This window comes from Collinsella sp. BIOML-A6, from assembly GCF_009875845.1.
GTDB lineage: Bacteria > Actinomycetota > Coriobacteriia > Coriobacteriales > Coriobacteriaceae > Collinsella > Collinsella aerofaciens_H.
In genome coordinates this window covers 1-57671 of sequence record NZ_WWSL01000004.1, presented here as the reverse complement: position 1 = coordinate 57671, position 57671 = coordinate 1, and the positions used below count along the sequence as shown (strand labels likewise).

Below are 57671 nucleotides of genomic sequence, written 5' to 3'. Positions count from 1 at the left end.
CGAAGCTCGCCAGAAGTGCGAATCACGAGCTCCGGATCGGGAAGACCCGCGGTGTACAGGTGCGAAGCCACCATATTGTCGTCGATAGCGGCGGGATCGATCTTTCCGGCGGCGGCATCGAGCGCGAGCTGACGGACAGCGCGGGTGATCTCGGCACGGGCACCGTAGTTAACGGCCAGCGCCAGCGTCATACCGGTATGGTCGGCGCACTCGGCAAGGCCGCGCTCAAAGACGTCGCGGGTCTTCTTGGGCAGCGCGGAAATATCGCCCAAAAAGACAACGCGAACATTCTCGCGCTTAAGCAGCGGTAGCTCATCGATAAACGTCTTGGCAAACAGGTGCATCAGAACGTTGACTTCGTGCTGCGGGCGATTCCAGTTTTCGGTCGAAAACGCATAGGCCGAAAGAACGTCGACGCCCAGGCGCACGCAGGCGGTAATGATCTCGCGTAGCGAGACGATGCCGGCCTTGTGGCCTTCGGTGCGGGCAAGACCGCGTGCCGTAGCCCAACGGCCGTTGCCGTCCATGATGCACGAAATATGGTGCGGAATGTTATTGAGGTCAAGGTCGGAAAAACCGACGCCCGCAGGGGCGTCGGCAAAGTACTCGACCAGTTTATGCTCGTCGTATTGCACCTTAGATCTCCATGACCTCGGCTTCTTTTTCCTTCAGAAGCTCCTCGACCTTGGCAACATACTCATCGGTATACTTCTGGACCTTGGCCTGCTCGCGACGGACATCGTCCTCGGTGAGCTCCTCGTCGCGCTCGAGCTTGTTGTTAAAGTCGCGGCGGATGTTGCGGATGGAGACCTTGGCCTGCTCGGCGTACTCGCGGCACTCCTTAACGAGCTCGCGACGACGCTCCTCGGTGGGAGCCGGGAACGGCAGACGCACGACGGTGCCATCGGAGTTGGGGGTAATGCCCAGGTCGGAGGCACCGATGGCCTTGACGATGGCATTGATGAGTGCCTTGTCCCACGGCTCGATAAGCAGCATGTGGGCCTCGGGGGTCTTAACGGCGGCAACCTGCGTGACGGGCGTGGGAACACCGTAGTAGTCGACGGTGATGTCGGACAGGATGTTGGCGTTAGCGCGGCCAGTGCGGACCTTGGAGAAGTTGTGCTTGAGGGACTCGAGTGACTTGTCCATGTGGGCGGTGATATTCTCTGCCATGCTTAATCCTCCTGATAGACGAGCGTGCCGACGGGTTCACCCGCGAGCGCGCGCTTGACGGTGTCCTCGCCATCGATGTTGAGGACCAAAATGGGCATACGGTTGTCCTGGCAAAGAGCCGTAGCCGTGGAATCCATAACCTGCAGGCCGCGAACGAGCACCTCGTGATAGGTGATCTTGTCAAATCGGACGGCGTCGGCGCACTTGACGGGATCCTTGTCGTAGATGCCATCAACCTTGGTGGCTTTAATCAGAATCTCGGCACCGATCTCGCAGGCGCGAAGGGACGCAGCGGTGTCAGTCGTAAAGTACGGATTACCCGATCCGGCGGCGAAGATAACGACGTTGCCCTTGGACAGATGGTTGATGGCACGGCGGCGAATATAGGGCTCGCAGATCTCGTTCATCTGGATAGCGCTCATCACGCGGCAGGGAACATCGTTGTGCTCGAAGGCATCCTGCAGGGCAAGCGCATTCATAACGGTAGCGAGCATGCCCATGTAATCGGCCTGGGCGCGCTCCATACCACCGGCAGCACCGGCCATGCCGCGGAAAATGTTGCCGCCGCCGACAACGACGCCGACCTCATGACCAAAGGCGAGCAGCTCCTTGACCTGCTTGGCAAGATGATCGGTAACCTTGGGGTCGATGCCGTAGTTGCCATCGCCCATCAGCGCTTCGCCGGAGAGCTTCAGAAGCACGCGTTTATATCGGATGTCGGACAAAGCGATCCTCCTTTAATTAGACTCACAACATAATATCAAAGGCTCAACGGGGAGCCATGAAAAAGCAGGCTGTGAGTAAAACCCACAGCCTGCTCATTACCAGCTACAAGAGCTTATTTACTCGCCACGGACCAGACGGTCAAAGGCAACGACGGTAATGGTATCGCCGAGCTCCTTGGAGACCTGCTCAGCGTACTTCTTGATGGTGAGGGAGCTGTCCTTGATAAACTCCTGCTCGGTGAGCACGGACTGCTTGTAGAACTTCTCCAGACGGCCAACAGCCATCTTCTCCTGGATAGCCTCGGGCTTGCCGGACTCGGCAGCCTGAGCCATGTAGATCTGCTTCTCGTGCTCGACGGTCTCGGCCGGAACCTGATCGCGGGTAGCGCAGATCGGGGCGACGGCGGCAACCTGAAGGGCAACGTCGTGAGCAAAGGTCTTGAAGGACTCGGCCTGAGCGGTCTCGGCCTTCTCGAAAGCGAACTCGACGAGAACGCCGATCTTACCACCCATGTGGATGTAAGAAGCGAGAGCGCCGTTCTCGGCCTTGCGGGCGGCGAAACGGGAGATCTTCATGTTCTCGCCCATGATGTGAATCATCTCGGTGAGCTCGGAGGAAACGGTCTCCTCGCCCATCGGCTTCTCGAGCAGAGCGTCGACGTCAGCGGGCTCGGTGGTAGCGACAACCTCAGCGACCTTGGAAGCAAAGCCGGTGAACTTGGCGTTGGAGCCGACGAAGTCGGTCTCGCAGGAGAGCTCGAGCAGAGCGCCGGTCTTGCCGTCCTCGGAGACGAACGCGGCGACAGCGCCCTCGTTGGTCTCACGGCCAGCCTTCTTGGCAGCCTTGGCGAGGCCGTTCTTGCGCAGAACGTCGACAGCGGCGTCCATGTCGCCGTCAGCCTCGACGAGAGCCTTCTTGCACTCCATCATCGGGGAGTCGGTCATCTCGCGGAGCTGCTTGACCATAGCGGCGGTAATCTGGGCCATTGTGGTTCCTTTCAAAGAGATGGAAAAGAATGAACTAAGACTGATTTACTCGGCCTTGGGCTCAGCGGCCATCTCGGCCTCGGAGACCTGCTCCTTTCCGGAGCCAGCGAGGCAGGCGTCAGCCATAAGCTCGCACATAAGGGTGACAGCGGAGATAGCGTCATCGTTGCAGGGGATGCCGTACTCGACCTCATCGGGATCGGAGTTGGTGTCGATCAGGGCGACGACGGGGATGTTCAGGCGCTGAGCCTCCTTGATGGCGTTCTCCTCGCGCTTGGTGTCGATGACGAAGAGAGCCTGGGGCAGACCCTTCATGTCGCGGGCGCCACCGAGGTTGGTCTGGAGCTTAGTGAGCTCCTTACCGAGCACAGCCTGCTCCTTCTTGGGGAGCACTGCCATGCGGCCGTCCTCGACCATGGCCTCGAGCTCCTCCATGCGGTTGATGCGGGAACGGATGGTGACGAAGTTGGTCAGCATGCCACCGAGCCAACGCTGGTTGATGTAAGGCATGTTGGCGCGCTCAGCGGCGTTCTTGACGGCCTCCTGAGCCTGCTTCTTGGTGCCGACGAACAGAACGTTGCCACCCTTGGCGACGTTCTTGACAAAGGTGTAGGCCTGGTCGGCGTCGAGGATGGTCTGCTTGAGGTCGAGGATATAGATGCCGTTGCGCTCACCGAAGATGAACGGCTTCATCTTGGGGTTCCAGCGACGGGTCTGGTGACCGAAGTGGCAGCCGGCCTCGAGCAGGGTGCGGATATTAATCTTGGTAGCCATGTTAAACCTCCTGTGGTTTGCCTCCGCGCGGGGTCATCCTCCAAAACCAACCCGGACATGTGCTACCAAAGCCCGGGCACCACGGTATGAAGTAGCCGCGCGTGCGTGATAAAAACCTGTTGCCGTGAAGCAACCCGATGAATGATAGCAGGATTGCCTCTTCCTGCCAACCCGCAATCAAAACCACACACCTAAGCGCAACGCGAGCCGTCCAGCTTACTCGCCCCGGGGATGGGCCTGGGTCACGGCGCGCTTAAGCCGGTCGGGCGTTAGATGCGTGTAGATCTGCGTCGTGGACAGGCTCGCATGCCCCAGCAGCTCTTGAACCGAACGCAGATCCGCGCCGCCCTCAAGCAGATCGGTCGCAAACGTATGACGCATCGCATGAGGCGCGATGTCGGCCGGAATGCCGGCGCACGTCGCCAGCATATGGAACCGTCGCCTGAGCATAGCGGCACTCATGCGATTACCGCGCGCAGAAATAAACAGCGGATGCAGACCGGCTGCGGCGTCGCGGTGCTTTGCCTGGGCGAGCAGCACCGGTCTCCCCTCCTCGACATAGGTGCGCGTCGCCTCAAGTGCGCGACGATACAGAGGAACGATGCGCTCCTTGCTCCCCTTGCCCCAAAGGCGAACCACGCGCTCCGACCAAGCGATGGATTCCACGTTAAGCGCGGCAAGCTCCGAGATGCGGGCACCCGAGGCATAGAGCAGCTCGAGCATCGCCGCATCGCGCAGTCCCACGGGCGTCGAAGTATCAGGCGTCTTGAGCAGCGCCTCGACCTGTTGGGTCGTCAGCACACCGGGCAGGTCGCGCGGCAGCTTGGGCGACGCGATCGCCGAGACCGCATCGCCCTCGACAATCCCCTCGGCAGCCATCCAACGATAGAGCGACCGAATAGCCGACAAATGCGCCGCAAGGGTGCGAGGCGCCACCTGCTCGCGCGAAAACTCGGCGAAATATGCGCGGACGGTACGCACATCGGCCATACGCGCATCGACACCCGTACGCTCGCACCAGGCAGCAAAGCGCTCCAACCGCGATCCATAGGCAGTCACCGTATTGGGAGAGAGCCCCTCGACACGTGCGATGTAGGCGATAAACGAGTCGACGGTATCGTACAGGTCAAAGGCTATGACCGGTCGCCCCCAAACAAGTCGGAACGCGTGGCCAAGTAGGCATCGAGGGCCTCGAGCGCGCGATCCGCATATGCCTGGTAGCGGTCGCGTTTACTGCGGCGCTTGCCGTCCTCGAGCGGCGGCACCAGGCCAAAATTGACATGCATGGGCTGGTAGCCCACGGTTGCCGGATCGGTCGCATAGCCCACAAGCGCGCCCAGGGCACCCACGCGAGGAAGCTCAACAGGAGCCGCACCGATAGCCTCGGCATAGGTGTTGAGCGCAGCGAGCAGACCGGTCGCCACGGCCTCCATATAGCCTTCGGTGCCGGTGATCTGACCGGCGAGGCGCACGCTCGTACCGGGCACGGCAAAGGTGCCGTCAAGAACGTGCGGCGCATCGACAAAGGTATTGCGGTGCATGACGCCATAACGGAAGAACTCGGCATTCTCCAGACCCGGAACCATATGGAAGACACGCTTCTGCTCGCCAAAAGTCAGATTTGTCTGGAAGCCCACCAGGTTATAGGCGGTCTTTTCCTTGTTCTCGGCACGCAGCTGAATCGCCGCCCAGGGACGACGACCGGTACGCGGGTCGGTCAGGCCGACGGGCTTCATGGCGCCAAAGCGGATAGCATCCTTGCCGGTGCGGGCGACTTCCTCGGCAGGCTGACAGGCCTGGAACAGGTCGCCACCCTCAAAGTCCTTGAGCACCACGCGGTCGGCGGTGGTGAGTGCCTCGATAAAGGCCTCGTACTCCTCCTTATTGAGCGGAGCGTTGAGATAGTCGCCGCTCCCCTGCTCCTCGTAGCGCGACTGCGAGAACAGCACGTCCATATCGAGCGTGGAGGCATCGACGATCGGCGCGGCAGCATCAAAGAACGCCAAGGCGTCGCCACCGACGAGCTTCATGACCTCTTCGCTCAATGCCGGTGAACACAGCGGGCCCGCGGCAATGACCACGTGGCCCTCGGGAATCTGCGTGACCTCGCCGTGCACGACCTCGATATTGGGTCGGGCGGCGACCTCGGCCTCGACAAGCTCGGAAAACTTGACGCGGTCGACCGCCAGGGCACCGCCGGCGGGAACGGCCGCGCGATGGGCACAATCGAGCAGCACCGAGCCCATGCGCTCGAGCTCGGCCTTTAGCAGGCCAGCAGCGGAATCCGGACGGGTAGACTTAAACGAATTTGAGCAGACGAGCTCGGCCAGGTGGTCGGTATGGTGGGCCGGAGAGCTCACCTGGGGGCGCATCTCGCACAGCTTTACGGCAAACCCGCGATCTGCCAGCTGGATCGCACATTCCGAACCCGCCAGACCGCCACCGATAACCGTCACCTGATCGAACTGCATCTGCAAACACCTTTCTAATTGACACGCTTTCCATTGTGACCGAAGGGCGTCTGGGCGTGAAGCGCAAACTTTGAGGGCGCATACCTTCCATCCATCATGCGCTCGATAAGGCCCTCGAGCTCGAGCGAGCCCAAGAGCTTGAGCACGCCGACAGCATCAAGCGAGACGAGCTCGGCAATGTCGTCGACCTTGAGCGGCGAGGCGATAAGCGCGTGCATCACGGTCTGCTGCGTGGGGTCCAAATCGGCGATGCCGGGTGCATCGGGACGCGAGTAGCGCAGCGTGCCGTAGATGCGCGAGATGGCCATCTCGATTGATTCCTCGTCGATGATGCAGCAGGCTCCGTTAGCGATGAGATAGTTGGTCCCGCGCGACTCGGGCGAAAGGATGGAGCCCGGCACTGCAAGGAGCTCTCGTCCCAAGTCCATAGCGGCCTCCGCCGTGGAGAACGTACCCGAGGGCATGCCCGCCTCGGAAACAAAGAGCGCCTGCGACAAGGCGGCGATCACGCGATTGCGCCGCGGAAAGGCGAACTTACGCGGCCCCATACCCCACGGCGAAATCGAAACAACCGCGCCGCCCGTATCGAGTGTGCGCGTGATGAGGCCGGCGCTCGAGCGCGGATAGACAACATCGGCGCCGGTCCCCAACACCACGACGTGCTTGCCCCCGGCGTTGACCGCGGCCCAACCCGACGCCTGGTCGCAGCCGACCGCACCGCCCGAGACCACCGTCACCCCCGCCTCGACCGCCACCTTGGCCGCAAGTTCTGCCACGGCGAGACCGTACGGCGATGCCTTGCGCGCGCCGATGATGGAGAGCGCGGGCGTCGAAAGCACCTCGGCGTTGCCGCGCACATAGAGCGTCTGGGGTACATCAGAGAGCTCCAAAACGGTCTCGGGATACAACGCATCACCTGGATGCAGCTCGAAGGTCCCCTCGGCCATCATTGGTCCCTCCTTCCCTGGTACATCGCCGCCTCGAGCACGTGATCCTGCATCACCCGTTCGCTTTCGGCAACATCGGCGATCGTGCGCGCGATGCGTACCAGGCGCACGATGCCGCGACCCGTGAGATGCGTGCGCTTCGACAGGCCGAGCACGCATTTCTCGGCGGCCTCATCAAGCCCAAAGGTCGAGACGACGCCGTCAATGGACCGCGACTCATCTTCCTCGGCCTCGCCGTCCGCATCGTCCATACGGGATTCACGCCAGGCGCGAAAGGCGCGCCCACGCACGACGTAATCGCGCAGCTCGGCCGATGACATACCCTCCGCGCCCTCAATGATCACCTGAGGATCGGGGCGGGTCACGTCGATCATCATGTCGATACGATCAGCCAAAGGACCGCGCAACTTGCCCCGATAGCGCTCGACCATCGACGCGGAACAGCGACACGGCACTTCGCGATCGCCCAAAAACCCGCAGGGGCAGGGGTTGCTCGCGGCTAGCAGCTGAAAGCGCGACGGGAACGTAAAGGCCCCGTCAACACGAACGATCCTTACGTAACCGCGCTCGATGGGCTGACGCAGCGTCTGCAGCACGCCGGTGGGAAACTCGGCGAGCTCGTCCAAAAAGAGCACGCCGCCATGAGCCAGGCTAATTTCGCCCGGATGCACCGGACGCCCGCCGCCGATGAGCCCCGCGGTCGAAATGCTGTGATGCGGGCTGCGGAAGGGCCGATGCCCTGCAAGCAGTCCATCGATGTTCTCGCCCAAGACCGAATGAATGCACAGCGCCTCTTGCTGGTCCTCGAGAGAAAGCTCGGGCAAAATGCCCGTCATGCGCCGCGCAAGCATGGTCTTGCCCGAACCGGGCGAGCCGATCATGAGCAGGCCGAGCTCGCCGGCGGCCGCAAGCGCCATGCCGCGTTTGGCGACCTCCTGCCCCAGCACGTCGGCATAATCGAGCTCGGGCTCAAAGGCCGCCTCAAGCACTTCAGAATCCAGGTAATGCCGTGCGGCATCGCCCATGCCATGGGCAAGCTGAGAGAGGTGGTCGATAAACCCGCAGTCAACGCCCGCAAGCGGGACATGCTGATCAGACCTGCCGGCGATAAAGGAAAGCCCCATATCGCGTGCCAACAGCTGAAACGCCACCTCGCCCTTGACGGGCAGCACCGTGCCGTCCAGACCAAGCTCACCTGCGATAAGGCAGCGATCGAGGTTGTCACGGGGAATCTGCCCATCGGCCGCCAGAACCGCGATGGCAATCGGCAGGTCAAAACCGCTGCCAGTTTTACGGATATCGCCGGGTGCCAGGTTGACGGTAATGCCAGACCGAGGGATCTCGAAGCCGGCCGAGCGCATGGCGCATCGGATACGCCCGCGCGACTCCATCACCTCCATACTCGGAATGCCGAGCATCTGGATACCCGGAACGCCACCGGCAAGCGAGACCTCGACGGTGACGGGAATTGCCTCGACGCCGCGGATGCAGGCCGCGTGTACGGCAAACGTCTCGAACGCCATCACGACACCTGCCAATCGAACGCATTGTACTGGTGCTCGATCTCGGCGATATGCCCGCCGCGGATGGTGACGCCCACGGCGTCGAAGCGAATCAACCTGAGCGGATAGTGATCCATGAGATAGCAACTTGCGATACGGCGATACCGACGCTGCTTTTGGGCGTCCACGGCCTCCTCGGGAAAGACCCGCGTGGTGCAATCCAGGGCGACGCGTCTCGTCTTGACCTCGGCCATCACCACGACATCATCGAGCTCATCGAGCAGCACCAGATCGGCTTCGCCCTCAATGCAACGGTAACCCTGCTCCAACAAGGTGTATCCACGCTCGTTAAAGTAATCGATGGCGATCAGCTCGCCCAGCATGCCGAGCTCGCGGGGACTGAGCCCCTTGATAAACTCGGGCGTCATCGCCCCGCAGTCGAGCTCGCCGTCTTCCCAGCGCTCCTTGAGTTGCTGCGTCTTGCTCTTTTTGCTTGCGGCACACATGGGGTCTCCTTTCCCGCACGCTGCATTGCCCCGATGATGAGGGCACCTTTCATGCGGGTAAGTACCGGAAACAAACCAAAAACTGACCAAATGCCGACAAAAAACGGGCCGCACGCAACAATCACGTTGCACACGGCCCGCTACCAGCAGGTTTAAAAAACGCCAGAGGTCCCTGTCTCCACAATTGACCTAGAAAAGGCGCTCAGTCTGCAGAAAGTTTCCGCAAAAGCTCACACGATGCAGCGGACAAAGTCCATGTTTGCGAATCGCCTCGATGTGCTCGGGGCTTGCGTAGCCCTTCGACTCGGCCAAATGATACTCGGGGTACTCGGCGTCGTACTCGGCCATCATCTCGTCACGCGTGACCTTGGCCATGATGGACGCCGCGGCGATGCAGGCGATTTTGGCATCGCCCTTCACCACGTCGCGCTCGTTGGGAACGGCGCCCAAGGGGTTACCGTCCATAAGCACGCAATCGGGCTCGAGCCCCGTATCGGCCACGGCGCCCGCGACGGCAGCGCGGATGGCGCGGGCCATACCCATATCATCGATATCCGCAGGCGCGATATGGCAAAAACCAATCGCCGTCGCGACCTCGGCAATCTTCACCGAGAGCAGCTCGCGGCGCGCCGGCGTGAGCTTTTTGGAATCGTTGATGCCCCAGACGCGCGGCTCCATGGGAAGGCACACGGCGCACACCGTCAAAGGACCGGCCACCGAACCGCGGCCCACCTCGTCGACACCCACGACCACGCCATCCCCGCCGAGCTCGTGCATCAGCTCGTACATACCGTTGACGCGCTCGCGCTCGGCAAGTTCCTTGGCATGGCGCTTAAGAGCACGCTCGCAAGCCTTGATCACTTGCTGGCGCGGATCCTCACGATAATGCTCCACGAGGGCGGGGATCTCCTCAAACGTGGCGCTCGCCAGCTCGCCGGCAACCTGCGATGCCGAAACCGAGCTCGTCATGTTGGCCATATCGGGGCCTCCTTGCATGCAAATCAGATAAAAAGAAGGGCCACCCGAAGGTGACCCTTTTGTCCAAACGAGTGGACAGACGCTGCGATCTTCTTAGCGCTTCTCGGGGATGCGAGCAGCCTTGCCCACCTTGTCGCGGAGGTAGTACAGCTTGGCGCGACGGACGCGACCATGACGGACGACCTCGAGCTTGGCGATCTTGGGGCTGTGAAGCGGGAAGGTACGCTCAACACCGACACCGAAGGAAATCTTGCGGACGGTGAAGGTCTCACGGGCACCGGCGCCGGCCATGCGGATGACGTCACCCTGGAAAACCTGGATGCGCTCGCGATCGCCTTCCTTAATGCGATAGTGAACCTTGACGTTGTCGGCAACGCGGACCTGCGGGATGTCCTCGCGGATCTGCTGACGCTCGATTGCGCGGATGTAATCCATGTGCAATTCCTTACTCTTCTAGAGGTGCCGTACCACCTTGGCCGGCACGTAGTTGAACAAACGTATTCGAGTATACACGCGCGGGTTTCTGCTGCAAGAACAATTTTTTATGCAGACAAAAAGACAAAACCCGCACATGATAACCGCCCGCCTCACGAATGAGACGGGCGGCATGAGGGGGGCCTACGCTAGGCGTCTAAACCAAAAACGTTACGCGGAGCGTTTCGCCTCAAGCTTGGCCTGAGCGGCCGCAAGACGTGCGAGGGGTACGCGATAGGGCGAGCAGGACACATAGTCCACGTCGGCAACGTTGAACAGGCCCTTGATGGACTTGGGGTCGCCGCCGTGCTCGCCGCACACGCCAAAGTGCATGCCAGGGTTGGTGGCGCGACCCTTCTCGACGGCCATGCGCACGAGCTCCAGCACCGCCGTGTCAATGGTCTCGAAGGGGTTGTCCTTCAAGATCTTCTTATGCATGTACAGCGGGATGAACTTAGCCTCGGCGTCGTCGCGAGAGAAGCCAAAGGTCGTCTGTGTGAGGTCGTTGGTGCCAAAGCAGAAGAAGTCAGCATGCTGGGCGATCTCGTCGGCGACCATGCAGGCGCGCGGCAGCTCGAGCATCGTGCCCACTGGAATGTCGAGCTCGACGCCCTCCTCGGCGGAGACCTCGGCGATCACGCGCTCGATGACCTCGCGAGTCTGAACGTGCTCGGCCGTAATGGAAACGAGCGGGACCATAATCTCGGGACGCGGATCGACGCCTTCCTTGATAAGGCGGGCGGCAGCCGTTGCCACGGCACGGACCTGCATGAGCGGCAGGTCACCGAAGACGACGGACAGGCGCACGCCACGCAGGCCGAGCATCGGGTTGGACTCGACCATGCCGTCGATACGGCGCAGACGGGCACGCAGGGCGGCAAGCTCTTCCTCGCTGGCGCCGGCGGCTTCCTTCTTGGTGATGGCGACCTCGAGCTCGCGAGGATTATCCAGGAACTCATGAAGCGGCGGATCGAGCAGACGAACGACCACATCGCGGCCGGACATGGTCTTGAACATGGACAGGAAGTCCTCAGTCTGGACCTTGAGCAAATCGGCCAGGGCCTGCTGCTTCACGGCCTCGTCGTCGGACAGGATGAAACTCTGGATAATGTTCTTGCGATCGCCCAGGAACATGTGCTCGGTGCGGCACAGGCCGATGCCCCCGGCGCCAAACTCGAGCGCAAGCTCGGCATCCTCGGGGTTGTCGGCGTTGACGCGCACGTGGTTGGCGTGGCCTGCGGTCTCGTCCAGGCGGATCTCGTCGGCCCAGGATAGGATGGTGTCCAGGTCGCCGGTGAGCTCGGCGGAGACCAAATCGACAGCGCCATCAACGACGATGCCTTGGGTTCCGTCGATGGAGATGATGTCGCCCTCGTGCAGCACACGGTCGCTACCCTCGATACGCACGACCTTCTCGGCCGCGTCGATATGGAAACGCTCGACACCGCAGACGCAGGGGGTACCCATGCCACGGGCGATAACGGCGGCATGGCTCGTCTTACCACCGTGGCTCGTCAAGATACCCTCGGCGGCGACCATACCCTTCAGGTCGTCGGGGTTGGTCTCCCAGCGGACCAGAATGACCTTATGGCCCTCGGCAGAATGCGCGACGGCGTCGTCACTCGAGAACACGACCTCGCCCACGGCGGCACCGGGGCTGGCGTTAAGGCCGCGTGCAAGCGCCTCGTACTTCTTGGAGGAGTCGAACTGCGGGTGCAGGAGCTGGTCGAGCTGCGAGGGGTCAATGCGGCTCACGGCCTCCTCACGAGTGCTGAGGCCTTCCTCGACCATCTCGATAGCGATGCGCAGGGCGGCAGTGGCGGTACGCTTTCCCACGCGGGTCTGGAGCATCCAGAGCTTGCCCTGCTCGATGGTGAACTCGATATCGCACATGTCGCGGTAGTGATCCTCAAGCGTCAGGAAGACACGCTCGAGCTCCTCACCTGCGGACTCGAGGCCCGGGGTAGTCTTGAGGTCGGCGATGGACTCGGTGTTGCGGATGCCGGCGACGACGTCCTCGCCCTGGGCGTTGACCAGAAAGTCGCCGTAGAACTCCTTGGTGCCGTCGGCCGGGTTGCGCGTAAAGGCGACGCCGGTCGCCGAGGTCTCGCCCTTATTGCCAAAGGCCATAGCCTGGACGTTGACGGCGGTGCCAAGGTCATCGGAAATGCCGTGCTGTCTGCGGTAGATGCAGGCGCGCTCGTTCATCCAACTGCCAAAGACGGCCTGGATAGCGAGGCGCAGCTGGAGCTCCGGATCGTGTGGGAAGACGGGCTTGCCGTCCGCGACCTCGAGCTCAGGGTACAGGGCGGCCTCGACGTTGTCGGAGAAAATGCCCTTGAACGTCTCGACGAGCTCCTGCAGGTCCTCGGCCGATAGCTCGGAGTCGACGCGAACGCCGGCGACCAGGCGGGCCTGGGTCAGTGCATTCTCAAACAGGTCGGCGTCAACACCCATGACGACGTTGGAGAACATCTGGATAAAGCGACGATAGCTGTCCCAGGCAAAGCGCGGGTTCTGCGTCTGGGCGATAAGGCCCTGGACGGAATCGTCGTTGAGGCCCAGGTTGAGGACCGTGTCCATCATGCCGGGCATGGAAAACGGAGCACCCGAGCGCACCGAGACGAGCAGCGGGTCACGGGCGTCGCCAAGCTTCTTGCCGCAGCGGGCCTCGAGGTCGACCTCGGCGGCAACGATTTCGTCGAGCGCGCCCTCCGGCCACACGTTGCCGGCGCCAGAATACTCAACGCAGGTCTGGCAGGTAATGGTAAAGCCACCGGGAACCGGCAGGCCGATACGGCTCATCTCGGCAAGGTTCGCGCCTTTGCCGCCAAGCACGAAGTTCATGGACTTGTCGCCCTCGGTGACACAAGTGCCCTGGTCATCGGTTCCAAAACGGTAAACCCTCTTGCAATCGCTCACGATACTTCCCCTTCCATGCGCTCTCGCGCACGACCGTGGTAACGAATCGACCCGCCGGATGCGGGCCGTGAGGGAACTATACGGCGGGATTTGAACGGGCTTGAGCAGAGGATACGCGGTTTGGTAAACGTGCTAAAACTTGCGGTAAACGGTAGGTAAAGGTGGTTACCTCATGAAGATACCACTACATTATAATTGCAGGTCAAAACCGATAGAAACTGCTAAATCGCTTTACCATTATCATGTATTATTATCAGGCAGTCTCTTTGGGTAGCTAATTTGGGACGGGGCTATTTTAGCTACCCCACACGAGCGTTCGGCCCCAAGCCGTATCCGGATTATGGGTAGCTAAAATAGCCCCGTCCCAAATTAGCTACTTTTGTTGAGCGCGGCGGGCGGCACGGCGGGCTCTTGCCTCTTGAATCTCTTCGAGGTGAGCGATGATCTCGGAGGCACTCTCCTCAATCGCCTTACCGTCGGTGCGCACCACAAAGCAACCCAGACGTTTCATGAGGGCACGAGCCTCCTCGAGCTCACTACGCACACTCTCGGGCTCGGCATAGGAGCCGGCAACGGCACGGGCATAGTCGTCGCCCAGGCGGCTATCGCGAATCTCGGAAATCACATCGACGGTCGAAATCAGACCGAAAAGACGCATCGGGTCGACCTCGTAAATCGACTTAGGCGGCTCCATACCGTGCGCCAACGGCACGTTGGCGACCTTGTAGCCCTGATAGGCCAAATACATCGACAGCGGCGTCTTGGATGTGCGCGACACGCCCAGCAGCACGATATCGGCACCCGACAGCTCGTCGCAGCCACGCCCGTCATCGTGCTCGACAAAATATTCCATGGCCTCGATGCGGTGGAAATACCTGTCATCGGTCTTATGGATCACACCCGCCACTCCTTTTGGCGACACGCCAATAAGCGACGACAGCACCGCAAGCGTCGGGCCGATCAGGTCGACCGAGCGAATGTGCAGCATGCCCAAGTAGTCGAGCACGCGAGCACGAAGCGCCGAGTCGACGATGGTGTGGAACACGGCGATATCACGATGGTCGGCATCGACTCGCGGGCCCACAAACGACCTGGCCTGCTCCACCGAGGTCACCTTGGACAGACGTAAAACACGAAAAGCCCCTTCATCAAATTGCCCGGACGCCGCAAGCACCACCTCACAAGCGGTATCACCGAGCGAGTCGGAGATAACGATAACGGTGGGACGAGCGGTGACCGGGCAATCCATGCGGGGCTCCTTTTGCGCTTATGCGCAGACTGGCTTACTTTTTGCGGGCAAGCTCACCGATGTTGGCGATGCCGGAGAAAACGGCCTCGAAACGGTTGAGCAGCTTAAGGCGATTATCGCGGAGCTGTTCATCCTTGTCCATGACCATAACCTCGTCAAAGAAACGGTCGATGGGGGCACGCAGGGCGGCCAGAGCGGCAAACGCGGCAGGATAATCCTCGGCGGCGAGAGCGGCATCGACGGCGGTCTGAGCGGCCTCGGAGGCAGCGGCAAGCGCGAGCTCGGCCTCGCCCATCAGGCTGCGGTCGTACTCCACACCCAGCTCGGACTTGGAGATGTGCGCGGCGCGGGCATAGGCAGTAGCCAGGTTGTCGAAGGTCTCGGCATCGTTCTTGCGGGCCTCGTCGAGCGCGGCGCAGCGGGCGAAGAAGACGGACGGAGCGATGATGTGCACCGCGGAGACGGCAGCGACGGTATCGGCCGGAATCTTCTCGTCGCGGGCCATGCTCACCAGACGACCGTGGAAGAAGTCACGGACCTGCTGGGCGACCTCGGTGGCGTCGAACTCAATGCCCTGCTCGCTATAGAGCTCGAGCGCAAAGTCGATGAGCGACGTGGGGTCGATCGGCAGACGGTCGCGCAGGATGTTGATGATGCCGATGGCGGCACGACGCAGCGCGTACGGGTCGGAAGAGCCGGTCGGGGGCTCGCCGATGGCAAAGATGCCGGCAATGGTATCGAGCTTGTCGGCGCAGGCCACGATGCAGCCAGCGGTGCCCTCGGGCAGCTCGTCGCCGGCAAAGCGGGGACGATAGTGATCGCGGATAGCGTGAGCGACCTCTTCGTTCTCCCCCATCGCGATGGCGTAGTAACCGCCCATCACACCCTGCTGGCTCGTGAACTCGACGACGGCGTTGGACACCAGGTCGGCCTTGCACAGGTGAGCGGCGCGGCCGGCATCGGCAGCCAGGTGGGCGCCCAGGTGAGCCTCGCGGGCAATAGCGAGCGCGAGCTGCTCAATGCGCTCAGACTTGGCGAGCACGCTGCCGAGCTTCTCCTGGAAGGCGACCTTGGCCAGACGCTCACGGAACTCATCGAGGGAGATCTTGAGATCCTCCTCGTAGAAGAACTTGGCGTCGTCCAGGCGGGCGCGCACGACGCGCTCGTTGCCGTCGATCACGCGCTCGGCATTCTCAGGCTTGCTGTTGGAAACGACCACGAACTCACGCGTCAGCTTGCCCTCGCCGTCATAAATCGGGAAGTAGCGCTGGTTGGTGAGCATGGACTCGCAGATGATCTCGTGCGGAACCTTGAGGAACTCCTCGTCGAAGGTTCCGACGAGGACCGTCGGCCACTCGCAGAGGTTGATGACCTCCTCAAAGACCTTCTTGGGCGTATCGACGTGGCAGCCAGGACGGGCAGCCTCGACCTCGGCGATACCGGCAAGGATGGCCTCGCGACGGCGCTCGGCGGAGAGCACGCCGGCATCCTCGAGCACCTGCTCGTAGATGTCGGGGCTGGCGACCACATGGTCACCGGGGCCCAGGACGCGATGACCGCGCGTGGTGTTGCCGCTCGTCACGTCGGCAAACGACACGGGCACGACGTCCTCGCCCAGAAGGCAGCAGATCCAGCGAACCGGACGCACGAACGTGGCGTGCTCGTGGCCCCAGCGCTGACTACGGTAGTTGGGCCACTGCAGGCCGGCGATGGTCTTCTCGCACAGGGCCGTCAGGATCGGGGTGGCCGGGGCGGAAGGAATGTTCTTCTCGGCAAAGACGTACTCACGGCCGTCGGTATCCTCGCGACGGGCCAGATCCTCGGCAGCCACACCGCACTTGCGGGCGAAGCCCTGGGCGGCCTTGGTGGCGTTACCGTCGGCGTCGAAGGCGATGTTGGCCGCGGGGCCACGCTTGACCTCGTGAACCTCATCGGTAGCGGTGGCGACGTCGGCAACGAGCGCAGCCAGGCGACGCGGGCTCGAGATCACGCGGACCTCGCCGTGGGCCAGACCGGCCTCGTCGAGACCCCTGGCGATCATGGTGCCAAGCTGCTTGACGGCATTGTTCAACGGTGCAGAGGGCATTTCCTCCGTACCGATCTCAAACAGGAAATCCTTAGCGTCTGCCATGGCTTACGCCACCTCGCCTTCCTGGTCGGCATTCTCGTTGACTCCGGCGACCTCGGCCATATAGGCCTCGCAGCACGCCTTGGCGACGGCGCGAACACGCAGGATGTAGTTGGCGCGCTCGACTGCGGACAGCGCACCGCGGGCATCGAGCAGGTTGAAGGCATGGCTGCACTTCATGACGCAGTCATATGCCGGCAGCGGCAGCTTGCGCTCCAGGCAGGAGTGGCACTCGGCCTCGTAGTCGTCAAACTTCTGACGCATCATCTCGACGTTGGCGACCTCAAAGTTGTAAGCGCTGAACTCGCGCTCGTTCTCCAGGAACACGTCGCCGTAGGTCATGGGCGTGCCGTCGGGCAGATAGCTCCACACCAGGTCGTAGACCGAGTTGACGCCCTGGGCGTACATGGCGATACGCTCCAGGCCATAGGTGATCTCGACGGGCACGGGGTCGACCTCGATGCCGCCCACCTGCTGGAAGTACGTAAACTGCGTGACCTCCATGCCGTTGAGCCAGACCTCCCAGCCAAGACCCCAGGCGCCGAGCGTCGGGCTCTCCCAGTCGTCCTCGACAAAGCGGACGTCATGGTCGTTGGGGTCCAGACCGATAGCGGCAAGAGATCCCAGATAGAGCTCCTGGGCGTTGACCGGCGAAGGCTTGATGAGCACCTGGAACTGATAGTAGTGCTGCATGCGGTTGGGGTTCTCGCCGTAGCGGCCGTCGGCGGGACGGCGGCAGGGCTGTGCATAGCAGGTGCGCCACTCGGCGGGACCGAGCGAGCGCAGCGTGGTCGCGGTATGGAAGGTACCGGCACCGACCTCGGAGTCATAGGGCTGCATAATGACGCAGCCCTGCTCGCCCCAGTACTGCTGGAGGCGCAGGATGATGTCTTGGAAGGAAAGCGATGAAGCGTTCATGCCTCTAATATCCCCTCGTCGAAACGATTACACGGTTAGGTACTGTACTATAGCGGTTTTTAGTCGATAGCGCCGATACGGTTGAGCGGCCAGTAACGCACGAGCGACACGGCGATCAAATCAGAGCGATCAACGGGACCAAAGTAGCGCGAGTCAGCGGAGTTTTCGCGGTTGTCGCCCATCACCCACACGCACCCGTCGGGAACGGTGTAGGGATAGCTTACCTGAGCCCCGGGAGCCTGGACCGAGAGCGGCCAGCTCATACCGGTCGTATAGTCCTCATCGAGCGCCTGGCCGTCGACGACGACCTTGCCGTCCCGCAGGTCGACCGTCTGGCCGGCCGTGGCGATGACGCGCTTTACCAGCACGTCGTGCTCGGACGTAGCATCGGGGTTGTGGAACACCACGATATCGCCCTGTTTGACGGGCCGTCCGAGTTCGAGCGTCACCTTCTGCGCCAGAATCTGATCGCCAATCTCGATCGTGGACTCCATGGAGCCGGTGGGCACCACAAAGGGCTCGACCACAAACGAGCGAATCAAGAAGGTGGCGACCAGTGCAATCGCGACGACCACGATCCACTCAAAGGCGCCCCTCAGGGCAGAATGCTGCGATGGAACCATTCTCACTCCTCGCTCTGCGAATAGGAAGCGTCCAGAATCTCCTGCGCGTATGCGCGCTCCTCGGCCGTAAGGCGAGCCGTCTCGATAAGATCGGGACGCCAACGACAGGTACGCTCGATGGCGTTTTTGCGACGCCAGGCATCGACCTTGGCGTGGTCGCCGCTTACGAGCACTGGAGGCACGCCCTCGCCGTTGAACTCGGCGGGACGGGTGTACTGCGCGTACTCGAGCAGGCCGCCGTCCTCAGCGGTCGAGAAGGACTCGTCCACGTTGCTCATCTCGTCGCCCAAGGCTCCGGGAATGAGCCGTACGACGGCATCGGCCACGACCATAGCGGGCAGCTCGCCGCCCGTGAGCACGTAGTCGCCGATCGACAGGCGCTCGTCGGCATACGCATATGCGCGCTCGTCGACGCCCTCGTAACGGCTGCACACAAACAGCAGGCGCTCGCTTTTGAGCAGGCGCTCGGCCACATGCTGCGTAAAGGGCTCGCCGCAGGGGGTGAAGAACACCACGGTGGGCTTGGGACCCTCGGAGCTGATGGCATCGATTGCCTCAGCAATAGGCTCGACCTTCATGAGCATGCCCTGCCCGCCGCCGTATGGCTCGTCATCGACGGTGCGATGGCGGTCGTGCGTCCAGTCGCGCAGGTTATACGCCTTAAAATCAAAAAGGCCGGCCTTGCGGGCACGGCCCAAAATCGACGTGGACATGACGGGCTCAAACATCTCGGGAAAGACCGAAAGGGTCTCAATCAGCATGCTGTCCTCCCTACTTGTCCATATCAATCAAGCCGTCCATAACGTGGACGGAAATTGTTCCTGTGTCGGGAAGATCGAGCACAACCTGCTCGATCACGGGAATCAGTACCTCGCCGTACCGATCACCCTCGACAACCCAAACATCGTTGGCGGGCGTCGACATAATCTCAACAATCGTGCCGAGCGAGCCAAAACGCTCGTCGAACACCTCGCGACCCATGAGGTCGGTATAGGCTGCGTCGAGCGAATCGAGCTCAAAGTCGTCACGATTGGCCAGCACATAGCATCCGGTGATGCCCTCGGCGGCCGTCAAGTCGTCTATGCCCTCAAACGAGACCAGATCGCCATCGCCCGCATCGGTGACGGACACGACCGTGCAAAAGCGGTCGCGCTTGAGCGCCGGCGGCGTCAGGGCGACGCGCATACCCGGCTCCAATACAGAAGGAAGCCCCCGCAGCGGCTGCGCGAGGACCTCCCCCTTCCTTCCGTGCGGCTTGACCACACGGGCGATGTTTTTGTACTGGGACCTCAAAGTCCTAGCCCAGAACCTCTACCTCGACAGCGGTGTCGAGGCGAGCGGCCAGTGCACGGGCGAGCGTGCGAATGGCCTTGATGGTACGGCCACGACGGCCGATGACCTTAGCGACGTCATCCTCGGCAACCGAAACCTCAATCGTAGAGGCGTCGTCACCATCGATGACCTCGAGGCTCACGGAATCCGGGTCGTCGACGATCTGAACAACGAGATATTCGACGAGATCGGCGATGCGATCTGAGAGCATTGCCTCACCCTCGAGCTGTGCAGCGTCAACCTCAGGCACGATTTACTCCTCGGCGCCCTCAGCGGCCTCAGCGGCAGCCTTAGCGGCCTCGGCCTCTTTGGCGAGCTGCTTCTTGGACTTCTTGACGACGGTCTCGGTCTTCTCACCCTCGTTGGCGGCCTTGACCAGAGCGGCGACGGCGTCGGTGAGCTGAGCGCCCTTGGACTGCCAGTCAGCAATCTTCTCGAGGTCGAGGTTGATGGTCTTGGGGGCGGTCATCGGGTTGTAGCGGCCAACCTCCTCGATGATACGACCGTCACGCGGGGCGCGGGAATCGGCGACGACGACACGGTAGTACGGACGCTTCTTAGCGCCGTGACGAGCAAGGCGAATCTTGACTGCCAAAGGAAACTCCTCCAACCAAGCAGCTTTAGGCTGCAACTACAAACAAACAGTTGAACATAATACGCCATCGACGCGGGCAGGTGAAGTCCGTGAGACCAACTTCTTCGGTGTAGTCGAGGGCAAATCCATATCTTAGACAAGAATTCGCGATTTGCAAGCGCATCCACGCACCCCACATGAGCTGCGCGGTATACTCATGACATGGAAAGACGCGAACATACATACGGTTATGAGGATGCTGCGGGCGTCACGCCGCCGCCCTGGACGGGTCCGGCGGTGGGCCTGATGGACCTCGATGCATTTTTTGCGAGCGTGGAGATGCTCGACCATCCCGAATGGCGCGGAAAGCCACTCATCGTGGGCGGAGACGCCGAGTCACGCGGCGTCGTGTCCACGTGTTCGTATGAGGCACGTCGCTTTGGCGTGCATTCTGCCACGGCTTCGGCCGAGGCGCGGCGCCTGTGCCCGCAGGCCATTTGGACGCGCGGACACTTTGATCGCTACCGTGAGGTGAGCGCGCAGGTCATGGCGATTCTCGCCGACGAGACCCCGCGCGTAGAGCGCGTGTCCATCGACGAGGCCTTTATCGATATCACGCCAGGCCGCTTTGCACCCGAAGACCCGCTGCTGGTTGCGCGGCGTATAAGCGACCGCGTTGCGGCGCTGGGGGTGACGTGCTCCATCGGCGTTGGGTGCAACAAGACCGTGGCCAAAATCGCAAGCGAGCGCGACAAGCCGTTTGGTCTGACCATTGTGCGCCCCGGTACGGAACAGCGGTTTTTGGCCGCGCTGCCCGTGTCCGCCATGAGCGGAATCGGGCGCTCGGCCGAGGAGCGACTGCGTCGCATGCGCATCTATACGCTCGGCGAGCTTTCACGCGCGCCAGAGTCCACCCTAGCTGCAATTTTTGGCGTGAATGGCGAGCGCATGCGTCAACGTGCTTTGGGGCTCGAAGTATCCGAGGTCACCAGCCTAGACGAGGAACGTGAAGTTAAATCGGTGAGCAATGAGCGCACCTTTGCTAAGGATTTGACTGAGCGTGGGGATATCGAGGCGGCGATTGCGCTGCTGGGCGAGTCGGTTGGGCGCCGCCTACGTCGTCAAGGGCTGACGGGCGGAACCGTAACGCTCAAGCTCAAATACTCTTACGGTAGCGGACGCACGGCACAGCGCCGCTTGCCCCACCCCACCGACGACGAGAATATCTTTGTGGCCGTAGCGCTCGAGCTGCTCGACAATATCTGGCAAGAAGGCATGCACGTGCGTCTGGCGGGTATCGGCATGAGCGACTTCAACCACCAAGGCGGTATCCAAACTGACCTGTTCTGCGAGATCGATGACCGCGGGGCCCAATCCAGCGACCGCCGCGACCTCTCCGTCGCCATCGACGCCGTCCGAGACAAATTCGGCGACACCGCCCTATCCTTCGGCCGCCAATCCCGCTTCTCCTCCCAATGATTTTTCTGGGACGGGGATTAAAAAATCATTCTGGCGCTATCGGTGCTTTTGATTATTTTGGGACGGGGATGAAATAATCATTTCAGGCCTCATTTCGCCCTCTGAATAATATTTGTCCCGATTCCCGTAATACGCGAAATCTGGGCAATCGTAAAGCCTCGATGTTTCAGCATTGCCAACAGACGATTCCGTTCTTGCTTTGGCAACGTCTTGAGCTGGTAGGGCTCAAGTGGAGCCAATAGAGCCTGTGCGACTTCCAAAGCATCCATATCGGAAACGTGTTTGCCTTCAGGCAAGTAATACGAATTGGGCTTACCGTCTGTACTTGTAAGGTAAAACGCCTCCGAACCACCAAATAGTTCGACAATATCACTGCAATCGCAGATTTCAGGCGTACCGAAATACTCGTGGAAGCTACTCCACCTATACATAGGTGCAGAAGATATGCCTGCCTTCGCAGGATTATCGTGAATGTATCGAACGCAACGGAGCAGCTGCTCATCATCGGAAATAACAACGCTCTTAAAACGCTCTTGAAAAACTGGCCCACGCCTGCCTGTCTTCACATTAAATCGCATAGCATACGCTGTATCTATGGCGTGCATCGCAATACTCATTTGGTTATCGGGGTCATCAAATAGCAGATGCACATGATTGTCCATCAAACACCAAGCAAGCAACCGTATGTGGTCGGATGTAAAACGCTGACTCATCAGATTGAGGAAATAGTAGCGGTCATCATCGTCCTCAAAGATCAGCTGGTCAGCACACCCTTTGACCATAACATGATAATGACCGAGTTCGGATAACACACGGGCAACGCGAGTCATCGAAGCTCTCCCTTCCGAGTTTGCAATAGCTACAGCATACAAAAGGAGGGAAAAGAAAAAACCGAACCGCCCAACAAAGATGAGCGGTTCGGTGAACGGTAGGAATGATTTTTTTATCCCCGTCCCAGAAAAATCATTTAGAGGAGGTTGAGGGGGAGCTGGGGAGCGTCGCCCCAGAGCTTCTCGAGACGGTAGAAGTCGCGGGCCTCGGGGGTGAAGACGTGGACGACGACCGAGCCGTAGTCCATGAGCATCCAGGTCTTCTGCTCGCGGCCCTCGATGGAGAACGGGTGCTCACCACAAGCCTCGGCGACCTTCTCCTCGATCTCGTCGACGATCGAATCGACCTGACGGTTGTTGGTGCCGGTCGCGAGGACAAAGTAGTCGCACACATCGGAAAGCTCAGTCAGATCGAGCACTTGCACGTCCTCGCCCTTCTTGTCGTAGGCGGCCTGCGCGGCGGCGCGGGCGACATCCTCGGCGGCGACACCGCTCGCGGACAGCGAGGCGGCGGTGCGGTCGGACGTGGCAACGAAGCTCTTGTGCTCCACACCTTCAAGAATCTGCTCGTCGGTCATGATCTCGTCGGCCATGGAATACCTCTTTCTAGACACACCCGAGCTAGCGCAGCTGGGCGTAATGGTTGTAAATCGTAATAGCCGTGGGATAAAGATAGCGCCCGGACTGGATTACGTAGACCAGACCCTGCGCAAAACAGGAGAAGAACAACTCGTCAAGCGTCGACTCCCCCACCATCTTGCGCAGCGCGTGGGCATAATCACCATGGCGGTTGGGCTCGATGGCATCGGCCACAAAGACCACCATATCGAGCGGCGTCATGTCGCAGGCGCCCACGGTGTGACGGTCGACAGCCTGGAAAACGGCCGGCGATAGCTCGGGAAAAAGCTGCGGAAGCTCATAGGCGGCAACAGGGCCATGCAAAAGTGGCGTCGCGGCGGAAGGAGAGCCGGCAACCTTGATGCCGTAGTGCAACGCGCGAGCCACGAGCTCGTCATCGGAGAGCACCTTATCCCAGTCGTGAATCAGACCGGCGGCAGCGGCATCAAAGCGATCGACGCCGTAGACCTCGGCCAGATGAAGCGCGGTCTCGGCAACACCCAGCGAATGCACATAGCGCTTGCGTTTATCCTTCATACGCACATCGAGCAGCTCTTGAATGCGCTTGAGCAGCGCGCGCTCATCGCCCTCAAACTGATCCTCTACCGACAACGTAGACCCCCATCACTCAAAATCTTCTTGGCCCAAATCGGCATATAATCTGCGTTTGCGAATATAGCCGAGCACGGACTCGCTCGTAAGATAGCGCACGCTCATACCGCGAGCAACTCGCTTACGAATATTCGTCGAGCTGATCGCCAGCGCCGGAATCTGAATATAGCGCACGTCGAACGGCAGTCCCGACTCTTTGATTCGGGCACGCGCCGTATCGATATCAAAGCCCGGTCGTGTTGCCGCAATAAAGGTAGCAAGCTCAGCGATTCGGTCGGCATCATGCCAGGTCACAATATCGATAATCGCGTCAGCGCCCGTAATAAAGTAGAGCTTTACCTGAGACGGGTAAAAGTCACGAAGGGCATGAAGCGTATCGGCCGTATAGGTCACGCCCGGACGGTCGATCTCGAAACGGCTCGCCAAAAAAGCCGGATTCGCAGCAGTGGCGAGGACCGTCATGGCATAACGGTCCTCGGCAGGTGTCACCGGTTTGTCGAGCTTAAAGGCGGGAGAGCCGGCCGGCATAAAGAGCACGGCGTCCAAGTCGAGCGACTCGCGCGCCTGCTCGGCGGTAACCAAATGCCCGTAATGAATCGGGTCGAAGGTGCCGCCCATAATGCCAAGCCGAAACTCCTGACTGCCCTTGATAGGCAGCTCAGGCAGACCAATTCCACCGCGCAGCGACATGACTTACTCGCCCTCCGAGGTCTCGACATCGTCCGCGACGTCCGCCGCATCGACAACCTCGACACCCTCGTCAGCAGCATCGGTTGCGTCAAAAACCTCAACGGCAACGTCCTCGCCTGCGTCATCAAGCTCCTCCTCGAACTCCGAGAAGTCCTCGGCGCCCTCAAAGTCAAAGGCGCGCTGGCAAATGCGGACCTCGTCGCCCGCACGGCAGCCGGCCTTCTCGAGCGCATCGTCAACACCCATGCGCGCAAACTTATGCTGCAGGTAGATGACAGCCTCCTCGTTTTCCCAATCGGTCTGGATAACCATGCGCTCGATGGCACGACCGACCACGCGGAAGGCATGGGGCTCTTCCTGAACAATGCGGAAACGCTTCTCACGCTGCAGGCGACGGCGCTCCCACTCATCGTCGCGCAGATCGACCGGCTCATCACAGACAGCCAACTCGGCGCGCAGCTGAGCCACCTGCTCGCCCACGGCAAGCATCAGCGTATTGAGGCCGGCGCCCGTCACCGCAGACACGGCAAAGAACATATGCCCATCGTCGAGCGCGGCGCGTTTGAGGTCGGCAATCTTGTCAACCGTGCCCGGCGCATCGCATTTGTTGGCAACGATGATCTGCGGACGCTCCGAAAGCTCGGCACCATACTGCTCGAGCTCACGGTTAATGATGCGATAGTCCTCAACCGGATCGCGATCCTCAAATCCGCCCGTCATATCGACGACGTGCATAATCAAAGCAGTGCGCTCGATGTGTCGCAGGAACTGATGGCCCAGGCCACGGCCCTCGCTCGCACCTTCGATAAGGCCGGGAACATCGGCGACAACATAGGAGTACTCGCCGGCACGCACCATACCCAGATTAGGCACAAGCGTGGTAAACGGATAGTCGGCGATCTTGGGACGGGCGGCACTCATGCGCGCGATGAGTGAAGACTTGCCCACCGAGGGGAAGCCCACGAGCGCGGCATCGGCCATAAGCTTCATCTCGAGCTCAATCCAGTGCTCCTCGGCCGGTTCGCCCAGCTGGGCGAACGCAGGCGCGCGGCGCACCGACGTCACAAAGTGCGTATTGCCCAGGCCACCGGCACCGCCGGGCGCTACGACAACGCGCTCGCCATCATGCACAAGATCGGCAATCTCGAACATCGGGGTCTGCGTCTCGGGGTCGAGCTCGCGCACCACGGTACCCATGGGAACCTTAAGGATCAGGTCCTCGCCGCTCTTGCCGTTGCGGCGGGCACCCTGACCGTGCGTTCCGCGCTCGGCACGAAAGTGATGCTTAAAGCGGTAATCGATCAGTGAAGACAGCTGGGCATCGGCCTGGATGACGACATTGCCGCCACGACCGCCGTCGCCGCCATCGGGGCCACCCTTGGGGACAAAGGCCTCGCGCCTAAACGACATGCATCCGGCACCGCCGTCGCCGCCGCACACGTTAATGCGGCTGATATCGGTGAACTGTGACAACAAAATCGCCTCCTACAAAAAGAGGGAGACCCTTGAATCCTAAAACTCAAGTGCCTCCCACATATGTGCTCTATGAAGGGTGAATTACGCGTTCGCGAGCGGGCGTACGCTGACCCTGTGCTTGATACCCTTGTGGAACTCAACGGTACCGTCGACCAGCGCGAACAGCGTGTCGTCCTTGCCACGGCCAACGTTCTCACCCGGGTGGATGTGCGTGCCGTGCTGACGGACGAGAATCGTGCCCGTGGTTACCGTCTGGCCGGCGAAGCGCTTCGTGCCAAGGCGCTGACCGCGGGAGTCACGGCCATTACGGGAGGAACCGAGTCCTTTTTTGTGTGCCATTGTGTATACCTACTCTTTCGTTACGAGTCTAATCTACTCGGCGACGGGAGCCTCGGCAACAGCCTCGGCCTCTGCCTTGACAGCCTTCTTGGCGCGGGACGTAGCCTGGACCTTCACGATCTTCAGCTTGGTGAGCTGCTGACGGTGACCCTTCAGGCGACGATAGCGCTTACGCTTGTGGAACTTGAAGACCAGCTGCTTCTCGCCCTTGAACTGCTCAACGATCTGAGCGGTAACCTTGGCCTTGGCCAGCTTGTCGGGATCGGTGACGATCTTCTTGCCATCGTTGAGGAAGATGACCGGCAGGGTGACCTTGTCGCCCTCATTGCCCTCGATCTTCTCGACGGTGATGACATCGTCGGTGGCGACCTTGTACTGCTTGCCGCCCGTGTTAACGATTGCGTACATGTTTACTTGCCCTTCATGCATCAGTTAGTGCAACAGCCGAATATAGTAGCAGGCGATAATACCCCCGTCAACGAGTATGTGGAGCAAATCCACAAGTTCGCACAGGTATGGGGCTGACGAGTCGGCCCTCGTCGTCCTCGCATGCTTGATTCTGACGCTCGACATCGTAGGAGCAGATGGTCACGAGGTCTTGCATACCGGTGGAAACAATAGGTGCATCGACGCCCGGGGTCAAGCCCTGCAACAAAACATCAGCAGCAGAAAGCAAAATCTCCGGACGCATGGAGCCCTCGTTGTCGGCATGGGTGTCGAGCATGAGCACCAGATGGTCCTCACACTCCCCCGCCGTGAGCTCATAGCCAACGAGCGTATGGTCCAGATCAAGACGCTTGCTCTTTTTGCCGCGCGCGTAGTCGATGCCATGACCCGCGCGCAGCGTGTCGATCGCAGCGCGCACCTCGTCGGCGCTCACGGGGGCTTCGGGGTCAAGGCGCAAGTCGATGCGGTACGACAGACGCGCAAGCTGAGCCGTCAGCGCCGGCGTGCGCACGTCGATGTAGGCGGCCTCGATAGGCGCCAGATCGGCCGGGGACGCCGCGGCCAAGCGCTCAAAGGCCTCGTCAAGCGCGACAAACTCAGTCATAAACAGGTCATACCACTCGCAGGTCGACGACGTGCCCACGGGCAGCGCCGACGAAAAGCCCACGCGCATATGCGGCGAGAAGCCCTGCGTCACGGCATAGGGCAGGCCCGCACGTCGCACGATGCGCTCAATGGTATGGATCAGTTCCAGATGGCCCAGGTACTTAAGGCGATCGCGCTTGCCGTAGCGAACGCGCAGCCTAAAGAGCGTGGGGTTGTCGGTCAAGCGCTCACTCATGCGCGATCACCCATCAATACGTTCTTGGCGTGGAGCGTGGGGCAGATTCCGCAGCCGGTGCACGACGTGCGGGTGCAGTCGGGCGTCGTGACGCCCTCAAGCGAACGGCGGTACTCGCGCTCGAGGAAGCCGCGCGTGCAGCCGGGGCTCACGTGCTCCCAGGGCAGGCGCCAGTCCAGCTCATAGGGCAGGTGGACCAACTCGTTGAGGTCGATGCCGTTTTTGGCAGCGGCCTCCTTCCAGTTGTCAAGCGAGAAGTGCTCCACCCAGGCGTCAAAGCGCGAGCCCGCACGCCAGGCATCGATGATGACCGGCGTCATATCGCGACCGGCACGGGAGAGCGCAGCCTCGATAAGCGAGGTCTCCGCATCGTGGTAGTGTACGCGAACGGCGCGGTTGCGCACGCTCGTGATGAGCAGCTTCTGACGGCGCTTGACGTCGTCGTAATCGAGCTGCGGGCACCACTGGAAGGGCGTTGCCGCCTTGGGGATGAACACCGAAACAGAGATAGAAACCGAGATAGACCCGCGGCGCGCCTTGGGCACCACGGAGCGGCCGAGCTCCAGCACGTGATCGGCCAGGTTGGCGATAGCCACGATGTCCTCGTCGCGCTCGCCGGGAAGGCCCATCATGAAGTAGAGCTTCATGCGGTTCCAGCCGGCCTCGAAGGCTGCCTTGGACGCGCGATCCAAGTCCTCCTCGGTCACGTTCTTGTTGATGATGTCGCGCATACGCTGACTGCCCGCCTCGGGCGCAAACGTCAGGCCGCCCTTCTTTTCGCCGGCAACCGACTCGGCCATATCAACGCCAAACGAATCCAGGCGCTGCGAGGGAATGGACACGCGAATGCCCGTATCTTCCAGACGGCGGTTGAGCCTACCGAGCACGTCGCGGATGCAGGAGTGGTCGGTCGTCGAAAGCGAGGTCAGCGACACCTCGTCATAACCGGTCTTTTCCAAGCCCTGGATCACCGAGGACACGATCTGGTCGGCCGAGCGTTCGCGTACCGGACGATACGTCATGCCCGCCTGGCAAAAACGGCAGCCGCGGGCGCAGCCACGCAGGATCTCGATAGACAGGCGATCGTGGACGAGCTGCGCATACGGCACGCACGACTGAGAAAGCGGATTGGTGGCACCAAAGTCCTCGACGACGCGCTTGTAGACTACCGGCGGGACGTCCTTCCCCTCGCGCGGCACGGTGTAGCCATGCGGCGAGCAGGGCTCGTCATGACGCACCTCATACAGGGACGGCACATAGGTACCGGCGACCGTCGCGAGCTGCTCGACAATCTGAGCGCGCGAGACACCCTCGTCGCGCAAGCGGCGATGCAGCTGGCAGATCTCGAGCAGCGACTCCTCGCCCTCGCCAATGAGGATGGCATCGAAGAATGCCGCATACGGCTCGGGGTTATACACCGAGGGACCACCGGCGATGATGATGGGATCGTCCTCGGTTCGGTCGGCAGCCAACAGCGGAATGCCGGCGAGATCGAGCGCTTCGAGGAAGTTCGTCACAGCCATCTCGTGCGGCACGTGCATGCCGACGATGTCGAACGAGGCCACGGGCGCTGCACCCTCGAGCGACAGCAGCGGAATCCCCGCCTCGCGCATGGCATCGCCCATATCTGGCCACGGTACGTAGCCGCGCTCGCAGGAAATGCCCTCGGCCTGATTAAGGATGTTGTAGAGAATGGCGATGCCCTGGTTGGGCAAACCAACCTCATACACGTCCGGATAGATCATGCAGCAGCGATAGTCGGCATCGGCCTTTGAGAGCGTGCCCCACTCGTGGTCGATATAGCGACTCGGCTTTTCAACCTTGGCGAGCAGCGGCTCGATCAGATGAAAACAGTCTTGGTATGGAACGCGCAAAAGAAACCCCTAAGCAGCGAGATCAGATGCATCTTGGTAGGACGCCATAGGACGGGTAGCGCCCGCGACCGTGGTCACCAGATCGCGAACGCGGGAGAACGTGGCAGTGACTACCTCGTTGGCGCGGCTGTAGTCGACATCGCGCTCGTAGAGCGAAACGAGCGCACGGCCCATGCCATAGGTGCCCGCGGCAGCAGTGAGCGCCTTAACAGCAAAGCCGATGTGCGGCGTCTGCTTCACCAATGCGCGGGTGACGGCGCGAATCACCAGACCGCCGGCGAGCACGCCCGCGACCTCGTAGCCGCGCTCGGGCTTTATGCGGCGCCCAAAGATGGCCGCCAGCTCAAAGAGCATGCCCACCTGCGCCAGCGCCATCACGGGATAGTCGGCACCCGGCAAAAACACCAGGGCGCCCGTCGCCATGTTGGTGAGCGCGCACGAGGTAATGATGCGATTTGCCGCCGCGATGCGCATAAAGGCAAAGTTGGCGGCAAAAGCCGTCTCCTTGTCCGTACGATCGAGGATCCAGCGGGCAAGCGTCTCGAGCAGATAGGTCTTATCGGTCGCCGCCACCACGCCGAGCATGGGCGTAGATTCCTCAACGAACGGCACCTCGACAGCGGACTCGGCAAGCACGCACACGGGCGCGCCGGCGATCACGAGCTCCTGCACGGCACGCTCCAAGCGATCGGAACCACACGAGAGCACCAGTACCACGTCGGTATCAGCCTTGGGAACGATACGGTCCTCCCCCAGGCGATCAACACGCACAATGCCCGAAGTCGTCTGCGGCACAAAGGCATCGCGCACCGTCTCGACCAAAAAGCGGGACGCAGTCGAATCCAGGTAAACCGAGACACGCACCGGTGTATCGGAATCCTTCTTAACAGAAGCGCCCATCTTAAAAGCGCTGGTCAACTTATCTACGGGAATCTTCATGGCAAACCCCTCCAGCGGTTACGCGGCGCCCGAACGATGCCGCCATATGGATTGTACGATACCCACCGTCAGCAACTGAATCATCATCGACGACGAACCGAAACTAATAAACGGCAGCGGAATACCGGTAATCGGCATCATGCCAATGCACATGCCGATGTTCTCGAAGGTCTGGAACGCCCACATGCCGACGATACCCACGCACGATAAGCGCAAGAACAGCGACTCGCACTTAAAGGCAACGCGAATTGTCGAGAAGATCAACAGCACGTAGAGACACAGGAGCAAAAAGGAGCCGCAAAAGCCAAAGGTCTCGGACAGGAAGGCGAAGACGAAGTCGGTGTGAAACTCGGGTAGAAAGCCACCGACCGACTGCGTCGCGTGGCCCAGGCCCTTACCAAAGAAGCCACCCGACCCGACGGCAATGAGCGACTGCTGCAGGTTGTAGGCATTATCCGAATCGGCTTTGTCGGGGTCGATGAAGACTGTCAGACGGTTCATCTGATACTGCTTGATAAGCACGTCGTGGCCAAGGAGCGAATCAAAGACCGAGTCAAGCGCCAGGATGAGCGCAATCAAACCAACCAGCAGGGCCAAGGTCGACAGCACCCATTCACGGCGTGCGCCGCTCATGCAGATGACGATGGCACCCGAGACCAGCACGACCAGGCCCGAGCCCAGGTCGCCCATGGCGACGACGGCCAAAAACGGGATGGACAGCATGCCGCAGAGCTTGACGTAGTCGCGAACGGTATCGATGCGACCGTTATACTGCGATCCAAGCGTGGCGATAAAGAAGATGGTGATGAGCTTGGCAAGCTCAACCGGCTGGAAAGTCAGGCCGATACCGGGAATTTTGATCCAGCCCGTCATGCCCAGACCGCCCGTATAGGACAGGCCCGGAATCTTGGGCGAGAAGATCACGATCAGGTCGATGACGAGCAACGCCGTCGAGAAATTGGAGATGCCACGCAGGTCGGTGCGCCAGACCAGCACTGCCAGCACCGCCCCGATACCGATTCCCAGCAGGTGGCGCGAGAACGAGGCATCGGCCTTAAACTGCGAGGCCGACCAAATGATGATGGCGCCATAGGCAACGAGCGCGACGGTAGCCAGCAGCACACCGATGTGTACCTTCTGGCGAAACGTGCCGCGCGAGGCCGAGAGCTGCTTGTTAACGCGGTCCAGGCTGCTGCGGGAGCCGGTCTTGGTTGAGCGGAACAGGTCCGCCGGCGAAAAATCCATCGCAACCTCCTATCGAACCGAAGAATCGCCCGTAGCCGATGAGGTATCGGGCTCGTCATAAATCACGCCGAGCACGTCGCGCACGACATGCATCGCGGTATCTGAGCCACCGCCGCCCTGCTCCAGGACAGTCGCAATGACATACTTGGGATCATCGGCCGGTGCATAGGCGCAAAACCATGCGTATTCGTCCTCGCCGCTTTTCTCGCCCGTGCCCGACTTGCCGTATACCTGCGGCGTCAGGCTGCTAAAGTGGGCGGCCAGCGACGTCGAGGCCGTGTAGATCACGTCGTGCATACCGTTGCGGACGAGCGCCAAGTCGGCATCGCTGTTGATCTTGGCCTCCAGGCGTTTCTTCTTGCCCTTGCCGTTGTACTTATAGGCATCGCCGTCGCCATCGCGCGACACCGCCGACAAAAACACGTGAGGCACGTACTGTTTGCCGCCGTTGGCAAGACCCATATAGGCACACGCCATCTGCAGGGGCGTCACCAAGATGTCACCCTGGCCGATGGCGATGTTCGTCATATCGCCAGCGTTCCATTTGCGGTCCTCGGCAGAGGCATCGGTAAAGTACGACTCTTTCCATTCGGCATCGGGAATGCGGCCGGCACCCTCGCTTGGCAAGTCAATGCCGCAGGTCTTGCCCAGCCCCCAACGGCGAAAGACCTCCTGCAGACCCTCGGGGTGCTGGTCGTTGTAGAAAAATGCCTTGCCCATGTCGTAGAAGACGGGGTCGCACGAGTTGGCGATACCCGACTGCAGCGTCATGATGCCGTGGCCGGAGTGCAGCCAGCAATACTTGCCCCAAGCCTTGCCCAGGCCCGTCCAATAGCCCGTGCAGTTGGTCGTCTGCGTTGAAGTATAGGTTCCAAACTCAAGGCCCGCCAAGGCCGAGAGCGGCTTAATGGTCGAAGCCGACATATACTGGCCGCTAATAGCGCGGTTGAGCAGCGGATGCGAACCCTTGTCGTCGTTGAGCTCGGTCCACACGTCGTTGGAGACACCACCGATAAACACGGACGGATCAAACTTGGGCTCACTTGCCATGCCCAGAATCTCGCCGTTGTTGGGATCGAGGCACACAACGGCGCCGTTGCCGGCATTGCTGTGGCCCGTGGTCTTGGCGAGTTCGATAGCACCCGCAAGCGCCGTCTCGCAGGCTTGCTGAATCTTGAGGTCGAGCGTGAGCTTAATATCGGAGCCGGCCTTGGCGGGCACGGCGCCGGCCTGCCCGGTCACGTTGCCCGAGGCATCGACCTTCACCGTCTGCTCGCCGCGAATACCCTGCAGCAAGTTCTCGTAGTAGCTCTCGACGCCCGCCTGGCCCACGATATCGCCCGACTGGTACGTAATCTGACCGGCTGCGCTATCGTTATCGCCCGAAGCCTTCTTATTCTGCGCCTCGAGCTGTTCGGAGGTGATGGTACCGGTGTAGCCCAAAATGTGACAGGCCGTCTCGCCGTACGGGTACTGGCGCTCGGTGCGCTCGGCAATCTTGACGCCCGGGAACTCACCGGCATGCTCCTTGATATAGGCAACCGTGGAGCGGCGCACGTCCGTCGCGATGGTATGCAGGCTTTGAGCGCCCTCGGAATTGTCCTGGATATTGCGCAGCACCGCAACATAGGGCATACCGAGCACATTGGCAAGATGGCGCACCAGCACGGTGTCATCGGCCAGGTCGCGATAGGCGACGACGGCAAGCGAGGGACGGTTTTGCACAAGTGCCACGCCATTGCGATCAAGGATTCGCCCGCGCACAGCCGGCGTGGTGACGGTACGGGTCTGGTTGTTCTTGGCCTGCTTGTCGTAGTAGCCCGACGAGACCATCTGCATACCCCACAGCTTGACGGCAAGTGCGGCAAACATCGCCCCCACGCCGGTGGTGAGGATGGAGAAGCGACCCTTGAAGGCGGTCGCGGCGGTATTGCCCTCGCCCTCGGTGGCGCGCGGGGCCGTTCCATGCTGCGTATCGTAGGTAAAACGGGAATCGCCGCGGCGCATGATGACCAGCGCGACCACAATGGCTACGACCAGCACGATACCGGCGACGATGACCGTCATCTGGGAAGACATCTGTGGGCCTCCCCTATTTGAGTTTGCGGGTCTTGGGCTTGAAGCGCATGCCCGCCTGACGACCACCGCGTGCGGAGAATCCGTAACCGGACTGCGGCACGACACCGGACAGCAAAAACGGAATGGCAACCAGACCCGTTAGGATCGAAGACGGCAGGGCATGTCCAAAAACAGCCACCACAAAGCTTGTCTCCAGACCCATAAACAGCAAGATGATGCTGTAAACCACGTTGATGGCAAGCGCGAAAGCGCCCACGGTAATACCGCGCGCGCTCGGGGAGCCGCCCGTCTGACCGGCCGCGCTGTGCACCAGGGCAAAACTGCCCACCGTCAGCAGCAGCGACATAACGCCCACCGGAACGGCGGCGGAAAGATCATAGAACAGGCCACTGCAAAAACCGCAGACGACAGCCCGCGTGGGGTCGCCTGAGAACACACTCAGGCACACCAGGATAATCATGAAGTTGACGCGACCGCCCGCAATGGAGATCTGCGGTGCCAGGCCTGCCTGCAGAAGCACGCACACGATGGCAGCGATCACAAACGTGCGGGAGCTCGCCCCCTGCTCGTGTAGATCCATGGACACGCCCTCCCTATTCGCTCGAGCCGGAATCGGTTGTCTCGGACGAGTCGGAGCCCTCGTCCGAACCCCCGTCCTTCGTCTTGGTCGCAGCGTTGCGCGAGGTGCCCTGCGGCGTGCTGTTGGCCGTGCTCACATCCTCATCCGAGGCCGACTGCTCGTCGGTCAGCGAGGTGATGACGAGCACCTCCTCATTATTCTCTGCCGTGGTTTGGGCGCGTACGACGATGGTGTAATACACATCGTTGGCCGACTTCTCCACCGAGGAAACGGTGCCGAGCGGCAGGCCCTTGGGGAACACGCCGCCAATGCCAGAGGTCACGATGATGTCGCCCACTTTGACATCGGAGTCGACGCTCACGTACTCAAGGCGCAGGGTGCCATCGGGCTGGCCCTGCAGCATACCCTGGGCGCGCGTATCCTGCACCATAGCCGACACGCCCGAGTTCTCGTCGCCGATCAGGCGCACAGTAGAGGTCTTGGCCGATACCTCGATAATCTGGCCGATAACACCGGCAGAACTCGTCACGGGCATGTTGATGGTAAGGCCGTCTGCAGAGCCCTTGTCGATGGTAACGGTCGAGGTCCAGGCATCGCCCGACGCACCGACAATGCGGGCAGCGGTCGACTTAAGGTTGTAGGTCGATTGCAGCCCGACCAGGCCCTCCAGGCGCTCGGCAGTCTTTTGAGCCTCGGAAAGCTCGGCGACCTTAGAGGTCAGCACCTCGTTTTGCTTCTTGAGGTCGTCGAGCGACTCCTGCGAAGCCGTGAGGTTGGAGAACACGTTGCCGATCGCGTTGAAGGGAGCCGTCATGGCCGAGCCCACAAAGCGCACCGGCGAGGTAATCGTCGTCACACCCGAGCGCACGGCATGAATCGGCCCGGCCTCGCCCTCACGGATATAAAACGTGAGCAGCAACACCGAAATCAGGCTGAAAACAATCAACGGGCGCATACCCGTTGATTGTCGCTTGGTATTCAGATTTGGAGAGAAACCCGAAGATCGTGCCAAATGGAATCCACCTTTTGGAAATTAAGCGTTGGTCTGGACGAAGCCACCGTCAAAGGCGTTGGCCTCGAGCACGCGGGCGCAGCCGTTTACGACGTTATCGAGCGCCGTGGGACTGACGTTGACCGAAACGCCGGTCTCGTCGCGCAGGCGCACGTCGAGGCCGCGCAGCAGCGCACCGCCGCCGGTCAGCAGAATGCCGTAGTACATAAGGTCCGAGGCAAGATCGGGCGGCGTGGCGTCCAGAGCGTCCTTGACGGCCTTGGCCATCTCGTCGAGCGGCTTGTTAAGCGCGCGACGTATCTCCTCGCTCTCGATACGCACGGTCTTGGGCAGACCCGTGATAACGTCGCGTCCGTTGACCTCGACGTCGAGCTCATCCTTGAGCGGCACGGCGGAGCCGACCTTGATCTTGATGTCCTCGGCCGTGCGCTCGCCGATAGCCAGGTTGTAGGCATCGCGAACATGGGTGAGGATAGCCTGGTCGAACTCGTCGCCGGCAATGCGGATGGACTGCGACACGACAATACCGCCCATAGCGATAACGGCGACCTCGGTGGTGCCGCCGCCGATATCGATGACCATGGAGCCCGTGGGCTCCTCGACGGGTAAGTCGGCGCCGATGGCAGCCGCCATGGGCTCCTCGATCAGGTAGGCCTGGCGAGCGCCGGCCTGGATCGTAGCCTCAAAGACGGCTCGCTTCTCGACCGACGTGACGCCGGAGGGAACGCAGACGACGACGCGCGGACGCGGAGTCCACGGATAGCGCTTCTCGGAAGCCTTGTCGATAAAGTACCGAAGCATGGCCTCGGTGACATCGAAGTCGGCGATGACGCCGTCCTTAAGGGGGCGAACGGCCACGATGTTGCCGGGCGTGCGGCCGAGCATACGCTTGGCCTCGATGCCGACTGCCAGGATGCGCTCGTCGTTCTTGTCGATAGCGACAACGGAGGGCTCGCGGATGACGATGCCCTTGCCGCGCACGGAGACGAGCGTATTGGCGGTGCCGAGGTCGATGGCGAGATCGCCCGCATAGCTACCGAAGAACATATCCATCAAAGAAAACAACGCAACTCCTGATGTGTTGGATGATTGCTGGAAGACTACTAGCCCATCATACTAGCGCAAGCCCGGCACCTCACTTGCGGTGAAGCGCCGGGCAGAACCAAATCTCATAAGGTCACTACTGCTTGTCAGCGGCCGGGAAATCGATATCGAAGGAGGAAACGGCCCAACCGATATGGTTGTCGGAGCGCACGAATTTAACGGTGTACTCCTGCTCGCCGCCCTTGGACAGCGAAGCCTTCACCTTGGCGGTGGTCTCGGTCATGGACTGATCCATACCCTCGATCGAGACGGTGGCGCCCTGCGGAATCGAGGAGATGATCATCGACTTGGCGTCCTCGGACAGGCTCGAGGCCAGGTAAGACTCGGCCTTGGCGGTATCGCCGTCACCGGCAGCCTGAAACAAGTCGGTGATGACGGACTCCTGTGAGGGGTAGCCCATACCGCGCGTATAAGCATAGCCAAGACCACCGGCAGCGATCACGATGAGCAGAAGTAGCACCAGGAAGATCTTAAGACCCGTGTGGCGGTGGCGACGGCGAACCTTGGCCTGTTTGCGGTCCTGCTGGACCATCTCGGACTCGGACAGCGTAAAGAAGCCGGTGTCAGAGGGGTCGGGCATAAACTGACCGGTCGCACCCGTTGGATCGAGCGGGTCGACAGCGGGAGCGTCCATCGCGGGAGCCGGAGCCGTGGCCATGGCCGTCTGGGCCGAAAGCGCGTCGAGCGAGTCGTGCACGCGGGCAAGCTCGTCGGCCTGCTCGGGCGTGAGTTGGTAGATGCCGTCGGCGGTAGCGGCGTTAAAGGCATCGAGCGCATCGGAGGGACGGCCGGCGGCGGAAAGCGCTTGGCCCATGCCGGCGTTGAGGGCGCGCGTATCGTCGCGCGGGCCGGCAAAGTCGATAGCCGTGCGGTAGGTCTCAACGGCGTCCGCGGGGCGGCCGAGCTTGATGAAGCAGCGGCCCAAATCGCCGAGGGCGGCGGCAGGAGCCGGGTTGGCGCCGTCGATGGCAGCCTGACGGAAGGCGGTACCGGCGTTGGCATAGTCGCCCGACTGGAACAGTGCGTTGCCCAGACCCAGGTAGGCCTTAAACGGTGTGGCGTAGGAGGCGTCCTGGGTAGCTGCAGAGAACGCCTGGGCGGCCGTGGTGTAGTCGCCCGCCGCGGCGAGTGCCTTGCCGCGGTTGGTGAGCAGGGCGCCGCGCTTGCCATAGGCGCCGTCGTTGAGGGCGGCGGCGTAGGCCTCGGCGGCCTCGGCGTACATGCCCAGATGCATCAGGGCGTTGCCGCGCAGATGGTCGGCCTCACCCATGACCTCGTCGGGAGTCTTTGCCGCGCCAAGCATCTGGGCGGCAGCGGAAAAATCACCCGCGCGATAAGCGGCGCGGCCCTGTTGGATCAGCTGGCTATTCAAGGAAGTCCCCTTTACTCGTGAACGATCTCGACGTGAACGATCTCGTCGCCGGCGCGCAGCTGCGAGATGACGTCGAGGCCCTCGACCGTGGTGCCAAAGACGGTATAGCCGGAGTCGAGGTTGTGCTGGGCACCCAGGCAGAAGTAGAACTGAGAGCCCGCGGAATCGGGATCCATGGAGCGGGCCATGGCAAGCGCACCGTCAACATGGCTGTTGCGCGGATTGGTGGCAAACTCGCCCTTGATGCAGTAGCCAGGGCCGCCGGTACCGGGCATGCCGTCGGGACCCTCAAGGCCGGCAGCGACGTCGGCGCCGGACATATCGCGGGTATTGGGGTCGCCGCCCTGGATCACAAAGCCGGGCACATAGCGATGGAACTTAAGGCCGTCATAGAAGCCCATCGTGGAAAGCTCGCAGAAGTTCGCCACATGGATGGGGGCGCCATCACCGTCAAACTTGACCTTGATGGTGCCCTTCGACGTCTCGATCACCGCGCACTCGTCACCGACGATCTGGTACTCGGGCGTATAGAGCTCTTTCTTAAAACCAAACATGTGGTTCCTTCCTCGTGCGTTTAAAGCATATTTGTACGAATTGTAGCAATAAGCACGGGCTTCCATCAATTGCGCACGCAGGTTATGCCGCCGGAGGGCAACAAATTACGAGCGCTGCTGCGGCTTCCATGCGCTCACGTTGGCGTCGTACTGCTTCAGCGCGCTGTTGCCGCCTTGCGCGATGGGCGCCAGAATCTCGCTCTGACGGGCACTCAGCGACTCGCCGTCGGGAATGGAAAGCGAGATATCCCAGCTCTGGCAGATCACGTCGACACGCTCGTACATCCACTGGGCAAGCTGCTTTAGATGATCGATGTCCTCCGCATAGGCCGTGTCGTCTTGAACCTTGAGGTTGTTGAGCTCATCCTGCGTCTTTTTAATCTGATCGCGTAGGGCATAGGCGCTCTGCGACAGCTCCTGGCGGGTGGAGAGCGGTGTACGCAGGTAGCCGTTATTAAACGAATCGATGACCTCACCGATCTGATCCTCGTCGCTGTACGACACGATGGTCTGGTACAGGCCGTCGAGCTTTGTGTAGAGCTGGTCGTCGGTTAAGACGGTCTCCTTTTGAACGGCCTCGGACGCATCCTCTTGCTTGGGCTCTTTCTCGGCAGCCTCGCCCTTTTGGCGCGACGGGAAGGTGGTCTTGGCAGCCTGGCCAAACTGGTCGTAGAAGCCGGGCATGACGCCCATGGGATCGGCAGTCACAAACCAATACGCACCACCGCACACGGCGGCGAGCACCGCGATGACGATGAGCGGTTTGGGGATATGGCGCTTGTGCTTGTGATAGGCATCCTCGTCGGGGTGGGCCTTGCGCTTGGGCTTTTGCTTTTTGGGCTGGGCATCATCGCGCAGGGACACCGGCGTGGGGATATCGACCTTGGGGATGCCAAAGTCCTTATCGAAGGCAGGCAGTACGCAGGTCTCGTTGGGATCGGCTGCATCGGAGAGCACCGCGGCGGCAGATGCCGGTGCGTGGGGCACCTCGGTATCGATCTGTTCCTGCGTCAGGCGCGGAAAGCCGGCCGTGCGCCCTGCGGCCAGGTCGGATGCGGCCGCGTTCTCGGAAAGGATGCCTGGCGCGGGGCGACCACACTTGGGACAGGTACGGTCATGCGGGGACAGACGGGCGCCGCAGCCGTCGCAGAACACGAACTCGGTATGCTCGGGGCCATCGCCCGGACCAACGTATGCGTTGCAATAGGGGCAGAACGAGGCGCCGTCCTCGATGGTCTTTAGGCAATGCGGGCAGATCACGGCATCCTCTTTCCGAAGCAACTCAAACAATTGAGGTTAGAGCATAACATCGCCACGGCCCCACAAGCGCAAGGCACCAATTCAACATCGCTAAGGTAGCTAATTTGGGACGGGGCTTTTTTAGCTGCCCTGCCGCCAATTGGCCAAATCGATCGCGTCATCAACTAGAACAGCTAAAAAAGCCCCGTCCCAAATTAGCTACCCTGTGAGGTGTGGTTATTTTTTCTTTTTCTTGGGCATCGAGACTTTGATGCCCTGGGCCGATTTGGTCACGCGAGAGCGCTTGGCAACGTCGCTCTTCTTATTCTTGGGCTGGGCCTTTTCCACACCCTCGAGTGCACGGGCCTCGGCATCGCGCGCAGTGCGCACCTCGCGGCGCTGCGCCATATCGGCGGCAACGCGCTTGGCAAAACGCTCGGCGGTCGATCCCGTCGAGCTCACCTTGCCGCCGCCGCGACCCAGGCGAACGCGCACGCCACGGCCAAAGCCGGTAGCCGCATGACGGCGACGGGGCTTGAGCGCGTCCATCATCGTGGCAAGCTTAAAGAACACCGCGCAGGTAAAGACGACGATAACCGCCAAGATGACCATCTGGCCCATCGACAGGTTGGCGATGGACAGCAGCCCCGGGAACCCGATAACGCCCGTCAAAATACCAGCGATGACAAACACGAAAAGCACCACGCGCAAGGGCGTGAGCGGCTGCGAGATGCGCCAGATCAGGCTGACGCTCGCCGCGCACGACGTGAGCAGGCACATGGTCGAAAGCGTAAGCTGGCTAAAGCCAAATACGCGCGCCACAAAGATATCGAGCGCCGCGGCCAAAATGACCGCAATCGACGCCGGCAGCGCACGCTTGAGCACGTTGGTCAAGAACGACTCCTTCACGCGGGCGTTGTTGGGCTCCAGGCCCAGCACAAAGCCCGGCGCGCCGATGCAGAAGAAGTTGATGAGCGTCATCTGAATGGGCTCGAAGGGATACGGCGGCAGCGCGATGCACAGCGCCGCCAGGCCCATCGAGAACAGCGTCTTGGTCAGAAAGAGCGCGGCAGAGCGCTGCAGGTTATTGATAGAGCGACGGCCCTCGGCCACCACAGCGGGCATCGAGGCAAAATCGTTATCGACGAGCACGATCTCGGCCACATTGCGCGCAGCATCGGAGCCGGCGGCCATCGCCACAGAGCAGTCGGCCTCCTTGAGCGCCAACACGTCGTTGACGCCATCGCCCGTCATGGCCACGGTGTGCCCGCGGCGCTTGAGCGCCTGTACGAGCTCGCGCTTCTGCTGCGGCGTCACACGCCCAAAGACGTGATAGCGGTCCACCGCCGCATCGAGCTTGGCTGGCGTATCGAGGGTCGTGGCGTCCACGTAAGCGTCGGCGCCCAGCACGCCCACCACGCGCGCGATCGACGAAACCGTACGCGGGTCGTCGCCGCTGATCACGTTGAGGGTCACGCCCTGCTCGTTAAAGTAGCCGATGGTCTCGGCCGCCGAGGTACGGATCTCGTCACGGATGGTCACAAAACCCACGGGCTCGGCCTCGCCCACCATATCGCCGTCGGGCGTAAAGCCGTCCACGCGCGCCACCACGAGCACACGGCAGGTATCGGCGAGCTCGGCCACACGATTCTCGACCTGCGCAAATGCGCGATCAGAGAGCACAAACTGCGCGGCGCCCATCACATAGGAGCCCTGCGCAAACGACGCGCCGCTCCACTTTTTGGACGACGAGAACGGAATGACCGACAGCGGCTCGGACACCTCGACCGGACGATCGGCGTAGTAGTTGAGCAGCGCCTGGCAGGTCTCGTTGGCATCTGCCGAGGTCGCACGCGCCACGTTGGAGAGCGCGAAGTCGAGCACCGTGGTCTCGACGGGAACAGCTGCCTCGTCCGAGTCCGCGCCAAAGCCAACACCCTCAACAGGCAGCGGGTAGGTGCCCTCGACCTCCATACGGCCCGAGGTAATGGTGCCCGTCTTGTCCAGGCACAGCACGTCGACGCGCGCGAGCGTCTCGATGCAGTAGAGCTGCTGTGCCAGCACCTTGCGACGCGCCAGGCGCACCGTGGCAATCGCGAGCACCGACGAAGTCAGCAGCACCAGGCCCTGCGGAATCATGCCCAGCAGGGCACCCACCGTGGACAGCAGCGCCGAAGAAGGCACACGACCAGCCAGCAGCTCGGAGAAGCTCCAGGAAAGCGCGCTATCGCCCGGGGATCCCGCGGCATCCCACAGCTCGCTCACACTCGAGGAAAAGAGCGCCAGACCAAGCGGAATCATGATAATGCTCGCGAACCGCACGATGGCGTTCAGCGCGTTCATGATCTCGGAATTGACCTTTTTGACGTACTTGGCCTCGTTGTTGATCTTTGCCACGTAGTTATCGGCGCCGACATGGATCACGCGGGCGCGCAGCAGGCCCGAGTCGATAAAGCTGCCGCTCATGAGCTCGGAGCCCAGCTGTTTCTTAATGAGGTCGCTCTCGCCCGTCAGCAGGCTCTCGTTGACGAGCGCCTCGCCCGACACCACCACGGCGTCGGCCGGAATCTGGTCGCCGCGCCCCAGGCGAATGATGTCGTCGAGCACGATCTGGTCCAGGTCAAGCTCCACCTCGGCGCCGTCGCGCACCGCGATGGCCTTCTTTGAGGTGAGCAGCGTAAGCTTGTCGACCATCCGCTTGGAACGCATGGACTGGATGACGCCAATTGCCGTGTTCAAGAACACCACGAACAGGAACGTCAGGTTCTTAAACGAACCGGTCAGCAACACCAAAATCGCCAAGACCACGTTGATCAAGTTAAACAGCGTGCAGAGGTTCTCGATGATGAGCTCTTTGACCGACTTGGTCTTGAGCTCCATGTTGCGGTTGATCTTACCGGCGGCGATGCGCTCCTCGACCTCGGCGGTCGAGAGTCCGCGCTCGATATCCGTTGCTGCCATACCACGTCCCATCACGTCGCGTCGGTATAAGAAAACCGCCCGGACCATGCGAGGTTCGGACGGTCTTACGTTCGATGGTGCCCCATGTTGGATTCGAACCAACGGCCTTCTGCTCCGGAGGCAGACGCTCTAATCCCCTGAGCTAATAGGGCGAACGGTAGGCATTATACCCAAGTGCGCCACGGGCTCACAAAATAATAGAAAAAGCTTTGCAATTACGTGGGAGACGCGCCGCGACGGCGCGCTTTAGACGGCACAAGCGACTCAGATAGTATAAACTCACATGCACCATATAATGCGGCTCGCGATGCGGGCCGTTTTTTGCAAGGGCCATCCATCGAGGTGAGAGGCACACCATGATTGCAATTTTAAAGCAGAGCGCCAGCGACGAGGCCGTAAGCCACATCGTTAGCTGGATCGAGAAAAAGGGACTCAAGACCGACGTCTCGCGCGGCGAGAACGAGACCATCATCGGCCTGGTGGGCGATACGACCAAGATCGACCCGTTCCTGCTCGAGTCCATGGACGTCGTCGAGCGCGTACAGCGCGTCTCCGAGCCGTTCAAGCGCGCCAACCGCAAGTTCCACCCCGAGGACTCCGTCATCGACTGCGGCCACGGCGTCAAGATCGGCGGCGACCAGTTCCAGGTCATCGCCGGCCCCTGCTCCGTCGAGGGCGAGAACCTCATCCGCATCGCCCGCCGCGTGAAGGCTGCCGGCGCCACAATGCTGCGCGGCGGCGCCTACAAGCCCCGCACCTCCCCGTACGCCTACCAGGGCATGGGTCCCGCCGGCCTGGACCTGCTGTGCGAGGCATCCGCCGAGCTCGACATGCCGATCGTCACCGAGATCATGGACCCGCGCGACGTGCAGGTCTTCCTCGACAAGAAGATCGACGTCATGCAGATCGGCGCTCGCAACGCCCAGAACTTCCCCCTGCTCAAGGAGGTCGGCAAGACGCAGACCCCGATCCTGCTCAAGCGCGGCATGTCCGGCACCGTCGACGAGCTGCTTATGGCAGCCGAGTACATCATGAGCGAGGGCAACGACAACGTCATCCTGTGCGAGCGCGGCATCCGCACCTTCGAGACCCGCACCCGCAACACCTTCGACCTCAACGCCGTGCCGGTGCTGCACCACCTGTCGCACCTGCCCGTCGTCGCCGACCCCAGCCACGCCACCGGTTACACGCGCTATGTTGAGCCCATGGCGCTCGCCGCGACCGCCTGCGGCGCCAACGGTCTGGAGATCGAGGTCCACGACGACCCGAGCCACGCTTGGTCCGACGGTGCTCAGGCCCTCACCCCCGACCAGTTCGACGACACCATGCGCCGCATCCGCGCCATCCGCGAGGTCGTCTGCCAAGAGACCATTCAGGAGTAGCCCATGGGTACGGTGAGAAACGCACGCGTTAACCAAGGTGGCCCCAAGTGCGCCGGCATCGTGGGCCTGGGCCTCATCGGCGGCAGCTTTGCCCGCGGCTATGCGCAGGCGGGCGTCCGCGTGCTGGCCTGGGACCCCGATGACGACGTCATGACGGCCGCCAGCATGGGCACCGTTGCCGGCGAGCTCAACGACGAGACGCTCGGCGAATGCGACATCATCGTCCTGGCATGCTACCCCGAGGCCTGCATCGAGTGGCTCGGGGCGCACGCCCAGGCACTCGCCGACGCCACCGATACCGAGGCCATCATGGGCCCCGTGGTGATCGACACCGTGGGCGTCAAGGGTATCGTGTGCGAGCGCGCCTTTGAGCTTGCCCGCGAGCACGGTTTTTACTTTGTGGGCGCGCACCCCATGGCGGGCACGCAGTTCTCGGGCTACGCGCATTCCCGCGCCGACCTGTTCCAGGGCGCACCGCTCGTGCTCGTTCCGCCCGCGGTGGACGACGCACTTAAGCTGGAGCTTTTGGGCCAGGTGCGCGAGATGGTACGTCCCCTGGGCTTTGGCAAGTTCAGCGTAACGAGTGCCGCCGAGCACGACCGCGTCATCGCCTTTACGAGCCAGCTCGCGCACGTCGTCTCCAACGCCTACGTTAAGAGCCCGACCGCTCAGGTCCACCACGGCTTTTCGGCCGGCAGCTACCGCGACCTCACCCGCGTGGCGCACCTCAATCCGCAGATGTGGTCCGAGCTGATGATCGACGACGCCGATGCGCTCGCCTTCGAGATCGACCATCTGATCGAATCGCTTGGCGCCTACAGCCGCGCCCTTAAGGACCGCGACCAGCGCTATCTGGAGAATCTCCTTGCCGAGGGCGACCGCATCAAGCGCGCGCTCGACGACGAGGCCTCCCACTAGACCACCTATCACGCCAGGTCGAAAGGACCGAAGCTTATGGCGATTACCATCGATATCGACACCGCACGCCCCTACCAGGTGCACGTCGGCACGTTTTTGCTGGAGCAGGCGGGACCGCTCGTACGCGCCACTGCCGGTGGGTCGCGCGCGGTCATCGTGACGGACACCAACGTAGGTCCCCTCTACCAGATGCCCGTTAAGCAAAGCCTCGAATCCACAGGCTACGAGGTGAGCATCTGCACCTTCGAGGCCGGCGAGGCCCATAAGCGTGCCGAGACCTACGTTGCCATTTTGGAGTTTGTGGCCGAGCACGAGCTTTCGCGCTCCGACGTGATCATAGCGCTCGGCGGCGGCGTCGTGGGCGACGTGGCGGGCTTTGTGGCCGCAACCTACATGCGCGGCTGCAAGTTTGTGCAGATTCCCACCAGCCTGCTCGCTATGGTGGACTCATCGGTCGGCGGCAAGACGGCCATCGACCTGGCTGCCGGCAAGAACCTGGCCGGAGCCTTTTGGCAACCAAGTGTTGTCATCGCCGACGTGGGATGCCTGGCCACCCTCACGCCCGAGCAGTTCGCCGACGGCTGCGGCGAGGTCGTCAAGCACGCCGTGATCGCCGACCCGGAGCTCTTCGAAGAGCTCGAGACGACCCCGCTCACACTTGAGCTGCTCAACCGCGACGTGGCCCGTGTGGCGCTCATCATCGCCCGCAATATCGACATCAAGCGCGCCGTAGTCGTTGCCGACGAGCGCGAAACCAATCAGCGCAAGCTCCTCAACTTTGGCCACAGCGCCGGGCACGCCGTCGAGGCCTGCGAGCACTATGAGCTCGGCCACGGCAACTGCGTGTCGATTGGCATGGGCATCATCACGCGTGCCGCAGCCCTGCATGGCGTTTGCGTTGCTGCACTGCCCGGTCGTATTGAGGAGCTCTGCGCCCGCCACGGCCTCAAGACCCGCTGCAAGCTTTCCGCCGATGCTGTCTTTGCCGAGGCACTCCACGACAAAAAGCGCGCGGGCGACACCATCGACCTGGTAATTCCGCACGGCATTGGCCGCTGCAGCATCGACCGCACACCGCTTTCCACCTTCCATGATTTGATTGCCGAGGGCCTCGGCCAGAAGGGAGACGTTTCCGCATGTTAGCCCGCATCACCCCCTCCCCGCTCAAGGGCACTGTTCCCGCCATCGCGTCCAAATCGATGGCGCATCGTCTCATCATCTGCGCCGCGCTTGCCAACGGCGAGACGCACGTTACCTGCAACACCACCTGCGCCGATATCGAGGCCACGGTGCGCTGCCTTACGGCACTCGGCGCCCGCATCGAGACCGTCGAGGACGGCTTTCAGGTCCACCCCACCATGAAGAGCGTTGAATTTGGCCTGCTCAAGGCCCTTGCCGGCGGCACACTCGACTGCGGAGAGAGCGGCTCCACACTACGCTTCATGCTGCCCGTCGCCTGCGCGCTGGGCGCGGAGGCCACCTTCGTGGGCCAGGGCCGACTGGGCGCCCGCCCGCTCTCCCCGCTCTCGGATGAGATCATCGCCGCCGGTTGCGACCTGCAGGGTCTGGGCGGCTTTCCGCTCAAGACGAGCGGCCGCATGCGCCCGGGTACCTTTATGCTGCCGGGCAATGTGAGCTCGCAGTACATCTCGGGCCTACTGTTGGCGGCCCCGCTGCTGTCCCAGCCCTCCTGCGTGCAGGTGACCGGGCTCATCGAGAGCCGCCCCTACATCAACCTGACGATCCAGGCCATGAAGGCCTTCGGCATCGAGGTCAACGTCGAGCGTATTCCGGCCAAGGACGGCCAGCCCGAGGTCACGAACTTCCGCGTGAACAGTGGCTCGTACCGCACGCCCGGCAGCGTAGCCGTCGAGGGCGACTGGTCCAACGCCGCCTTTTGGCTGTGCGCCGGCGCCATCGGCACCGACCCCATCACCGTCGAGGGCGTGTCGCTGAGCTCCGCACAGGGCGACCGCAACGTGCTCGCCGCGCTTTCGCGCTTTGGCGCCCGCATCGTGCGCTCCACGAACGCCGCCACCGTCCAGTCCGACAAGCTCGCCGGCTTTGAGATGAGCGCCCACGACATTCCGGACCTGGTCCCTGTTATTTCGGCCGTGGCATCGCTGGCTCAGGGCCGCACGTTCATCCGTGACTGCGCGCGCCTGCGCATCAAGGAGTCTGACCGTCTGGTCACCACCACCCGCGAACTTACCGCGCTGGGCGCGCAGGTGCGCATCGCCGGCGATGACCTCATCATCAAGGGTGTCGATGCCTTCACCGGCGGCGAGGTCGATTCGCACAACGACCACCGCATCGCCATGATGGCCGCCATCGCCGCAAGCCGTGCTACCGGCGAGGTCGTGATCCACGGCGCCGAGGCCGTCAACAAGTCCTATCCCGATTTCTTCGACCACTACCGCCTGTTGGGCGGCAAGGTCACGCTCGAGGAGGAGTAGCATGTCCTCGACCTTTGGCAACGTCTTGCACGTAAGCATCTTCGGCCAGTCGCACTCCCCCGCCATCGGCTGCTCGCTCGATGGCATTCCGGCAGGTATCGCCGTTGACCTGGAGCAGCTGCAGACCTTTTTGGACCGTCGCGCCCCCGGCCGTGACGAGACCGCGACCAAGCGCCGCGAGGCCGATGCCGTCCACATTATCGCCGGCATGATTGATGGGCACACCACCGGCGCGCCCATCGCAGCGATCATCGAGAACACCAACACGCGCTCCAAGGACTACTCCGAGCTGCGCCGCAAGCCCCGCCCGGGCCATGCGGATTTCCCGGCGCGCGTGAAATACCACAACATGCACGACGTCGCTGGCGGCGGACACTTCTCCGGCCGCCTGACGGCGCCCCTGTGCATCGCGGGCGGCATCGCGCTGCAGGCGCTCGAGGCCCGCGGCGTTAAAATCATGGCGCACGTCGCGCAGATCGGTGGTATCTCCGACCTGCCCATGGACGACATGGTCTATCGCGAGGCCGACCGCAAGGCGATCCTTTCGAACGACCTGCCGTGCATTGACGCCGCCGCAGCCGGCCGCATGCGCGAGGAGATCCTGGCCGCGCGCGACGAGCTCGACAGCATCGGCGGCATCGTGGAGTGCGGTATCTACGGCCTGCCCGCGGGCATCGGCGACCCCATGTTCGACGGCATCGAGAACCGCATCGCGCAGATTGCGTTTGGGATTCCCGCCGTGAAGGGCGTGGAGTTTGGCATGGGCTTTGCCGTCGCAGCCATGCGCGGCAGCGAAAACAACGACCCGTATCGCATCGACGCCGAGACCGGCGAGATCGAGGTCGAGTCCAATAATGCCGGCGGCATCCTGGGCGGCATTTCGACCGGCACACCCGTCATGTGGCGCATGGCCGTAAAGCCCACGCCCTCCATTGGCCGCGAGCAGCAGACGGTGGACATGGACGCTATGGAAAATGCCGAGCTCTCGGTCCACGGCCGCCACGATCCCTGCATCGTCCCGCGCGCCGTCCCCGTAGCCGAAGCAGCCGCAGCGCTGGCCATCTGGGACGCCCTCCTCGAAGACGCTGCACAGCGTTAGTCCACCAACCCCAAGGGTAGTTAATTTGGGACGGGGCTATTTTAGCTACCCCCCATATGCCAGTTGATATTTGCGCTGACACCCATCGATTCATCGACAGTCAAAGGGTAGCTAAAAAAGCCCCGTCCCAAATTAACTACCCCCGTATAACCATTCACGAAAGGGGTCCCTATGGACCTTGCTGACATCCGCAAGACCATCGATGGCATCGACACCACGCTGCTCAACAGTTTTGTCGAGCGCATGGACATTGCCACCGAGGTCGCCAAATCGAAAATCGAGATAGGCAAGGCCGTCTTCGACCCCGCCCGCGAGCGCTCCAAGCTCAACGACCTTGCCGGCCGCGCTCCCGAGCGCTACGAGGCGCAGACCATCACGCTGTTCCGCCTCCTCATGAGCATGAGCAAGGCTGAGCAGCAGCGCTATATCAACGAACTCAAGGGCATCACGGTCTCGCAAGGGGCACACGCCACGGCCGAGGCCTTCGATACGCCCTTCCCCCAGACCGCCAGCGTCGCCTGCCAGGGCGTTGAGGGCGCCTACAGCCAAATCGCCGCGTGCAAGCTCTTCGACGTGCCCGATATCGCGTTCTTCGACACCTTCGAAGGTGTCATGCGCGCCGTGCGAGACGGCTTCTGCGAGTTTGGCGTACTACCCATCGAAAACTCCACCGCAGGCTCGGTCAACGCGGTCTACGACCTGCTCGCGCAGTTCGACTTCCACATTGTGCGCTCGCTGCGCCTCAAGATCGACCACAACCTGCTAGTCAAGCCCGGCACCAAGCTGCAGGATGTTCGTGAGGTCTATAGCCACGGTCAGGCCATCGCGCAATGTGCCGGCTTTATTGAGGCGCACGGCCTGCACGCCACCAAGTATCCCAACACGGCTATGTCGGCTGAGATGGTCGCCAACTCCGAGCGCACCGACGTCGCCGCCATCGCCTCGCGCAGTTGTGCGGCGCTCTACGGTCTGGAGGTGCTGGAGCCCAACATTCAGGACTCGGACAACAACTACACGCGCTTTGTCGTCATCAGCCGCGAGCCACGCGTCTATCCCGGTGCCAACCGCACCTCGCTCATGATCACCACGGCCAACGAGCCGGGCGCCCTCTATCGCGTGCTCGAGCGCTTCTATGCGCTCAACATCAACCTTATCAAGCTCGAGAGCCGCCCCATCCCCGGTCGCGACTTTGAGTTTATGTTCTACTTCGATCTGGACTGCCCCTTTGGTAGCAAAGCCCTCGACGACCTGCTCGACTCGATTGACGACGTGTGCGAGAGCTTCACCTACTTTGGCAGCTACACGGAGGTGCTCTAGATGACTGACGTCGCCACAACCCGTCCCTACGGCGTGCTGGGCCGTGTACTGGGCCACAGCTACACCCCGACCATCTACAAGGAGCTCGCGGGGCTTGAGTACGTGCGTTTTGAGCGCGAGCCCGAGGACCTCGAGGCCTTTATGACGGGCAACGAATGGGAGGGCACTAACGTGACCATTCCCTACAAGCGCGCCGTCATGGACTACCTGGACGAGCTGAGCCCACTCGCCGAACGCATGGGCAACGTCAACACGATCACGCGCCTGCCCGATGGCCGTCTGCGCGGAGACAACACCGACTACTTCGGTTTCCAGTGCCTGGTCGAGGAGCTGGGTGTGGAGATTGCCGGCGAGAAGGTCCTCGTGCTCGGAGCCACCGGCGGTGCCGGCACCACGGCAAGTATGGTGCTGGGCGACCTGGGCGCGATCGTGGTGCCCGTGGGACGCACGAGCGAGGTCAACTACGACAACATCGCACAGCAGTCCGATGCCGCGTTGCTCGTCAACTGCACGCCCGCCGGTATGTTCCCTCACTGCCCCGACGCGCCTTGCACGCTCGAGGGCCTCGACGCGCTCGAGGGCGTCATCGACATCGTCTACAACCCCGCCCGCACGGGACTCATGCTCGAGGCCGAGCGTCGCGGCATCCCCTGCATCGGCGGTTTGCTCATGCTTGTGGCCCAGGCGGCGCAAGCTGTCGAGCGCTATACCGGCCAAGTCACCCCGCGCGAGCGCATCCTGGACGTGACGGAGCGCCTGTCCCGCCATGAGCAGAACATCGCACTGATCGGCATGCCGGGCTCGGGCAAAACCCGCGTGGGTGAGCAGATTGCCCTGCTCACCGGTCGCGAGCACATCGACCTGGACCGCGCCCTCGAGGAGCGTCTGGACATGCCTTGCGCCGACGTTATCGTCGAGCGCGGCGAGCCGGCCTTCCGTGAGCAAGAGACGGCGGCCCTGGCCGACATCTCCAAGCGCAGCGGCCTGGTGCTCTCCACCGGCGGTGGCGTCGTCACGCGCGACGAGAACTACCCGCTGCTGCACCAGAACAGCCAGATTGTGATGCTCAACCGTAAGCTCGATGAGCTCGCCCACAAGGGTCGCCCCATCACCGCCCGCGACGGTATCGACAAGCTCGCCGAGCAGCGCATGCCGCGCTACCGCGCCTGGGCCGACTACATCATCGACTCGCGCGACTGCGCAGTCAACACCGCCCAAGCCCTCCTCGACACCCTCTAAAACCTACCAAATAGGGACAGGTTTATTTTGGCAGGTTTTATCTGGGCAAACGTCGAAGATCAAAAGACCGGCTACGCTAACCAACCGCAAAGGAAGCAACCATGAAAGCTCTCGTCATCAACGGACCCAACCTCAATATGCTCGGCATTCGCGAGCCGGGCATCTACGGCAGCGACAACTACGACCGCTTGGTCCAGATCTGCAAGGAGGCCGGCGCCGCACAGGGCTTCGACGAAGTCGAGGTCTTCCAGTCCAACCACGAGGGCAGCATCGTCGATAAGATCCAGGAGGCTTACGGCAAGGTCGACGGCATCGTCATCAACCCGGCGGCTTACACGCACACGAGCGTGGCGATCCTGGACGCCCTCAAGGCCGTAGCCATCCCCGCCGTCGAGGTCCACATCAGTGCCGTCGAGACGCGCGAGGACTTCCGCCAGGTAAGCTACGCCCGCCTGGCCTGCTTTGCCACCATCACCGGCGAAGGCCTCCAGGGCTACGCCCATGCGTTGGAGCTGCTGAAAGAGCATCTGCTACACTAATCCCTGGGACAACATAATCAGGTTTGTTTGTTCCAAAACGTAAGCAACTGTTCGATTGACACACAAAGGAGCATATCCATGTCCCAGTACGATTACCTCGTCGTCGGTGCCGGCCTTTCGGGCGCCGTCTTTGCCAACGCCGCCAAGCGCGCCGGCAAGTCGGTCCTGGTCATCGACCGCCGCGACCACATCGCCGGCAACATCTACACCGAGGAGGTCGAGGGCATCCAGGTCCACCGCTACGGCGCCCACATCTTCCACACCTCCATGAAGGACGTCTGGGACTACGTCAACCGCTTTGCCGAGTTCAACAACTACGTCAACTCGCCGGTCGCCAACTTCCACGGCAACATGTACAACATGCCCTTCAACATGAACACCTTCGCCAAGATGTGGCCGGGCGTCGTCACGCCGGCCGACGCCCGCGCCAAGATCGCCGAGCAGGTGGCTGCCGAGAACATCGGCGAGCCGCAGAACCTCGAGGAGCAGGCTCTGTCCCTCGTGGGCCGCGACATCTTCGAGACGCTCGTGAAGGGCTACACCGAGAAGCAGTGGGGCCGCGACTGCCGCGACCTGCCCGCGAGCATCATCAAGCGCCTCCCCTGCCGCTTCACCTACGACAACAACTACTTCAACGACCGCTACCAGGGCATCCCCATGGGCGGCTACACCAAGATGGTCGCCAACATGCTCGAGGGCGTCGAGGTGCGCTGCGGCGTGGAGTACAAGGAGCTGATCGCCGCCGAGCCCGACATCGCCGCCAAGACGATCTACTGCGGCCCCATCGACGCGTTCTACGACTTTAAGCTGGGCACGCTGGAGTACCGCAGCCTGCGCTTTGAGACCGAGACGCTCGACGAGCAGGACCACCAGGGCGTGGCCGTGGTCAACTACACCGAGCGCGAGATTCCCTACACGCGCATCATCGAGCACAAGCACTTCGAGTTTGGCACGCAGGACAAGACCGTCATCACGCGTGAGTACCCGGCCGACTGGAAGCCCGGCGACGAGCCCTACTACCCCATCAACGACGCCAAGAACGAGGCCCTCTACAAACAGTACGAGGAGCTCGCGGCGCAGGAGGGCGACGTGGTCTTTGCCGGTCGCCTGGGCGGCTATAAGTACTACGACATGGACAAGGCCATCGCCGCGGCCTTCGAACTCGTTCGCAACGAGCTGGGCGTGGAGCCCACGGAGGCGTAAAGGTCCAAAAAAAAACGGGCCTCTTCGCGAGCCGAAAACAGCACAAGCAGGCACGCCAACGCCGGCAGGAGCAATTTCGCCTTTGCCGGCGTTTTAGTATGGAGACGAAGTTGGCTGTTCTGTCCATTATATATCCGATGATATGGGTGGACACGCCCCGCCACAGAAGCAAAAACCGGAAGTATGCGGCAAATTCTAAACATGCCGAGCACACTGTGTTCTAGTCTTTGCACTCGATCTGGCAATTGCTCATCTGCTATTTCAACAAGTCGACCAGCAGAAGCTCCCCATTCTTCCGCTTGCTCGTCTCGGCATGAGCTTTAATTGCTTTAACAAGTTTTTCGCCGTCACCCCAATATTCCTCAAGAAAATCCTTCTCTTTAATTTTGCCTAGTCCAAGACGCTGTTTGCAGAATTCGTTAGGCTTAAGTTGCCTGTCCCTTCTGGTCGCATTCTCCCAATCCCGATAGGCACCCTCGGCGTGAATCACAAGCATCTCAATCTCCGGTCGCGTAAGAAAACTCAGCACTTTAGTGCCGTTCTGTCTACGCTTTGGAAACTCAAACTTGGGAGCGCTGCTGTCCACAATCCGTGCGACCACAAGCCCTTCAGCCCCAGCAGTCTCGTAGTTCATCGAGAAATAGTCGTTTGCAATTTCAGACGCCTTGCGTTTTCGCGTGTAAGGACGATCGACAATAAGGGCATCTTTGACCACTCGTTCTCTTGGAACGATCAACAAATCGTTGTCATACAACACCTGGATAACGGCGCCCTCTGCAGTTCCCTCACAGCTAAACAAGACAAAACGACTTGATAGAATGTCTTTTGCCTGATTACCCATTGATGTGCTCGCAAACATACTCGCGCATCGCTTGAACGTCGGGGTACTTAGGCATAGACCCCTTGATCACATTGTTGATGATCACATCGCTCTTTTTGTTCTCAATCCGATTGATACGCTCGGAATACTTGATGAGCTCCGTCTTAAACGAATCGTCACGCACAAGAACAAATACATTGTCTTTACGTCTTAGCACATCAAGAAGCTCCGAGTAATGAGTCGAAAAAAGCAAGGTTGCCCCATGGGGGTTCGTAACGGGAGAAGCAAAAAGCTCAATCACTGTACCTACAAGCGATCTGTTAAGACCCGTTTCAATCTCGTCCACAATCAGATAGCCCCCATTTCTGAGAGCAGTTATCGCTTGATTGACCAGTTCCGCACCCAAAACCGTTCCATTTGACAGAACAGAAGTCGCGATCGCGACATTCATCACCCGCTCCGCTCGTTCTCCCTTAAACTTAAGATGGAACACTTGGTTTTCCTTGTTCCAGACAAGATATTCTACGCTCGGATCAAAAGCCTGAACAACAGGAGTTGGCAAGCTCGTCAAAGGCAGCGTGCGCTCGGGAGACTCCACCGAGACGATTTTTTTGCCCGTGATGACAGACACAATCGACATGTTGTCATCCAAGAAAGTTCGTTGGGCATCGTTAAGAACAAGGTCGCCATCAGCAGGCCCCTCACGAACCAGGATAGGCTCAGAGACATCCTTCAGACGCTCGATATTCAAAACGACCTTTCTAGAGACGCGTGATGTGGGACATCTCCAAAGCCATTCGTTCTCAAATGTAAGCGATCCCGCAAAAGAAGTATCATCTACGGCTTCGCCATCCGCTTTGTGAAGTTGAGATTCAATAAGATATACCGAACCTTTTTCGAAAAATACACAAGTCACATTGACCTGGCGCTCCAAGTTTCCGAGAACATCGGAACCAGTTGCAAAGCGTCGCATAACAAAGCTGCCAGACATATAGCCAAGCACAAAGCGCACAAGGTTGAGAGTCGTTGTCTTACCGGATGCGTTTACGCCAACAACGCCCATAACATTTTGAGAATAGAGCGAGGATCCCACCGGCAGCGGGAACACATCGGCGAAATTACCTTCCTCATCGCTCAAAACGCGATCAGCGGCAATAAAATCAAGCTCCAAACGCTTGTCCTTAAACAGCGTGACCCCATCAATTCTTAATTTAAGAAGTTTCAAAGCGACCTCCTTTTAGACAATCCAATTATAAACAGTTTTCTTGTTTATAATTTGAGAAACATGATGGCTACGGATTGTTCAGAGAAAGCAAAACAGCGTGACAGCGGGAGCGTGCAAAAAACAATGGCTTCTATAACGGCCGCAACCAGCTCCGCCCCCATTCGTCAGCAACATCTCGACCATCACGCCACCCATTTGCGAAAGCAATTATGTGTCACCGCAGAGAGAAGCATCGTTAAATCATCCAGTCTCAAGCGTAATCACAAGTAAGATCTATCGATATAAAAGCTGAAGTGCCAGTTTTTAAGCCGCGTATCAGCATCCCCGTTGTCATCAACAAACTCAGAGAGCATATCCGCACCGTCGGTAATTGGGCAGCGATCGCCCTCGTATTTCATAAAAGGAAAAGCACCGTCTCTGGAACCGGCAGCAAACACAAAACCTGATGGATCGATTACCCAACAGACATATGCATCCTTTCCGCGAGTAAGCAGCAGCGACCCGTTGCAGCCTTTGGGCAAGAAGCAGTCAAACGCCTCGTCCAAAGACGAATAGGCATTGGATTCCATCCAACTCCGATTCTCCAGGCTTGCAATTGTCCAAAGAAAGGACTTCATCTCTTCCAGATATGTCCAGTCAAACCATATCCCATCTTCATCGAACCCGCTCCTCCCTTTACCCGATTCAAACCGCTTAACCTTAGCGCTGGCGTTAGCGGCAGCTGTGTCAATCTCACGCTTAAAAGTGTCCAAGTAGGAAGCTTTTTCGGGCGGGTTTAAACACTCTAGATACTCGCGCGCATTCCATCCGTTGAAATGTTTGATGTATCGAAAGCTTGGAAGCAACGCCGCTGCGATATTAACAAACTCCTTTACAGGCAGATTCTCCCCCACAACGTTAATCCGCATGGACATCGATTCTAGCGAAGCATAATAGGCAAGCGCGAGAACATAGGGCGCGATGAATATTGGGTACCAGATTGAAAGAAATAGCGAGCTTAATTCAACGCCCCAGTCCATAGAAAACTAAGCATTTGAAAGCAGCAACGTTGTTGCAATACAAACAATGATGCACAAAACAACCCTCATGTTTTCAAACAAGCATAGATTGGATACATCACGTCAAGATGAAAATTGGGCATGGCCAATACCCAGAAACAAAAGGACTACTTGAAGAGCAACTTCAAACGGAATAGGGAAGCAGACCAGATTGATATAGAAAGACGCTAGTGCACCAAAGCGGACCTCAGGCACAATCAATTCGTTTTTAATTGAAGTGACCGATGTTGCCTTAGATGCAATTAACATAGAGGGAAACCCAACAAATACAACCTCAAGAATCGTGTCCAGCAAGATACCCGTATTCCAAAACCCGAATTCAAACGCTCCGTATATCAAAAGCGCAGAGTACGTTACAAGAATGAGCGCAGGAATCAGAATTTTGGGGCTTTGCGCACACTTGACAACATCAGCAAACGATTTAATAACGCTTAACAACTAACCCTTAGTCAGAAGATAAATCGCTATAAGACCCATCAATATAATTGATGCATATTCACGGTTATCCATTTGTCCGATGAGAGTTGCAACCACCCATTGGACTCCACTGAGGATCAATCAAGCCCCTCCTTAGCCGTGTTGAATCTAGACTCAAGATCACGCCGGGAATGTTGGTGCAAACGCGCCGACGACCAGCCATGCGTCGCCGAAGCCCTATGGAAGTCTGCGAACCATGAGGCGGCCCTCGAGGAGGAGCTTGTGCATGAGGTTCTTCCCGTGGTCTTTGTTGTCGAAAGACTCGCCGTAGGCAGCCAAGAGCTTCGTCACGTTTTTATGAACTTCCCTGCGAGCCTTTTCGACCATAACCTTCTCGGTCTCACCCTTCTTGCCATGAGGCCTATAGTAGAAGACGAGCCTCGTATCGCCACCGTAGAGGTCCACGGCATCGAAGATCGACTGAAAGTAGGAGTAGTCGGCCTCGGAAAGGGAGTGGCCGAAGAACTTGATGAAGCCCATCGAAGCGCCGTTTGACAACTTCGGCCGAACGACCCTCTGGAAGTCGACGGGGTCCTGCGCGAGCAGCCTGTAGGTCTTGGTGAACGGTATGGCCACGCTGGTGGGCCTGATCCCCTTCGCGTCTATGCCGAAGACGATGCCGTGCTCGTAGTCGCTCGCCCTACCGTGTATGTTGCAGAAGCAGTCGATGCCGAGGGCGTCGGAAAGGCGAACGTTGCTCGACAGGGGCTCGGTGTAGTTGAAGCTGAGGACGGAGGTCGAGGGGGGCACGCCATCTTCGTCAACCAGGTCTCTGCAGATGCGCTCCATCCGGGTCGCGGCGGAGTCGAGGTAGCCGGGCGTCCGCTGCACAAGGTCGTTGAGGTAGGAGGCGAAATACGACTCGTAGCGGTTCAGGTCGGCAAGGGACAGCGCGGCGAGCACGCTGCCGTCCAGCTTTCGGCCCCTCAGCCAATTGCTCAGCACATAGGAATAGACGGCATTGGTGCGCGCGGTCTGCGAGGGCTTGACCGAAGGATCGAGGACACATTCCGGGAGCCGGAGCATCTGGGGATCCTTCTGCCCGATTTTGTACAGCCACCGCCTAATCTGGTGTTCGACGTCGCACCAGCGCCAATTATGCCCCTTCTCCTGCTTGAGAATGAGATCCCAGATAGTGGTGTTCTCCGGATGGGCAACCAAATCGGATTTCGCTCGGTAGTCGTGAAAGTCGGAGAAGCTCGATTTGAGGTCGCAGGAAAGATCGAACCCGTTGCCGATTACGATGAGCTGATACATCAGACACCTCCTCTACGCAAGCATGAAGGCGGTTGATTTTCAATCTCAACGCAACAGCTTGAACGGCCCCCGCGTTTCCGCAGCTAGCGCAACGCGGAACTAGCCCC

The 57671-nt window shown here is 60.7% G+C and carries 55 protein-coding genes and 1 tRNA gene (1 of these 56 running past the window's edge); 10 read left to right on the top strand and 46 right to left on the bottom strand.

Translation table 11 applies throughout. The features are described 5' to 3' along the window. The 21 genes from GT495_RS02265 to rpsP form a co-directional block, all read right to left on the bottom strand. On the bottom strand, window positions 1-635 hold the 5' portion of the coding sequence (locus GT495_RS02265; protein WP_161161339.1) for an isoprenyl transferase. The gene continues 160 nt to the left of window position 1, outside the view; only the first 635 of its 795 coding nucleotides appear in the window; the start codon lies at window positions 633-635; its stop codon lies beyond the left edge, outside the window. Window position 636: 1 nt separating this feature from the next. Continuing rightward, window positions 637-1173 (bottom strand): ribosome recycling factor, encoded by a 537-nt coding sequence (gene frr / locus GT495_RS02260; RefSeq protein WP_161161338.1) that lies wholly within the window; start codon window positions 1171-1173, stop codon window positions 637-639. 2 nt (window positions 1174-1175) lie between these two features. Next, window positions 1176-1898 carry a UMP kinase gene (gene pyrH / locus GT495_RS02255; RefSeq protein ID WP_152073854.1) on the bottom strand — a complete coding sequence of 241 codons (723 nt, stop codon included), beginning with the start codon at window positions 1896-1898 and terminating at the stop codon, window positions 1176-1178. Between the two features lie 117 nt (window positions 1899-2015). Then, window positions 2016-2885, bottom strand: coding sequence for a translation elongation factor Ts (gene tsf / locus GT495_RS02250; protein ID WP_022094736.1), 870 nt, complete (start codon window positions 2883-2885; stop codon window positions 2016-2018). A gap of 45 nt (window positions 2886-2930) precedes the next feature. Then, window positions 2931-3659 (bottom strand): 30S ribosomal protein S2, encoded by a 729-nt coding sequence (gene rpsB, locus GT495_RS02245; protein ID WP_006236109.1) that lies wholly within the window; start codon window positions 3657-3659, stop codon window positions 2931-2933. Between the two features lie 216 nt (window positions 3660-3875). Next, window positions 3876-4784 carry a tyrosine recombinase gene (locus tag GT495_RS02240; RefSeq protein WP_192924103.1) on the bottom strand — a complete coding sequence of 303 codons (909 nt, stop codon included), beginning with the start codon at window positions 4782-4784 and terminating at the stop codon, window positions 3876-3878. Window positions 4785-4792: 8 nt separating this feature from the next. Further along, complete coding sequence (gene trmFO, locus GT495_RS02235) at window positions 4793-6130, bottom strand: methylenetetrahydrofolate--tRNA-(uracil(54)-C(5))-methyltransferase (FADH(2)-oxidizing) TrmFO (protein ID WP_161161337.1); 1338 nt, start codon at window positions 6128-6130, stop codon at window positions 4793-4795. 14 nt (window positions 6131-6144) lie between these two features. Further along, a complete protein-coding gene (locus GT495_RS02230; RefSeq protein WP_370457565.1) occupies window positions 6145-7080 on the bottom strand; it encodes a DNA-processing protein DprA in 936 nt (311 codons plus the stop codon). Further along, a complete protein-coding gene (locus GT495_RS02225; protein ID WP_161161335.1) occupies window positions 7077-8600 on the bottom strand; it encodes a YifB family Mg chelatase-like AAA ATPase in 1524 nt (507 codons plus the stop codon). Before GT495_RS02225 ends, GT495_RS02230 begins: the two co-directional genes overlap by 4 nt. After that, window positions 8600-9085 (bottom strand): YraN family protein, encoded by a 486-nt coding sequence (locus tag GT495_RS02220; RefSeq protein WP_161161334.1) that lies wholly within the window; start codon window positions 9083-9085, stop codon window positions 8600-8602. The genes GT495_RS02225 and GT495_RS02220 overlap by 1 nt, the downstream gene beginning before the upstream one ends. Window positions 9086-9274: 189 nt before the next feature. Further along, window positions 9275-10063 (bottom strand): ribonuclease HII, encoded by a 789-nt coding sequence (locus GT495_RS02215; protein ID WP_161161333.1) that lies wholly within the window; start codon window positions 10061-10063, stop codon window positions 9275-9277. Between the two features lie 93 nt (window positions 10064-10156). Beyond that, window positions 10157-10498, bottom strand: coding sequence for a 50S ribosomal protein L19 (rplS, locus tag GT495_RS02210; RefSeq protein ID WP_117583231.1), 342 nt, complete (start codon window positions 10496-10498; stop codon window positions 10157-10159). Between the two features lie 210 nt (window positions 10499-10708). Further along, the gene (ppdK, locus tag GT495_RS02205; RefSeq protein ID WP_161161332.1) at window positions 10709-13459 is read right to left on the bottom strand and encodes a pyruvate, phosphate dikinase; all 2751 of its coding nucleotides are present in this window, start codon (window positions 13457-13459) and stop codon (window positions 10709-10711) included. A 373-nt stretch (window positions 13460-13832) separates the two neighbouring features. After that, a complete protein-coding gene (locus GT495_RS02200; protein WP_161161331.1) occupies window positions 13833-14708 on the bottom strand; it encodes a pyruvate, water dikinase regulatory protein in 876 nt (291 codons plus the stop codon). Window positions 14709-14742: 34 nt separating this feature from the next. After that, window positions 14743-16839: a glycine--tRNA ligase subunit beta gene (gene glyS / locus GT495_RS02195; RefSeq protein ID WP_161161330.1), complete on the bottom strand. Its 2097-nt coding sequence runs from the start codon at window positions 16837-16839 to the stop codon at window positions 14743-14745. 3 nt (window positions 16840-16842) lie between these two features. Further along, a complete protein-coding gene (locus GT495_RS02190) occupies window positions 16843-17754 on the bottom strand; it encodes a glycine--tRNA ligase subunit alpha (RefSeq protein WP_006236091.1) in 912 nt (303 codons plus the stop codon). A 59-nt stretch (window positions 17755-17813) separates the two neighbouring features. Beyond that, window positions 17814-18377 carry a signal peptidase I gene (lepB, locus tag GT495_RS02185; RefSeq protein ID WP_161161329.1) on the bottom strand — a complete coding sequence of 188 codons (564 nt, stop codon included), beginning with the start codon at window positions 18375-18377 and terminating at the stop codon, window positions 17814-17816. Window positions 18378-18379: 2 nt separating this feature from the next. Beyond that, window positions 18380-19138, bottom strand: a complete 759-nt coding sequence (gene trmD, locus GT495_RS02180; protein WP_161161328.1) for a tRNA (guanosine(37)-N1)-methyltransferase TrmD — start codon at window positions 19136-19138, stop codon at window positions 18380-18382. A 10-nt stretch (window positions 19139-19148) separates the two neighbouring features. After that, window positions 19149-19640: a ribosome maturation factor RimM gene (gene rimM, locus GT495_RS02175; protein ID WP_370457568.1), complete on the bottom strand. Its 492-nt coding sequence runs from the start codon at window positions 19638-19640 to the stop codon at window positions 19149-19151. A gap of 34 nt (window positions 19641-19674) precedes the next feature. Beyond that, on the bottom strand, window positions 19675-19920 hold the full coding sequence (locus tag GT495_RS02170; protein ID WP_171021534.1) for a KH domain-containing protein: 246 nt from the start codon (window positions 19918-19920) through the stop codon (window positions 19675-19677). Between the two features lie 42 nt (window positions 19921-19962). Beyond that, the gene (gene rpsP, locus GT495_RS02165; protein WP_022094749.1) at window positions 19963-20304 is read right to left on the bottom strand and encodes a 30S ribosomal protein S16; all 342 of its coding nucleotides are present in this window, start codon (window positions 20302-20304) and stop codon (window positions 19963-19965) included. 201 nt (window positions 20305-20505) lie between these two features. On the opposite strand from rpsP, the gene dinB reads away from it, so the two are divergent. After that, window positions 20506-21762 (top strand): DNA polymerase IV, encoded by a 1257-nt coding sequence (dinB, locus tag GT495_RS02160; protein WP_161161326.1) that lies wholly within the window; start codon window positions 20506-20508, stop codon window positions 21760-21762. 89 nt (window positions 21763-21851) lie between these two features. Here dinB and GT495_RS02155 read toward each other — a convergent pair whose 3' ends face one another. The 20 genes from GT495_RS02155 to GT495_RS02060 all read right to left on the bottom strand — a co-directional run bounded on the left by GT495_RS02155 (window position 21852) and on the right by GT495_RS02060 (window position 42726). Further along, window positions 21852-22592 carry a transposase gene (locus GT495_RS02155; RefSeq protein ID WP_156600802.1) on the bottom strand — a complete coding sequence of 247 codons (741 nt, stop codon included), beginning with the start codon at window positions 22590-22592 and terminating at the stop codon, window positions 21852-21854. A 137-nt stretch (window positions 22593-22729) separates the two neighbouring features. Continuing rightward, on the bottom strand, window positions 22730-23185 hold the full coding sequence (rsfS, locus tag GT495_RS02150; protein WP_161161325.1) for a ribosome silencing factor: 456 nt from the start codon (window positions 23183-23185) through the stop codon (window positions 22730-22732). Window positions 23186-23213: 28 nt separating this feature from the next. Beyond that, a complete protein-coding gene (gene yqeK, locus GT495_RS02145; RefSeq protein ID WP_192924102.1) occupies window positions 23214-23747 on the bottom strand; it encodes a bis(5'-nucleosyl)-tetraphosphatase (symmetrical) YqeK in 534 nt (177 codons plus the stop codon). An 87-nt stretch (window positions 23748-23834) separates the two neighbouring features. After that, a complete protein-coding gene (nadD, locus tag GT495_RS02140) occupies window positions 23835-24512 on the bottom strand; it encodes a nicotinate-nucleotide adenylyltransferase (protein ID WP_161161324.1) in 678 nt (225 codons plus the stop codon). A gap of 3 nt (window positions 24513-24515) precedes the next feature. Further along, window positions 24516-25985, bottom strand: coding sequence for a GTPase ObgE (gene obgE, locus GT495_RS02135; protein ID WP_192924096.1), 1470 nt, complete (start codon window positions 25983-25985; stop codon window positions 24516-24518). Between the two features lie 84 nt (window positions 25986-26069). Beyond that, the gene (rpmA, locus tag GT495_RS02130; protein WP_089573443.1) at window positions 26070-26327 is read right to left on the bottom strand and encodes a 50S ribosomal protein L27; all 258 of its coding nucleotides are present in this window, start codon (window positions 26325-26327) and stop codon (window positions 26070-26072) included. Between the two features lie 33 nt (window positions 26328-26360). Continuing rightward, window positions 26361-26735: a 50S ribosomal protein L21 gene (gene rplU, locus GT495_RS02125; RefSeq protein WP_035138585.1), complete on the bottom strand. Its 375-nt coding sequence runs from the start codon at window positions 26733-26735 to the stop codon at window positions 26361-26363. A 67-nt stretch (window positions 26736-26802) separates the two neighbouring features. Beyond that, entirely contained in the window at window positions 26803-27615 is an 813-nt protein-coding gene (locus tag GT495_RS02120; protein ID WP_161161322.1) for a TIGR03936 family radical SAM-associated protein, read from the bottom strand. Next, window positions 27612-29489: a TIGR03960 family B12-binding radical SAM protein gene (locus GT495_RS02115; RefSeq protein ID WP_161161321.1), complete on the bottom strand. Its 1878-nt coding sequence runs from the start codon at window positions 29487-29489 to the stop codon at window positions 27612-27614. Before GT495_RS02115 ends, GT495_RS02120 begins: the two co-directional genes overlap by 4 nt. A 9-nt stretch (window positions 29490-29498) precedes the next feature. Further along, on the bottom strand, window positions 29499-30428 hold the full coding sequence (locus GT495_RS02110; RefSeq protein WP_161161320.1) for a YcjF family protein: 930 nt from the start codon (window positions 30426-30428) through the stop codon (window positions 29499-29501). A gap of 18 nt (window positions 30429-30446) precedes the next feature. After that, the gene (locus GT495_RS02105) at window positions 30447-31673 is read right to left on the bottom strand and encodes an FtsW/RodA/SpoVE family cell cycle protein (protein ID WP_152073875.1); all 1227 of its coding nucleotides are present in this window, start codon (window positions 31671-31673) and stop codon (window positions 30447-30449) included. Between the two features lie 9 nt (window positions 31674-31682). Next, window positions 31683-33752: a penicillin-binding protein 2 gene (gene mrdA / locus GT495_RS02100; protein ID WP_161161319.1), complete on the bottom strand. Its 2070-nt coding sequence runs from the start codon at window positions 33750-33752 to the stop codon at window positions 31683-31685. 13 nt (window positions 33753-33765) lie between these two features. After that, window positions 33766-34332 (bottom strand): hypothetical protein, encoded by a 567-nt coding sequence (locus GT495_RS02095; RefSeq protein ID WP_152073877.1) that lies wholly within the window; start codon window positions 34330-34332, stop codon window positions 33766-33768. A 13-nt stretch (window positions 34333-34345) separates the two neighbouring features. Further along, entirely contained in the window at window positions 34346-35287 is a 942-nt protein-coding gene (mreC, locus tag GT495_RS02090; protein WP_161161318.1) for a rod shape-determining protein MreC, read from the bottom strand. Between the two features lie 78 nt (window positions 35288-35365). Next, window positions 35366-36397: a rod shape-determining protein gene (locus tag GT495_RS02085; RefSeq protein WP_006236061.1), complete on the bottom strand. Its 1032-nt coding sequence runs from the start codon at window positions 36395-36397 to the stop codon at window positions 35366-35368. 127 nt (window positions 36398-36524) lie between these two features. Then, window positions 36525-37820 (bottom strand): tetratricopeptide repeat protein, encoded by a 1296-nt coding sequence (locus GT495_RS02080; protein WP_161161317.1) that lies wholly within the window; start codon window positions 37818-37820, stop codon window positions 36525-36527. Window positions 37821-37831: 11 nt separating this feature from the next. After that, entirely contained in the window at window positions 37832-38374 is a 543-nt protein-coding gene (locus tag GT495_RS02075; protein ID WP_156600790.1) for a peptidylprolyl isomerase, read from the bottom strand. A gap of 105 nt (window positions 38375-38479) precedes the next feature. Continuing rightward, complete coding sequence (locus tag GT495_RS02070) at window positions 38480-39634, bottom strand: zinc ribbon domain-containing protein (RefSeq protein WP_161161316.1); 1155 nt, start codon at window positions 39632-39634, stop codon at window positions 38480-38482. Between the two features lie 216 nt (window positions 39635-39850). Next, window positions 39851-42574 (bottom strand): HAD-IC family P-type ATPase, encoded by a 2724-nt coding sequence (locus GT495_RS02065; RefSeq protein ID WP_161161315.1) that lies wholly within the window; start codon window positions 42572-42574, stop codon window positions 39851-39853. Window positions 42575-42649: 75 nt separating this feature from the next. Then, window positions 42650-42726 (bottom strand) — tRNA-Arg (locus GT495_RS02060). 204 nt (window positions 42727-42930) lie between these two features. Between GT495_RS02060 and aroF the strand changes: the two genes are divergently transcribed. The 9 genes from aroF (at window position 42931) to glf (ending at window position 52727) form a co-directional block, all read left to right on the top strand. Continuing rightward, entirely contained in the window at window positions 42931-43956 is a 1026-nt protein-coding gene (aroF, locus tag GT495_RS02055) for a 3-deoxy-7-phosphoheptulonate synthase (RefSeq protein WP_161161314.1), read from the top strand. Window positions 43957-43959: 3 nt separating this feature from the next. After that, a complete protein-coding gene (locus GT495_RS02050; RefSeq protein WP_161161313.1) occupies window positions 43960-44874 on the top strand; it encodes a prephenate dehydrogenase/arogenate dehydrogenase family protein in 915 nt (304 codons plus the stop codon). A 36-nt stretch (window positions 44875-44910) separates the two neighbouring features. Then, window positions 44911-46017 (top strand): 3-dehydroquinate synthase, encoded by a 1107-nt coding sequence (gene aroB / locus GT495_RS02045; RefSeq protein WP_161161312.1) that lies wholly within the window; start codon window positions 44911-44913, stop codon window positions 46015-46017. Then, window positions 46011-47330 (top strand): 3-phosphoshikimate 1-carboxyvinyltransferase, encoded by a 1320-nt coding sequence (gene aroA / locus GT495_RS02040; protein WP_161161311.1) that lies wholly within the window; start codon window positions 46011-46013, stop codon window positions 47328-47330. The genes aroB and aroA overlap by 7 nt, the downstream gene beginning before the upstream one ends. Window position 47331: 1 nt before the next feature. Then, window positions 47332-48429 (top strand): chorismate synthase, encoded by a 1098-nt coding sequence (gene aroC / locus GT495_RS02035; RefSeq protein WP_161161310.1) that lies wholly within the window; start codon window positions 47332-47334, stop codon window positions 48427-48429. Between the two features lie 171 nt (window positions 48430-48600). Then, window positions 48601-49746, top strand: a complete 1146-nt coding sequence (pheA, locus tag GT495_RS02030) for a prephenate dehydratase (protein WP_161161309.1) — start codon at window positions 48601-48603, stop codon at window positions 49744-49746. After that, entirely contained in the window at window positions 49747-50985 is a 1239-nt protein-coding gene (locus GT495_RS02025) for a shikimate kinase (RefSeq protein WP_161161308.1), read from the top strand. It begins immediately after the preceding gene. A gap of 101 nt (window positions 50986-51086) precedes the next feature. After that, window positions 51087-51524 (top strand): type II 3-dehydroquinate dehydratase, encoded by a 438-nt coding sequence (aroQ, locus tag GT495_RS02020; RefSeq protein ID WP_152075889.1) that lies wholly within the window; start codon window positions 51087-51089, stop codon window positions 51522-51524. A gap of 78 nt (window positions 51525-51602) precedes the next feature. Further along, a complete protein-coding gene (gene glf / locus GT495_RS02015; protein WP_161161307.1) occupies window positions 51603-52727 on the top strand; it encodes a UDP-galactopyranose mutase in 1125 nt (374 codons plus the stop codon). Window positions 52728-52983: 256 nt separating this feature from the next. On the opposite strand, the gene GT495_RS02010 is transcribed toward glf, so the two are convergent. From GT495_RS02010 to GT495_RS01990, 5 genes are all read right to left on the bottom strand, one after another. Continuing rightward, complete coding sequence (locus GT495_RS02010; RefSeq protein ID WP_161161306.1) at window positions 52984-53568, bottom strand: hypothetical protein; 585 nt, start codon at window positions 53566-53568, stop codon at window positions 52984-52986. Beyond that, window positions 53561-54772 (bottom strand): ATP/GTP-binding protein, encoded by a 1212-nt coding sequence (locus GT495_RS02005; RefSeq protein WP_161161305.1) that lies wholly within the window; start codon window positions 54770-54772, stop codon window positions 53561-53563. Before GT495_RS02005 ends, GT495_RS02010 begins: the two co-directional genes overlap by 8 nt. Window positions 54773-55032: 260 nt before the next feature. Further along, window positions 55033-55791 (bottom strand): hypothetical protein, encoded by a 759-nt coding sequence (locus GT495_RS02000; RefSeq protein ID WP_161161304.1) that lies wholly within the window; start codon window positions 55789-55791, stop codon window positions 55033-55035. 102 nt (window positions 55792-55893) lie between these two features. Next, on the bottom strand, window positions 55894-56268 hold the full coding sequence (locus tag GT495_RS01995) for a hypothetical protein (RefSeq protein ID WP_161161303.1): 375 nt from the start codon (window positions 56266-56268) through the stop codon (window positions 55894-55896). 216 nt (window positions 56269-56484) lie between these two features. Beyond that, window positions 56485-57564: an AbiH family protein gene (locus GT495_RS01990; RefSeq protein ID WP_161161302.1), complete on the bottom strand. Its 1080-nt coding sequence runs from the start codon at window positions 57562-57564 to the stop codon at window positions 56485-56487. Window positions 57565-57671 lie beyond the last annotated feature (107 nt).

What these genes read in the sequence shown, in the direction of transcription:
- frr (WP_161161338.1), bottom strand. Translation starts at nt 1,173, where the DNA reads ATGGCAGAGAATATCACCGCCCACATGGACAAGTCACTCGAGTCCCTC.
- tsf (WP_022094736.1), bottom strand. Translation starts at nt 2,885, where the DNA reads ATGGCCCAGATTACCGCCGCTATGGTCAAGCAGCTCCGCGAGATGACC.
- rpsB (WP_006236109.1), bottom strand. Translation starts at nt 3,659, where the DNA reads ATGGCTACCAAGATTAATATCCGCACCCTGCTCGAGGCCGGCTGCCAC.
- trmFO (WP_161161337.1), bottom strand. Translation starts at nt 6,130, where the DNA reads ATGCAGTTCGATCAGGTGACGGTTATCGGTGGCGGTCTGGCGGGTTCG.
- GT495_RS02230 (WP_370457565.1), bottom strand. Translation starts at nt 7,080, where the DNA reads ATGATGGCCGAGGGGACCTTCGAGCTGCATCCAGGTGATGCGTTGTAT.
- GT495_RS02225 (WP_161161335.1), bottom strand. Translation starts at nt 8,600, where the DNA reads ATGGCGTTCGAGACGTTTGCCGTACACGCGGCCTGCATCCGCGGCGTC.
- GT495_RS02220 (WP_161161334.1), bottom strand. Translation starts at nt 9,085, where the DNA reads ATGTGTGCCGCAAGCAAAAAGAGCAAGACGCAGCAACTCAAGGAGCGC.
- GT495_RS02215 (WP_161161333.1), bottom strand. Translation starts at nt 10,063, where the DNA reads ATGGCCAACATGACGAGCTCGGTTTCGGCATCGCAGGTTGCCGGCGAG.
- rplS (WP_117583231.1), bottom strand. Translation starts at nt 10,498, where the DNA reads ATGGATTACATCCGCGCAATCGAGCGTCAGCAGATCCGCGAGGACATC.
- GT495_RS02200 (WP_161161331.1), bottom strand. Translation starts at nt 14,708, where the DNA reads ATGGATTGCCCGGTCACCGCTCGTCCCACCGTTATCGTTATCTCCGAC.
- glyS (WP_161161330.1), bottom strand. Translation starts at nt 16,839, where the DNA reads ATGGCAGACGCTAAGGATTTCCTGTTTGAGATCGGTACGGAGGAAATG.
- GT495_RS02190 (WP_006236091.1), bottom strand. Translation starts at nt 17,754, where the DNA reads ATGAACGCTTCATCGCTTTCCTTCCAAGACATCATCCTGCGCCTCCAG.
- lepB (WP_161161329.1), bottom strand. Translation starts at nt 18,377, where the DNA reads ATGGTTCCATCGCAGCATTCTGCCCTGAGGGGCGCCTTTGAGTGGATC.
- trmD (WP_161161328.1), bottom strand. Translation starts at nt 19,138, where the DNA reads ATGCTGATTGAGACCCTTTCGGTCTTTCCCGAGATGTTTGAGCCCGTC.
- GT495_RS02170 (WP_171021534.1), bottom strand. Translation starts at nt 19,920, where the DNA reads ATGCTCTCAGATCGCATCGCCGATCTCGTCGAATATCTCGTTGTTCAG.
- dinB (WP_161161326.1), top strand. Translation starts at nt 20,506, where the DNA reads ATGGAAAGACGCGAACATACATACGGTTATGAGGATGCTGCGGGCGTC.
- GT495_RS02155 (WP_156600802.1), bottom strand. Translation starts at nt 22,592, where the DNA reads ATGACTCGCGTTGCCCGTGTGTTATCCGAACTCGGTCATTATCATGTT.
- rsfS (WP_161161325.1), bottom strand. Translation starts at nt 23,185, where the DNA reads ATGGCCGACGAGATCATGACCGACGAGCAGATTCTTGAAGGTGTGGAG.
- yqeK (WP_192924102.1), bottom strand. Translation starts at nt 23,747, where the DNA reads ATGAAGGATAAACGCAAGCGCTATGTGCATTCGCTGGGTGTTGCCGAG.
- nadD (WP_161161324.1), bottom strand. Translation starts at nt 24,512, where the DNA reads ATGTCGCTGCGCGGTGGAATTGGTCTGCCTGAGCTGCCTATCAAGGGC.
- rpmA (WP_089573443.1), bottom strand. Translation starts at nt 26,327, where the DNA reads ATGGCACACAAAAAAGGACTCGGTTCCTCCCGTAATGGCCGTGACTCC.
- rplU (WP_035138585.1), bottom strand. Translation starts at nt 26,735, where the DNA reads ATGTACGCAATCGTTAACACGGGCGGCAAGCAGTACAAGGTCGCCACC.
- GT495_RS02120 (WP_161161322.1), bottom strand. Translation starts at nt 27,615, where the DNA reads ATGAGTGAGCGCTTGACCGACAACCCCACGCTCTTTAGGCTGCGCGTT.
- GT495_RS02110 (WP_161161320.1), bottom strand. Translation starts at nt 30,428, where the DNA reads ATGAAGATTCCCGTAGATAAGTTGACCAGCGCTTTTAAGATGGGCGCT.
- GT495_RS02105 (WP_152073875.1), bottom strand. Translation starts at nt 31,673, where the DNA reads ATGGATTTTTCGCCGGCGGACCTGTTCCGCTCAACCAAGACCGGCTCC.
- mrdA (WP_161161319.1), bottom strand. Translation starts at nt 33,752, where the DNA reads ATGTCTTCCCAGATGACGGTCATCGTCGCCGGTATCGTGCTGGTCGTA.
- GT495_RS02095 (WP_152073877.1), bottom strand. Translation starts at nt 34,332, where the DNA reads ATGGATCTACACGAGCAGGGGGCGAGCTCCCGCACGTTTGTGATCGCT.
- mreC (WP_161161318.1), bottom strand. Translation starts at nt 35,287, where the DNA reads ATGCGCCCGTTGATTGTTTTCAGCCTGATTTCGGTGTTGCTGCTCACG.
- GT495_RS02085 (WP_006236061.1), bottom strand. Translation starts at nt 36,397, where the DNA reads ATGGATATGTTCTTCGGTAGCTATGCGGGCGATCTCGCCATCGACCTC.
- GT495_RS02075 (WP_156600790.1), bottom strand. Translation starts at nt 38,374, where the DNA reads ATGTTTGGTTTTAAGAAAGAGCTCTATACGCCCGAGTACCAGATCGTC.
- GT495_RS02065 (WP_161161315.1), bottom strand. Translation starts at nt 42,574, where the DNA reads ATGGCAGCAACGGATATCGAGCGCGGACTCTCGACCGCCGAGGTCGAG.
- aroF (WP_161161314.1), top strand. Translation starts at nt 42,931, where the DNA reads ATGATTGCAATTTTAAAGCAGAGCGCCAGCGACGAGGCCGTAAGCCAC.
- GT495_RS02050 (WP_161161313.1), top strand. Translation starts at nt 43,960, where the DNA reads ATGGGTACGGTGAGAAACGCACGCGTTAACCAAGGTGGCCCCAAGTGC.
- aroB (WP_161161312.1), top strand. Translation starts at nt 44,911, where the DNA reads ATGGCGATTACCATCGATATCGACACCGCACGCCCCTACCAGGTGCAC.
- aroA (WP_161161311.1), top strand. Translation starts at nt 46,011, where the DNA reads ATGTTAGCCCGCATCACCCCCTCCCCGCTCAAGGGCACTGTTCCCGCC.
- aroC (WP_161161310.1), top strand. Translation starts at nt 47,332, where the DNA reads ATGTCCTCGACCTTTGGCAACGTCTTGCACGTAAGCATCTTCGGCCAG.
- pheA (WP_161161309.1), top strand. Translation starts at nt 48,601, where the DNA reads ATGGACCTTGCTGACATCCGCAAGACCATCGATGGCATCGACACCACG.
- GT495_RS02025 (WP_161161308.1), top strand. Translation starts at nt 49,747, where the DNA reads ATGACTGACGTCGCCACAACCCGTCCCTACGGCGTGCTGGGCCGTGTA.
- aroQ (WP_152075889.1), top strand. Translation starts at nt 51,087, where the DNA reads ATGAAAGCTCTCGTCATCAACGGACCCAACCTCAATATGCTCGGCATT.
- glf (WP_161161307.1), top strand. Translation starts at nt 51,603, where the DNA reads ATGTCCCAGTACGATTACCTCGTCGTCGGTGCCGGCCTTTCGGGCGCC.
- GT495_RS02010 (WP_161161306.1), bottom strand. Translation starts at nt 53,568, where the DNA reads ATGGGTAATCAGGCAAAAGACATTCTATCAAGTCGTTTTGTCTTGTTT.
- GT495_RS02000 (WP_161161304.1), bottom strand. Translation starts at nt 55,791, where the DNA reads ATGGACTGGGGCGTTGAATTAAGCTCGCTATTTCTTTCAATCTGGTAC.
- GT495_RS01990 (WP_161161302.1), bottom strand. Translation starts at nt 57,564, where the DNA reads ATGTATCAGCTCATCGTAATCGGCAACGGGTTCGATCTTTCCTGCGAC.